The sequence below is a fragment of the Streptomyces sp. NPDC102402 genome, assembly GCF_044765765.1.
Classification (GTDB): Bacteria; Actinomycetota; Actinomycetes; order Streptomycetales; family Streptomycetaceae; genus Streptomyces.
In genome coordinates, this window is the sequence record NZ_JBIWKR010000015.1 from 113,746 (window position 1) to 163,232 (window position 49,487).

Consider the following 49,487-nt stretch of genomic DNA (forward strand, 5'->3'; position numbering starts at 1 on the left):
CCGTCCTCGAAACGCTGGCCGACGGAGCCTACTTCGGCGACGAGTGCCTGACCGAGGCGGATGCCTCCTGGGAGTGCACCGTCCGTGCGACGACCGCGTGCACCGTACTCGTCCTGCCCAGGAGCGACATCGCCGACCTGGCGGAACGGGCCGGGTCACTGGGACGCCACCTCGAAGCCGTCGCGGCGCTCCCCCAGCAGCGCACCAACACGTACGGGGAAGCGGCGGTCGACCTCGCGGCCGGCCACGTGGGCGAGCAGCGCATCCCGCACACCTTCGTCGACTACGAGCCGTCGCCGCGCGAGTACGAGCTCTCCGTCGCGCAGACGGTGCTGAAGATCCACAGCCGCGTCGCCGATCTCTACAACGATCCGATGAACCAGACCGAGCAGCAACTGCGGCTCACACTGGAGGCCCTGCGTGAGCGTCAGGAGCACGAACTGGTCAACAACCCGGAGTTCGGGCTGCTCAGCAACTGCGACTACGCACAGCGTATCCAGCCGCACGACGGGACGCCGAGCCCGGACGACATGGACGAGCTGCTCTCGCGGCGGCGCGGCAACAAGTTCTTCCTCGCTCATCCCCGGGCCATCGCCGCGTTCGGCCGGGAGTGCAACAAGCGCGGTCTGAACCTGGATCCGGTGGACGTCGGAGGCCATCGAATCCCCTCCTGGCGCGGGGTGCCGATCTACCCGTGCGGAAAGATCCCCGTGACCGACGCCCGTACGACCTCGATCCTGTGCATGCGCACGGGCGAGGACGACCAGGGCGTGATCGGCCTGCGCCAGTCGGGAATTCCGGACGAGATCGAACCGAGCCTGTCGGTACGGTTCATGGGCATCGACGAGCAGGCGCTCATCTCCTACCTCGTCACCGCCTACTACTCGGCCGCGATCCTCGTCCCCGACGCGCTGGGCGTCCTGGAGAACGTCGAAGTAGGACGCTGGCGCTGACCCGAGCCGACAGGCACGGACCGCCGATCCCCCCTTTTCCGGCCCGGCCGGCCTCGCGTCGCCCGTGTCCGGCCGGTCCCGCGCCCGGTTGCGGCGGACACCGTCGACGCCTGCCTTCGGCGTGCCACCGGTGCGGCCGTCAGCAGGCGCGCTCACCCCGTCCCCAGGCGAAAGGCACTCTTCGCATGACTCCAGCCAGTGGCGCCGCCGGCCCTCCATGGACACGGAACGGGCCTCCGGCCGCCCGTCTGCCGGCGCCTCGCACCGTCACGGAGGCCGCACCGCCCTCGCCCCCGTCGGACCTGCTCGGGCGCCTGCTGGCAGGCCCGGCCGGGCCGGGCACATCCGCGGCCCGGCTGTTCCACTCCCCCGCCGCGCCCACCACGGCCCAGGAGGGACGGCAGAAGGGAGGCTCGCCGGGCCCCGGCCAGGAGCGCTGCGCCGCCGAACCGGCCACGGCGATCCGGATCCCGGCCCTGTACTGCCCCGACGCGGTGCGGGACGACCCCGCACTCGGCGAGGAGGTCAACAACCGCCTGGTCGAATGGGCCGCGGAGACCGGCATCTTCACCGGCCGGCTCGAACGTCTTCGCTCACACCAGTTCGGTCGCCTCTTCATGCTCGCGCACCCCGACTGCGACGACCCCGACCGCCTCCTGGCCGCGGCCCGCTGCGGGCTCGCGGAGTGGTCCGTGGACGACCACTGGGTCGACGAGGGCGAGGACACGGAGCCGGAGCTCCTCGGCGCACGCCTCGCGATGGCCCACGCGGTGATCGATCCCGTCCGTCTCCCCGCGCGCTACCAGGCGCAGTTCGAGGAGCTGGTCCGGCGCCAGCCCGTCCTGCGCGCCTTCCGGTCCAGCCTCGCCCACCTGTCCGAGTTCGCCGGCACCACCCAGGTGGCACGGCTGCGCCATGAACTCGCCGTGATGTTCGTGGCGTACGGACAGGAGGCCCAGTGGCGGAGCAGCGGGCGCAGGCCCGCCGTGTGGGAGTACCTCCTGCACCGCTACGAGAACGCCTTCTACCCCTGCATGGTGCTGATCGACGCGGTCGGCGGTTACGAGGTCCCGGCCCCGGAACTCGCCGACCCGACGGTGCGCCGCACGTACCTCTACGCGGGCATGGCCAACGTCCTGCTCAACGACGTCTATTCGATGGCCAAGGAGGACCCCGGGGACACCAACCTGCCCAACCTCATCGCCGCCGAGGACAACTGTTCCCTCCAGGAAGCCGTCGACCGCACAGCGGCCGTCCACGACGAACTCATGCACACCGTCGAGGCCGACTGTGCCGTGCTGGCCGCGGCCGGCTCTCCCCAGCTGCGGCGTTATCTGGCGGGTCTGTGGGCGTGGATGGGCGGCAGCAAGCAGTGGCACGCCACCAGCCCGCGTTACCAGCAAGCGAACTGAACCCGTAGCGATCCGTGAACCACTCAGCCGAGGAGTACTCATGACCGTCCAGGACACCGCCGCCCACCCGTTGCGCAGCCTGTACCAGAAGTCCGTAGCCAATTACTGGAACCAGGAGAAGAACCCGGTCAACCTCCGTCTGGGTGAGGTCTCCGGCGTGTACCACCATCACTACGGCATCGGTGACGCGGACCGGTCCGTGCTCGACGGCCCGGAGGAGACCCGCCAGGAGCGGCTCACGGCCGAGCTCCATCGCCTGGAATGCGCGCAGGCCGACCTCCTGATGTCACACCTCGGTGACCTCACCCCCGAGGACCGTCTCATGGACTCGGGGTCGGGCCGTGGCGGCAGCAGCTTCGTCGCTCACAGCCGTTTCGGCTCCCGCGTCGACGGTGTGTCGATCTCCGAGAAGCAGGTCGCCTTCGCCAACGGCCAGGCCAAGGAACGCGGCGTGGACGACAAGGTCGCCTTCCACCTGAAGAACATGCTCCACACCGGCTTCGAGAGCGACAGCTTCCAGGCCATCTGGAACAACGAGAGCACGATGTACGTCGACCTGTCGCTCCTGTTCCCCGAGTACGCCAGGCTCCTCAAGCACGGGGGCCGCTACGTCACCATCACCGGCTGCTACAACGACGCGTACGGGCTGCCTTCCCGGGCCGTCAGCGAGATCAACGCCCACTACATCTGCAACATCCATCCCCGCAGCACATACTTCAAGGAGATGGCCGCCAACCGCCTCGTGCCCGTCAGCGTCGTCGACCTCACCGCGGCCACCATCCCCTACTGGGAACTCCGCGCCGAGTCGCCGCTGGCCACCGGCATCGAGAAGGCGTTCCTGGACGCCTACAAGGACGGCAGCTTCCAGTACCTGCTGATCGCCGCCGACAAGGTCTGACCGGACAGCCGTGTGAAGGGACCGTCCGCCGCGTACCCGGCGGACGGTCACGGCCGGGGGCTCTGCTGCGAGACAGCAGAGCCCCCTCTGCGGTCGGGCACCGGCTCCCGCTCCCGTCTGGAGTATGTGTTCGGTCCCCGGCTGCGGGTCGTCGGGCAACGTGAAGGGGACGGCGGCGGTCTTGCCGGACAGGGGGCGATGTCGGTCTGGCCGCGGGTCGGTCTGCCGCTCTGCACCTCCCTGCCGTCGGCGAACAGGACCCGGCGGGCGTCGGACTCCCGGAGGTCCATGGAGAGGTTGGGAAGTTGCCGCTTCGTCACGCGCGGGATCTCGTCCGGCGTCCGAACTCCTGCCGCCGCGCCAGTGACGGGTGATCAGAGGTGTCAACGGCCTTGCACGAGGGGTGCTTTGTCATCTGTGGACGCAGTGCACCGAGGCACACGCCGGCGCGGATGGGGTGTGCCGCGCCGTGGACAACGGCTCCCGTCCGTTCATGTCCCCGCACCGCCGTCCACCCGCGGCCGGGTCCCGTGCAGGACCTCCAGCCGGTGCCGGACAGCGGCGACCGCTCCCGCTCGCTGCCCGGGAACATGGCCGCGCAGCGCGGCCAGGGCCGGGCCGAGTTCCTGAGCGCGTCGCGGGTCCTGGAGTTCCTGCCACTGGTGGTGGGCGCGGTCGACGGCGTCCACGACCGCGGGATCGTCCGGGAGTTGCTGCCGCGCGAGGCGGGCATCGGCTGCGGACATCCACAGCTCGCAGCTCCGCGCCGGGTCTCCGGCGAGGCGCGCGAGGTCGGCCCGGATCTCGAGCCAGTGGACAGCCTGCGCGGAGCCGGCGCCGTGGGTCCGCAGCGCCCACTCCTCCCACATGGAGGCGAGTGCCGCGGCCTCGCTGTGGCGTCCTGCACCGGCAGCCGCCAGGATCGTGGGCAGTGGATTCTCCGGTGCCGGCTGAGGGGGGCGCCGGCTCGGTGCCGGGCCGGCCTGCGGTGCGGTGGTGGCGAGGGGCGCGGTGTCGAGAGACGAGGTGGCGGGGGGCACGGCGTCGAGAGGCGCTCCGTCGACGGCCAGGTCGAGTGCGCCGCCGTCGGAGCCGTCCTGCAACCGGGCCTGAGCCGCGGCCTGCTCGTGGAGTTGAGCGAGCGGGGGGTTGCTTCCACTGCGCCAGATGGCGGCGACGGCCTTCAGATAGGCAGGCTCCGCGGTTCGGCGGCGCGACAGTTGCGGGGCCACACGGCCGTACAGGCGTATCCCGCGAGGGATCGTGAGGCCGTCCTCACGGATGCGCTGCCAGGTGTCCGGGGTGGCGATCAGATCGGCGACGACCGTGGTGCTGCCGGGCTTGCGCGGTCTGAGTTCGCTCGCCAGCCAGTGCCAGGGCAGCGCGGAATAGCGCAGCGTGGCCTCTGTGGTCCGGGCCAGAGCGAAATGGACCTGGTGCTGCTTGCTGTCGAGGTGGAGCTGACCGACGAGGAAGAGGGTGAGGGGACCGGGGGTGGTGGCCGCGGCGCGGATTCGGGTGAGTACGGTCTGCGGGTCGACCGGATCGGCGAGTTCGACGATGGTCGCCGCCGTGGTGCCGGTCAGGATGCTGGGCGAGACGGCTGCGAGGGCGGGCAGGACACTCGTCGCATCGATGAAGCCGGCCTTGCCCGCCGGGGAAGCCGCGAGGAGGAGCGCGGTCCCCGGTACTGAGTCGTTCACGTTGATCACCACATCAGCACGGTAACTCCTGTTCCCGGGGCGGATGACCGATCCGCCCGCAGCTCGCACCGAACGAGCCTCGGGCCTCGGCGCCCCGTCAACAGGCGGCAGGCGGCAGGCGCCAGCGGCTCACGTTGCGTACGTCTTGGCCGTGGCCGTCAGGTGGCCTGGTCCGCCGGCCGGCCGAGTGCACCGTCGTGCACGGCCGTGGTGGCCTCGTCGCGGCAACCCGCCGCGCCTGCGGGGGCCGTGGGGGTGCCGCGGCCCGTCGCCGCCACCACCACCACCTGGTCCTCCGCGCTCCAGACGCGCCGCTCCTCCTTGGGCGGGTTGAGCCGGACCCCCCGGCCCATGGGACCGGCGGCCGTGTCGTGACAGCGGTAGCCGATCGCGCACTCGCCCCGGTCGCGTACGGCGGCGACGACGGTGGCGAAGGACGCTTCCGCGCCCGGACTGATGTACGTACCCGCGGAGCGCAGGCAGATGCTGCTGCCGTCCGCGGAGAACAGTTCGTCGAAGACCGGTGCCAGGTGCCGGTTCTGCGCGATCTGAGCCATGAGGAGACCTGTCAGTTTCCCGCTGACGATGACGTCGGAGCCGGTGTTGACCGGCGCCAGAGGCCTGTTCCGGTCATCGGTGAGTTCGGTGACGACGGGCACCTCGCGTCCGGTGCGTTCCTCCAGCAGGCGCAGGGCCAGCAGGGTGACCAGCGTCCAGTCGTCGGGGTGGTCGGGACCGTCGCTCGGGTCCGGCCCGAGGACGACCAGTCCGTCGTACCGGCCGAGGTCGAGGCCGAGCAGGGTTTCGGGGCGGGACAGGGCCGCCGACCGGAAGCGCACGTCCGGTGGCGTCCGGGAGTTCCGCGGCTCCGGCTGTCGCGGCCCGGGGACGGCACTGTCGGTGACGACGTCCAGGACGGAGCCGGGAAGGGCGGTGCGCCGCAACTGGCTGACGACGAGCGGAGCCCGCCGGTTCCAGCCGAGCAGCAGCAGCCGCGTCGGGCCGTCCGCCCCGGACGGGGCCGAGGCGATCACCGAGGTGTCGACGAGGTGCCCGCAGTCCTCCACCCGTGTGCTGTTGTCGTCCAGGGCGAGCACGATCAGACGGCTTCCCGGCTCGACGACGGTGTCCGCGGGCGGGTTCAGCAGTGTGCGGCCCTCGGGGGTGAGCAGTCCGACCACGCAGGAGTTCGGGTGGCCCAGCAGTGTGGCGCCGAAGGGCTCGTGATGGTGGGCGGTGGCGTCGGCGAGGTGGAACTCGTCGCCCGCGAAGTCGAGGAGGTCCTGCAGGACGAGGGAGAGACCCGGCCGGCCGACGCACTGAGCGATCAGCCGGGCGGTGACCGTGTCGGTCTCCAGCACCGTGCCGCGCGGCCCGGCCGCCAGCCGGGCCGGAGCGCGGTAGCGGTCGTCCCGGACGGCGGCGAGCACCGGAGGCCCGTCCGCTTCCTTGCCGAGGACGGCGCCCAGCGCCAGCAGGATGCGCAACACCTCGGCGTCGGCGGCCGGTTCCCCCGACGGCAGCACCAGCACGGTGCTCGCCGTCCCTGGACTGACGAGCGCGAGCACGTCCGGGTCACTCGCCGGACCGCTGCGGCAGATGATCCGGGCGCGTGCGGCCGGGGGGACCCGGGCGGTCAGCACCCGCTCCATCTCGATCTTGTCCCGGTCGGCGAGGAGCACGATGGCCCGCGACCGGTGCGGGGATCCGGCCGCGACAAGCTCGCTCACCACGGTGGACACCTGGTCCGACCAGCCGAGCACCACGACGTGCCCCTGTTCCAGGACTGTCGACCGCCCTCGGCTCAGCTCCGCCATCCGCTCGGCCAGCCCTGTCGTGATCACCCCGATCAGGGTCGACACACAGAGCAGCGCGACCAGACCGAGCACGGCCGAGAGCGCCAGGCGGAGCGGCGTGCCGGTGGCGGCGCCCAGGCGCAGCGTCTCCGCGCTGGTCCGCCACGCCGCCGTGAGCCGTCCCGACAGCGAGGAGGGCGAGCCGGGATCCGTCCACACCAGCAGGGTGCTCACCGGGACGACGACGGCCAGACACGTGACCACGAGCCAGCCCATCAGGGTGCCGGTGGAGCGGGCCAGTGTGCGGTCGAACCGGTATCCCGCCCGGTCCCGCAGCGACACCCGCGGCCGTCCCTTGGCTGATTCCACTGCCACTCCCCTCGAACGCTGCGCACCCGCCAGGGGGCACGGCACCGCCCGTCCCCCGAGGTACAGTGCTGCCTCCCGTCGCTGGACACGCCGGGTTCGCGGGCCGGTTCATCCTTTCGGGCGGCGACAAGGGACATCACGGATACTCCGGCACGATCGGGCATCCCCAAGGGAATCGCCGCCGCCGTCGTAGCGCCCCCCTGAGCAGCGCTGATGCCGGAGCATCGCTGCCGGCGGGCGCCGGCCCGGGGAGGGCCACCGATCCGTGCCGGCCGGGCCTCCGGGCGGGGACGGTCCGCTCCGGCGGACGCGTCACGCACTCGGTCCGGTCGACGCCCGTGCGCGGGCGTCTCAGGTCAGGGACAGCCGCATCAGGGTCAGGTCGAGCCACCGGCCGAATTTGGTGCCGGCCTCCGGCACCGTGCCGACGTGGCGGAACCCGAAGCGTTCGTGCAGCCGTACCGACGCGGCGTTCTCGGCCTCGATGCCGGCGATCAGGCTGTGGTGGCCGGCCTCGCGGGCCGAGGTGATCAGGCCGCCGAGCAGCGCGGAGCCGATGCCGAGCCCGTGGCGGCCCTCGCGGACGTAGACCGAGTTCTCCATCGTGTGGCGGAAGCCGTCCAGGTCCCGCCAGGGGGCGTACGTCGCGAACCCGGCCACCTCACCCTCCGCCTCGGCCACGAACGCCGAACCGCGCGCGAGGTGCACGGCCAGCCAGGCCGCTCCCTCGGCAGCTGACTGCTGCGTGCCTGTCCAGAGGGCTGTCGAGTGTTCCACCGCGTGGTTGCGGATCTCACGGACGGCTTCCGCGTCGCCCGCGTGCGCAGGGCGTACGGTCACCGCCCCCGCCCTCTCGTATATTGGATTCATGTCCAACATAGTAGATCCTCTGGTCGCCCGGATCGCGGCACGCGTGCGGGCCGAGCGGGAACGACGGCGGTGGACTCTCGCCCAGCTCGCGGAGGCCTCCGGCGTCTCCCAGGCCATGATCAGCCGGATCGAGCGCGGTGAGAGCAGCCCCACCGCCGTCGTCCTCGGCAAGCTGTCCGCCGCGTTCCAGCTCGGCATCGCCTCACTGGTCGCGACGGCCGAAGGGGCGCGGGAGGACACGACCGTGACCACGGGAGTACGCCGGCGGGCCGACGCGGCGCAGTGGCGGGACCCCGGCACCGGGTACCGGCGCCGCCAGGTCAGCGGCCCGCACTTCCCCGCGGAGATCGCCGAGATCCGCCTGCCCCCGGGGGCGCGCGTCCCCTACCCCGCCGCGGCCTTCGCCTTCGTACGCCAGGTCGTCTGGGTCCTCGACGGACGTCTGACCTTCCACGAAGGCGACACGGTCCACGAACTCGACGAGGGCGACACCATCGAGCTCGGCGATCCCACCCCGCGTGTCTTCGCCAACACCACCGACGCCGAATGCCGCTACGCCGTCATCCTGTCCCGAGGCACCCAGCCGTGACCCCTCCTCTCCCCCGGGGCGGAACCCTCCTCCTCGCCGCCATAGCGGGGACGGCGATCGCGAACAACTACGCCCTCCAGCCGGCGCTCACGACGGTCGCCGCCGACCTGGGGGCGCCGCTCTCCGTGATCGGCCTCGTCCCGGCCGCTGCACTCGGCGGCTGCGTCATCGGCTTCGCCTTCCTGCTCCCCCTCACCGACCACCTCGCACCCAACCGCCTGGTCCCGGCCCAGCTCACCGCTCTGGCGGCCGCGCTCGCCCTGGCGGCCGCGGCGCCCGGCGCGGCGGTGCTGCTGACCGCCTACCTGCTCATAGGCGCGGCCGCCGGTGTCGCGGCCCAGGCCGGCAACATCGCGGGCCGCCACGCTCCTCCCGGACGCCGCGGGACCGGGGTCGCCACGGTGGCCGCCGGCATGTCGGCCGGGATTCTGCTCAGCCGCCTGGCCGGAGGAGCGCTCACCGACCTCCTCGGATGGCGGTGGATGCTGCTGGTGTTCTCGGCCCTCGCCCTGCTCGGCGCGACCGCCGCCGCCACACTCCTGCCCGGGCGGCGACCGCACGCCAGTCGCACCTATGCGGCGACCCTCGCCGCGCTTCCCCCGCTCCTGCGCCGGCACCCGCGGCTGCGTCGCGCGGTGGCCACCGGCGGGCTCTGGTACTTCGCGTTCAACCTGATCTGGGTCGCGCTCGCGCTGGCACTCGCCCAGCAGCCCCACGGTCTCGGGCCGACCGCCATCGGCCTGTACAGCCTGGCCGGACTCCTCGGATTCGCCGTGCTCCCGCTCACCGGACGCCTCTGCGACCGGTACACCCCGAACGTCCTGGTCGTCGCGGGCATCGCGGCCGCCGTGACCGGAGCCGCCCTGCTGGCCACCGGCCTGGAGAGCCCCCCGGTCACGGCTCTCGGGCTCGCCCTCTTCGACGCCGGCTGCTTCGCCGCCCAGGCCGCCAACCAGAGCCGCGTCATCGCCCTCGACCCTCACCGGTCCGGCAGCCTCAGCAGCGTCTACCTCGTGCTGTACTTCACCATCGGCAGCCTCGGCAGCTCCCTCGCCGCCCGCCTGCTCGACGCTCTCGGATGGCGCGGCATCACCTTCACCGCTCTCGGCGCACTGCTGCTCGCCGCCCTCCTCGCCCGCCCCGCACGCAGCGGCAACGTCCGGTGTCCACGCCCCCGGGCGTCCGGCCGGTCGCCGGGGTGAGGGCGGGGGAGGTCAGCCCTGGGACGCCCTGATCATGTCCGCGCACTTCTCACCGATCATCATCGTGGTGATGCAGGGGTTGACGGCGGGCAGGAACGGCATCACGGACGCGTCCGCCACCCGCAGACCGCGCACCCCCTTCACGCGCAGCTGCGGGTCGAGGGCTGCCGCCGGATCGTCGGCGGCCCCCATCCGCACGGTGCCGGCGGGGTGGTAGACGGTGTTGTGGGTCTGCCGGATGTAGTCGAGCAGTTCCTCGTCGGTTCCGGCACCGGCCCCCGGTGCCAGTTCCCGGCCGGCCCAGGCGGCCATCGGCGCCCGGCCGACGATGTCCCGGGCGAGCCTGAGCCCGTGGGTCATCACCCGTACGTCGTGCTCGTCCGTGAAGTAGCGGGGATCGACGCGTGGCTTGTCGCGGAAGTCCCGGGTGCGGAGCCGGACGGTGCCCAGGGAACGGGCCCGGGTCACATTGGGGGTGAGGCAGAAGGCGTTCTCGGAGGTCGGGTAGCCCCGCCGGTAGGTGTTCATGTCGAAGGGCACGGATCCGTAGTGGAACATCAGGTCGGGGCGGTCCAGGCCGGATTCGGTGTCGGCGAAGATCCCGATCTCCCACCACTGGGTGGACGTGGTGACCATGGGCTGCCGCGCCTCCCACATGATCACGCCCTCCGGGTGGTCCTGGAGGTGGGAACCGACCGCCGGTGAGTCGACCCGTACGTCCACCCCTGTCGCCCGCAGATGTTCCGCCGGGCCGATCCCGGACAGCATCAGCAGCTTCGGCCCGTCGATGGATCCGCAGGACACGATCACCTCGCGCCGCGCGCCGACGGTACGCGAGTGGATGAGGTCGGGCGTCAGGTACTCGACACCGGTGCACCGCTGTCCGGCGTCGAGAACCAGACGCCTGGCCTGCAGTCCGGTGCGCACTTCGAGGTTCGGGCGCCGGCCGAGGACCGGGTGCAGGTAGGAGACGGAGGCGGATGAACGCGTCCCGTCGGGGCGGGCGTTGATCTGGAACCAGTGCGCGCCGCGGGTGACCGTCGTACCGGTGTTGAACGGCGTGGTGGGAATTCCGGCTTCGGCGCACGCCTCCAGGAGGGCCGCTCCGCACGGGTCGTTCGGCGGGATCGTGCGGATGGTCACCGGGCCGCTCCGCCCGTGGTGGTCGCCGGGTGCGTCGTTGGTCTCCAGCCGCCGGTAGAGCGGGAAGCAGTCCGCGGCGCTCCAGCCCTCGCACCCCAGGGCGGCCCACTCGTCGAGGTCCTCGGCCGGTGCCCAGAAGGCGATGCAGGAGTTGTGGGACGAGCAGCCGCCGAGAACCTTGGCGCGGGCGTGCCGCATGAAGCTGTTGCCGTTGTCCTGCGGTTCCACCGGATAGTCCCAGTCGTAACCGGATTCCAGGAGCCCCATCCACCGGTCGAGCCGCAGGATGTTGTCGTCACCGACGTCGGAGGGGCCGGCCTCCAGGACGCAGACGGTGACGGAAGGGTCCTCGGACAGCCGGGCGGCGACGACCGCGCCGGCCGTGCCCCCGCCCACCACCACGTAGTCGAAGTCGTCCTGAGGTCGGCTCTCAGCAGGCATCTGTGTCTCCGGAATCCGTACGAGGGGTGGGCGCGGCGTCCACGCGGGGGTGCGGGCGGCGCCTAGGCGGGTGGTGGCGTGGGCGCCGTCGTGTCGTCCACCTCGGTGCGGTGGCTCTCGAGAACTCCGGTCCTGTGCCGCTGCACGAACCAGTAGTAGGTGAAGCCGCCGACCGCGACGATGCCGATGAAGACGAACGCGCCCCAGCGCAGGTACCAGTGCTGCGGGCCCGTCGCGTTGTAGACCTCGGCCCGCGGCCAGGCGAGGTTGAGTGCCATGCCCGCCCCCCACAGCACGGCGAGGATGTTGACCGGCAGCCCGAAGCGGCCGAGGGAGAAGCTGCCTTCGGCCGGGTGCCAGGCGCCTCGCAGCCTGCGGATGAGCATGGGGGCCGTGACCATCAGATAGGCCAGGTAGATCATGATCACGGCGATGCTGGTGATCACCGAGAAGATCTGCGGCTGGTTGATGTTGATCACCAGGATGACGACGCCCACCACACCGATCACGACGGCGGGCACCACCGGGGTCTGGAAGCGGGGGCTGACCTTGGCCAGTACCGAACCGGCGGGAAGGTTGTTGTCCCGCGCCATGGCGAACATCAGCCGGATTCCGGCGGCCTGCACGGCGAGCACGCAGACCGTGATCGCGACGACCACGCACCACAGGAAGATCTCTCCGATGGTCGAACCGAGTGTCTCCAGGACCACGTACTGCAGACCGCCGGTCGACAACTCCTTCGCGGCCAGGTCCGGCACCGCCAGCAGCGCGAAGAGCAGGATGAGCCCTCCGATGAGGAACGAGGCGATGAGCGCCCGCAGGATCGCGCGGGGCGCGTTGCGGCCCGGATTGTGCGACTCCTCGCCGAGGGACGACGCGGTGTCGAAGCCGTACATCACGTACGCGGACGCGAGTGAGGCGGTGAGGAACGCGCCGAAGTAGCCGAGGGTCCGGCCTTCGCCGAGCCCGTACGTGTCCGTGAGGACGCTGCTGGGTCCGCGGGTGATGTGCGCGGCGAGGAAGATGATCAGCGCGACGGCTGCGATCAGTTCGATGAACACGCCCGCGGAGTTGATGCGGGCCATGAGCTGGACGCCGAAGGCGTTGACCAGGGTGGAGAAGAGGATCAGGACGGTGCCGAGGAGAACGGCGTTCGTCGCCGCGTCGTTCTTGCCTGTGCCGTCGCCGACGAACTGGAACCAGCTGTCGATCTGCGGCAGCGTGATCTGGTAGGCGAGCGCCACGGCGGAGAGCGAGACCATGGTGGCGGTCATCATCATCCAGCCGCCGAGCCAGCCGATGTGCGGGCCTCCCATGCTCTTGGCCCAGTTGTAGATCGAGCCGGCCACCGGATAGCGGGCGGCGAGCTCGCAGAAGCACAGGGCGACCATCAGCTGGCCGGCGAAGACCATGGGCCAGGACCACCAGTAGGCCGGTCCGCCGAAACTCACGCCGAAGTAGAACAGCTGGAAGGTGCCGGTCAGGATCGAGATGTAGCTGATGCCCGCGGCGAAGGTGTGGAAGTTGCCCAGGGTCCGCTTGAGTTCGGGTCTGTAGCCCAGCTCGGCCAGTGAGTCGTCGTCGTGGCTGCCGTCGGGCCGGGTGCCGGGCGGAGGGGCGCTCGCCGGGCCGGGGCCCGCCGGGTCGGAATGGCTCATTCGAACCACCTCTGCGGCCGCGCCGCGGTGTTGCGCCAGATGTGTTTGGCCTCCTGGTACTCCGCGAGACCGGCCGTGCCCAGCTCGCGGCCCACACCGGACTGCTTCATGCCGCCCCACTCGGCCTGCGGTACGTACGGATGGAAGTCGTTGATCCAGACCGTCCCGACGCGCAGGCCGGCAGCCACCCGGTGAGCGCGCTCGGCGTCCTGCGTCCAGACCGCCCCGGCCAGGCCGTAGACGGTGTCGTTGGCCAGCGCGACGGCCTCCGCCTCCTCCCGGAAGCGCTCGACCGTCAGGACCGGGCCGAAGGACTCGTCCCGCACCACGGTCATGTCGGGAGTGCACTCGTCGAGAACGGTGGGCAGGTAGTAGAAGCCGTTCCGCAGCGCCGGGTCGTCCGGGCGGGCGCCACCGCAGCGCAGCACCGCTCCCTCCGCCAGACCGGCGGCCACGTACGCCTCGACCTTGTCGCGGTGTGCGGCCGAGATCAGTGGCCCGCTGCGGGCGTTCTCGTCGAACGGTCCGCCGAGCCGGATGTCCCGGGCGCGGCGTACGAGCTCGTCCACGAACGCGTCGTGCAGCCGGTCCTCGACGAGCAGCCTGGCGCCCGCCGAGCAGACCTGCCCGGCATGCAGGAACACCGCCGTCAGCGCGTAGTCGACGGCCGTGTCGAACTCGGTGTCGGCGAAGACGATGTTGGGGTTCTTGCCGCCCAGTTCGAGTGCGATCTTCTTCACGGTCGGCGCGGCCGCCGCCATGACGAGCCGCCCCGTGACGAGGCCGCCGGTGAAGGAGACCATGTCCACGCGCGGGTCCGAGCTCAGCGGCGCACCGGCGGTCGCCCCGGCCCCGAGCACCAGGTTCGCCACGCCGGGCGGCAGTCCGGCCTCGGTGAGCCCCTGCATCAGGAGGATCGAGGTGTGGGGCGTCAGCTCACTGGGTTTGAGGACGAACGTGTTGCCGGCGGCGAGCGCGGGAGCCACCTTCCAGGCGGTCTGCAGCAGGGGGTAGTTCCACGGGGTGATCAGGGAGCAGACACCCACCGGCTCGTGGACCACTCTGCTGTCGATCCCGGCGTCCCCCGTGTCGACGACTCGGCCGGTGCCGCCGGAGGCGACCAGGTTCCCGAAGTAGCGGAAGCAGTTCGCGATGTCGTCCATGTCGTACTCGCTCTCCACGAGCCGTTTCCCGGTGTCCAGGGTCTCGGCTCTGGCGAACGCGTCCTTGTCCCGTTCGAGCAGGTCGGCGACGCGCAGCAGCAGTCGGCCCCGCTCCGCGGCCGGCGTCCGGGGCCACGGGCCCCGGTCGAAGGCCGCACGCGCCGCGGCCACCGCCGCGTCCGCGTCGCGCGGTCCGGCCTCGTCGACGACGGCGACCAGCTTCCCGTCCGCAGGGCAGCGGATCTCGCGCTTTCCGCCCTCGATGGCAGCGCTCCACCGGCCACCGATGAACAGTTCAGGCATGACGTCCTCCGGGCTCGCACGTGGAAGGGGGGCGCGGTGGCCGACCGTGCGGAGCTCGACACCCAACGTAGGCGCGGCCCGGTCCCGCCGCGCGCCGAGCGACCCGCGCGACGCGGCCCGCGCCCCGTCGGCCCACTCGCGCCAGGCATTGGTTTCCGGTCGAAGCCAGGAGTTTCACGTATGAACCACTTGCACATCGACGCAGCTCACAGGGTAGTTCGCGGTTGTACCACTCACTTCTGTCCACATGGCGGACACCTCGCACCCGACCCGCACACCGCCTCCGAGCTGGCCGAACGGCCATTCGGTAGGCAGGTCGCGCGACGATCGGGCCGGAAAGGGCCGATCGATGTGCGGTCACCGCCCGCAGGCATCAGACTCCCCACCGCAACCACCCCCCGAATTCAAGGAGAGACACGAATGCCTCACAAGACCCGCAGACCCTTCGTAATCACCATGCTGTCGACACTCATCGTGTCCGGCACGGTCGCGGTGGGTGCCGCCCAGGCCCTGCCCGCTCAGCCGGCCGGCCTCTACGCGCCGTCGGCCCTCGTCCTCTCGGTCGGCAAGGGCGGTGCCGGTCCGGTCGCCGTCCAGCGGGCCGTCACCCTGAGCTGCGCGCCCCGCGCCAGTGGCACCCACCCCTCGCCGGACGCGGCCTGCACGGAACTGGCGAAGGTCGAAGGTGAGTTCACCCAGCTGACCGCGGAACGCCCACAGGGGCGGTGCACGCGTCAGTGGGATCCTGTCGTCGTCTCCGCGACCGGTGTGTGGCAGGGCCGCGAGGTCTCCTGGTCCGCCACCTTCGGCAACGCGTGCGAAATGCGGGCGAGCCTGGCCGAGGGGCCGGTCTTCTCCTTCTGACCTGTCGCCTCGCGCGCACGGTCCGGACGGACCGGAACGTCCTTCACGCGGCTCCGGCTTCCCGGACGACCCGCAGCGGCCCACGCCCTCACCGCGAGCACGGTGAGGGCGTGGGCCTTGGGTGCTTCACCCCTGCTTCACCCCCGCACCCTGTCCGGCTCCTGGTCCGACGTGAGCCGAAAGGGGACGACGCCCCGGCGGCGGCGCCCCGTAGCGCACGTCGCAGGCCTCCCACCCGAACTATGGTGAAGCACCGGACCAGGACCGACGAGGGGGACGCGATCAACACCGCCGAAAGGGGCCGGCACTCGCTGGACCCCGCCAACGTGAGGAACGCGAAGAACACCATCTTCGAACTCCTGAGCCGCGCGGGAGTATTCCGGGGCGACGCCGAGGAGCTGATCGCGCTCGTGGAGGCCGGGGCGGTCGCGGACGCCCACAGCCAGGCGGAGAAGGCGGCCGGTGCCCCGGCCGGGGAGGGCGAGCCGTACGCCCTCGGCTGGCACGACGGAGCCCGGGCCGTCGGTGAGGAGCTCGTCCGCGTCGCCGAGCGTGCCCTCGACCGTGCCATCGGTGATTCCGGGGACGCCGCCCCGGGAGGCCATCACCCCGTCGGAAGGATGGACGTGGAGCGCGCGAAGGTCGCCGTGACGCCGCTCCATCTCTCCGTCAGCGACGCCTCGGATCTTGATCCCGAGGTGTCGGACGAAGTCCTCACGGCGGTGCTCGGCACGATGAGCGTCGTGGGACGGGTCGGGTACGCCGGCCGGCTGGAACAGTTCACCGACTCCCACCGGCAGCGGCTGGTCCGGCTGTACACGCGGTTCGGGCCGCGCAGCCGTATCGCGGTCCACGGCCGCTACTCCCTCCTCCACTCCCCCTCGAGCGTCGCCGTGATCGAGCGCCTCATCAACGCGCCGTCGGCGCTCAGGGCGGAATGGGAGCTCGCGGAGCTGCCCCCGGCCTGGCTGGAAGGACTCTCCAGGGCCTGGCACGCGTCGGAGGTGCCGGCCGGCTGACACCTGGCACAGGAGAGCGGGACGCGCGGGCGCCGGCGAAGGGATGCCGGCGGCGCGGTCCGTGGGGACCCCGCGCCGCCGGCCCGGACGGTCCTCAGTCCAGCGGTTCGATCCGGATGTTGCGGAAGCGCACCTTGTTCCCGTGGTCCTGGAGCCGGATCGCTCCGGCGGCAGGGCCCTCCGGCACACCCGCACCGGTCGGTCCGTCGACCGTGATGTCGTCGTGGACCTTCCGGCCGTTCCACACCACCGTCACGCGCGCGTCGGCGGTCTTGTTTCCGCCGTCGTCGAAGCGCGCCGCGCGGAACGTGATGTCGTAGGTCTGCCAGGTCTCCGGGGCCGTGGCCGCGTTGACGTCCGGAGCCTTCTTCTGGTAGATCGCCCCGGCCTCGTTCGTGTCGAGAGTGGTGTCGCCGTACGAATCGAGGATCTGGAGCTCGTAGCGGTCCTGGAGGTAGATGCCGCTGTTGCCGCGGTCCTGGCCGGTCACGTCGTCCGGCAGGAGCGGCACCCTGAACTCCAGGCTCAGCCTGAAGTCCTGGTAGGCGTCCTTGGTCCGGATGTCGCCGCAGCACACCTCCATCGACTTCCCGTCGGCCAGCGGCCATTCGAGGCGTCGGCCGTCCGTGTGCTGCCACTGCTCCTGGGAGGCGGCGGTGCCGTCGAAGAGCGGGACCTGATCACCGTGCGGACGTACGGTGATCAGGTCGAGGTTCACATGCCCTGCGTCACCCGGGTCGAAGCGGTACGAGAGGGTGTTGGGGCCCGCGTGCAGGCGGACGCGCTCGGTCTGCGTCGACCAGGCGTCCCAGGTCCCGGTCGAGGCGAGCTTCGTCTGCCTCAGCTTCTTCCCGTTGACGTGGAGGGAGAGCGACTTGGTGCCCTGATAGGGGTTGGGGCCGTTGGAGTAGCGCAGGTTCACGTCGTAGTCGCCGGCCTCGGGCACCGTGACGTCGAAGTCCGTGGCGGCCCGGTTCTCCGTGTTGTAGCGGTCGACGAAGCCGCTGCCCGAGTAGCCGGTGTGATCGGTGTGGATTCCCGCCGTTCCGGTGAGGCGCGCCTCCTCCGCCTCGTACAGCGTGGCGGCCGGGGGCTGCTTGCCGGGCAGTGCGTTGAGCGTGTACCAGGCCTCGGTGCTCCACAGCGCCTCGCCGGACCCGGAGGCGAAGGGGCGAGGTGAACGGAGGTGCACGACCCGCCCCGGCTTGAGCCCGTCCAGACGCAGCTTCACCGTGCGGCCGTCCTCGGCGAGCGCCCCGGAGCGCACGGTGAGCCGCTCCTCACCGATCTTCGGGCCGCCGTAGTCGGAGGTGGGGGTGTAGCGCCACTGCTCGGCCTGGTAGCGCTCCGTCAGCTTCTCCGCGGTGGCCTGTGACAGCGGTTGGGTGTATTCGAGGTCGAAGCCACCCGGGACGGCCCGCATCTCCTGGATGTCGAAGGTGTCGCCGCCGTTCGGCGTGAGCTTCTGCAGGCCGAACTTCAGCTTCCCTTCCTGGCCCCAGTTGCCGTCGGCGCCGAGACCGCCCGCGTACACCGCCCCGTCCGGCCCCATGGTGATGCGGTTGACACCGGCTTCGAGTCCCTGGGTGTAGCGGAAGACGGCACCCTGGTACTCCCCCTTCACCTTCTCCAGGTAGGCGCGCTGGAGTCCGCCGTAGGTGACGTCTCCGATCAGCATCTGGCCGGCGAACCGGCCCTTGGTCAGGTACAGCGGTGTACTCGGGGAGTTGCCGATCTCGTTCTGCGGCAGCCAGACCACCGGCTGGGTGACAGCGCGGTTGTCGAACCCGCCCGACGGTTGGGTGTAGTGGTTGAAGAAGCGGTCCTGCTTGATCTGGACGAGCTTCGACGCGGGCAGCCAGCCGCCCTGGTTGTCCGTGGTGAAGAGGGAGTTGCCGGGGCCCCAGCCGATCCCGTTCGGGGTGCGCAGGCCGCCCGCGATCGCGTGGATCCTGCCCGTCCTCTTGTCGACCTTGTACGTCGTGCCGCGGCCCTCCGCCGGCTGCGGAGTGGTGGTCGCGCCGCCGTAGTCGATGGCCACGGACAGGTTCACGTAGAAGTAGCCGTCTCGGTAGAGCAGTCCGAAGGCGAACTCGTGGAAGTTCCCGCCGTACGGCCAGGTGGCGACCGTGCGGTACTCGTCCGTGACGAAGTCATCACCGGTGTGCACGAGTTGTGTCAGCTCGTGCTTCTGCGAGACGTACAACGACCCGTCCACGTACTTGATGCCCATCGGTTCGCGCAGACCCTCCGCCACCTTCTTCACCGTCACCTTGTCGCGGCTGGTGTCGCCGGTGACGTGGTCGAGGAGGTAGACCTCGCCGGTCCGGCTCTCCGAGCCGCCCCAGGTGGAGAGGGCCAGACGGCCGTCGGGCAGCCAGTCCATGCCGGTGACCTGCGGCTCGAAGCCTTCCGGGCGCAGGTCGGTGAGGTCGAGGTCGGGGCGCACATCGGCGAGCGGCAGGCCGTCCCCGGGGCTGTCCGCACCCGACTCGCACTCCTTGCGGCCCGGGGCGGTCACCCGTACGACCCCCGCGTCGGTGCTCAGGGACTCGTGAGGGACGACGCCGAAGTCGTCCGCGCCCGGCGGCTTCCACGCGAGGGTCAACTGCTGCTCGCCGCCCCGCTCGAAGTAGTCGACCTCGAACGGGTGCGAGCCCGCGGTCAGCTGGGCGGATCCGTCCTTGGGTTCGGCGCCGTGCGGACCGTCGTGGTCGATGACCTCCGTCCCGTCGATGGTGAGCCGCGAGCCGTCGTCGCTGTTGAGGCGGAAGCCGTACGTCCCGTCCTCGGGGACCACGAGGTAGCCGGAGACCTCGGCCACGAAGTTGTCCGCGTAGCCGCCGAAGTCGTCGGCCGTAGACCAGTCCACGGTGGACATCAGCGCGTCGTGGTTGGGCGTCTGGCCCGGTTTGAGGGTGCACAGGGCGTTGAGCGGCACCTGGGTGTCGAAGACGCGCAGGGTGACGCCCGGTTCCTGCGGCGGGATCTCTTCGGGGACGGCGGCGGCCGGGGGGCCTGCCCAGACACCTCCGGCGAGGAACCCTCCGACGAGCAGAGTGGTGAGCAGGTTTCGGGCACGTGGTAACAGCCGTGGATGCATCGGTCCTCCAGCGGGGGGTGGCACTCCGGTCGGGCTGTGCGGATCCGTGAAGCAGCGGTTCGCCTACAGCGGCGCCGTCACGCTAGGGACTTCTGCTGAAGAAGTCCATACTTTGTCATCTGGAAGTTAAAAGTGGACCAACACCCCGCTTCCCCTTGACAGTTCGAGCGCCTCCCCGCGCATCGGGCGGCGTTCTGCCTCACGGGAACCGCGTACGTCCGCACATCGATCCGCGGCCGTCGCCGGAACGAGGCCGGGGCGGGAGGCGGGCGGACGTCCGCTCGTCTCCCGCCCCGGCCTCCGGTCACCGGCGGGCAGCCGTCACGACGACGCCTTCGCCGCCTTCCTCGCCCCGGTCCGGGGCAGCCTCGTGGCCCCGGCGGCGGCCAGCAGGCAGAAACCGAGCACCCACCAGAAGGTGTCGGCGAACGCCGAGGCGATGTCCGGACCCCGGGCGGACAGCCGGCTCTGCAGGACCACGGCGAGGGCGGCCGTGCCCACCGATCCGCCCACGGTGTTCAGCAGGTTGAGTGCTCCCGAGGCGCGGGGAAGTTGCTCGGGCTCGATGCGGCTGTAGACGATGTTCATGACCGGCGCGCCGACCATCGCCATCCCGAGACCGCGGACCGCCAGCGCCACGGCGACCGCGGCGTCCGGGACGCCGTGGCCGAGCTGGGTGAACGGCACCGTACCCGCCAGGATCAGCGCGATGCCGGTCACCACCAGGGTCCTCGGCGCGACCTTGTCGATGGTGCGGTTGACCAGGACCGATCCCGCGGCCGCGCCGAGCCCTTGAGGAGCGAGCAGCAGCCCGGCCTCCCAGGCGGACAGGCCGCGGCCGGTCTGGAAGTACAGCGGGAGCAGGAACATCGTGCCGAACACCGAGGCGCCCAGGACCAGCAGCGCGAGGGCTGCGGCGCCGAAGGGCGGCCGGGTGAACAGCCTGGGGTCGACCAGCGGTGTGCCGCTGGTGCGCAGCCCGTGCAGGGTGAAACCGGCCAGCATCGCCAGCCCGGCCGTCACACCGGCCACGGCCGGCAGCGTACGGCCGTGGGCCACCTCGGTCAGCCCGTACACCAGCACGGCGAGACCGGGCGAGAGGAGCACGGCCCCCCGCAGGTCGAACGGTGTACGCCGCGTGGCCGGCGGCACGGAGGGCACATGGCGACGGGCCAGGAGTACGGCGGCCAGACCGATCGGCAGGTTGACCAGGAACAGCCACGGCCACGGCGCCACGCTCAGGATGGAGCCACCGGCCAGCGGGCCGAACACCGGTGACAGCAGCGGGACCACCGCGACGACGCTGATCACCCGTCCGGTGCGCTGGGGGCCCGCGACGCGGGCGAGCAGAGCCTGCCCGGTCGCGGGCAGCAGCCCGCCCCCGAGTCCCTGGATCACCCGGAAGACGATCAGACTGGTCGCTGACCAGGCCAGCGCACACAGGACCGATCCGATGAGGAACACGCCCACGGCGGCGAGCCAGGTCCTCCGGCCGCCGAACCGGCCGGCCAGCCAGCCGGAGGCGGGGACGGCGGCGACCACCGCGAGCAGGTAGGCCGTCGTGACCCACTGGATCTCCGCGACGGACGCGTGGAACTCGCGGGTCAGCGCGTCGATGCCGACGCTGACGATGGTGGCGTCGAGCGAGGCCATGAAGGTGCCGAGCACCAGGATGAACGCGACCCGCAGCAGATCGCGGTCCACCCGCTCGACGGGCGGCGCGGCATCCCCGCTCATCGGTCCTCCAGAAGATCGAGCACGTCCTCGTCGAGGTGCTTGTCCAGCGAACGGAGCAGGTCGAGCAGTTCGTCGGCCAGCCCCTCCGCGTCCACCCCGGCCCGGTGGGCCAGCACGCCGGTCCATCCGTCACCGTCTGGCATGACCGTCAGGGTGACCGGGTGGTGCGTGGCCTCGCGGAAACGGGTCCCGACGACCGTGAGCCCGGGGGCGGGCTCACGGAGGCGATCCGGGTCGACCGGATAGTTCTCGAACACCACCAGGCTGTCGAACAGCCTGCGCCGTCCGGTCAGCCGCTCCAGGTCGGACAGAGCGACGTGGTGGTGGTCCACCAGGACCCGCTGCCGGCTCTGCAGCTCGGCGAGCGTGTGGGCGAGTGTGCCTCCGAGCCGTGCCCGCACGGGCACGGTGTTCGCCAGCAGCCCGATGATCTCCTCGACACCCTCCAGATCCGGGGGGCGGCAGGCGACCATGGCCCCGAAGCAGACATCGGTCCGGCCGGAGCGGCGCCCCAGCAGCACCGCCCACGCGCCCTGCACCAGGGTGTTCCGCGTCAGACCGCGCTGTGCGGCGAGGCGGGTGAGACCGGCGACGAGCTCCGCGTCGAAGCCGATGACCTCGGGCTCCTGCCAGGCGGGCCCGGGTTCGCCGCCGCCGAGGTAGTCACCCTCGGGCAGGCCGTCCAGCTCGGCCCTCCAGGCATCGAGGTCGGGCTCGTGGTCGGCGCACCAGCGCAGGTAGTCCGCGAACGGCACCGGGGCGGGAAGGCCGTGAGCCCCGCCCCGGACCCGCGCCGTGTAGAGGGCGAAGAGTTCGGTGAGGACACGCGGTGCCGACCAGCCGTCGGAGAGCACGTGATGGCTGGTCAGGACCAGGTCGGCGCGCTCCGGACCGCTCCGGATCACTGTCAGCCGGAACAGCGGGCCGTGGGCGAGATCGAAGGGCTCAGCCAGGTCTGCGGCCAGCACCTCCTCGGCCGGCCCGTCGGCGACCCGGAAGTCCGGCCGGGGCGAGGCGGGGATCACCGCGAGCGCGGCGGGGAACACGGCGCCCAGATTCGGGTGACGGTTCAGCAGGTCGGACCCCGCCGCACGCAGGGCGTCGAGGTCGAGCGGCCCGGCGAGGGAGAACGCCGACTGCACGGTGTACGGGTCGGGGCGCTCGGTTCGCGAGTGCCGCAGCATCACCTCCTGCAGCGGGGTCAGCGGCTGGACCTCGGCCACGGGGTGGCCGGGGCCGAGAGCCTCGATCTCCGGAGCGGCGGCGGTGCGCAGCAGCGCGGTCCGCAGGTGCTCGGCCAGGTCCTCGATCTCGGCGGCGGTGAAGAGCGCGGAAGGCCAGGTGATCCTGACCCCGAGGGCCTCGTCGCGTACGAGGGCGTTGACCATCAGGCTGTGGGGCAGGGGCATCGCTTCGGAGCCGCCCGAGCCGAGCGGGTCGGCGTCGGGCGGCGACTGCCACGGGGTCTCCCGTGCCGCGGCGCCGGGGTACTGGCCGAGATAGTTCCAGGCGACCTCCGGCACCACCGGTTCCAGCAGCCCGGCCGCGGTGAGCACACCGTGGCCGAGGCCGTCGCCCTGGGCCCGCAGCCGATCCCTGACCGCCCGCACGTCGTCGTCGGCGTCGAGCAGCACGGGGTGGACGGCGGTGAACCAGCCGACGGTCTGGGACAGGTCGACCTGCCGCGGCCGGCCGTGGCTCTCCAGGGCGACCAGCAACTGCTGCGTCCCCCGCCAGTCCCGTACCGCCTGGGCGAGCGCAGTCAGCAGCACGGCGTCCGGTGTGGTCCGGTAGGCGGCGGGCAGCGTCGTGATCAGGGCGCGGGTCGAGTCGGTGTCGAGACGGATCTCGTGGTGCGTCGCGGTGGACACCGTGTCCCGGGCGGGGTCGAGCGGGCCGGTGAGCGCCGGTGTGGCCCTCATCCTCCGCCAGTGCGGCAGTTCGGCGCGCCGGTCGGCGTCGTGCAGCGTGCGCGTCCATCCGAGGAACGACTGTCCGTGCCGGGCCAGGGTTCCACCGGCGTAGGCGTGTTCCACGTCGTCGAGCAGGATGCGCCAGGACACACCGTCGACGACCAGGTGGTGGGCGATCAGGACGAGCCGGCCCGGCCGGACGGGCCCGGCGTCGACCCAGACCGCGCGCAGCAGCGGCCCGGTGCGCGGGTCCATCGACGCCCGGGCCGCGGCGGTCCCGGCGTCGGCCGCGGCCCGCAGGCCGTCCGCCGCGCGTGCGTGGGTCAGCACCTCGGCTCCGGTCACCGCACCGGCCGGGGGGATGCGCAGCACGCCGTCGGCCAGGTGGGCCCGCAGCACGTCGTGGCGGGCCAGGAGTGCGTCGAGCACGCCGGTCCAGGCCGTCGCGTCGCCCCCTGCCGGGACGCAGATCTCCACCCACTGGCAGAAGCCGTCCGCAGTGCTTCCCGCGCGGCGCAGCAGGTCGCGCATGACCGGGGTCAGCGGCGCGTCCCCGACCGCGGGTGCCTCACCGCCGTCCAGGGCGCGGGCCCGCGCGGCCGTCCGGGCGACCGTCTCGCCTTCGAACACGTCCTTCGCGGAGAGGCCGAGGCCCTTCCGCCGGGCCCGTGACACCACTTGCAGTGCCACGATGCTGTCCCCGCCGATGGCGAAGAAGTCGTCGTCGAGGCCGATGTCCTCGGTGCCCAGGATGTCCCGGAGGACTCCGAGCAGCACCGCCTCGGCCTCGGTGGCGGGCTCACGCCGTGCGGCGGCTGCTGTCTCGGGGGCAGGCAGTGCCGAGGTGTCGAGCTTTCCGCCGGGGCCGAGCGGCAGCCGGCTGATCGGAACGAGCGCCGTGGGGACCATGTGGTCGGGCAGTTCCCCGGCGAGGTACTCCCGGAGCCGCGCGGTGTCCAGGTCCGCGCCGTCCGTCGGGATGACGTAGCCGACGAGCCTGCCCTCCCGCATGATCACGGCACAGGCGCGGACATCGGCGTGCGTGGTCAGGGTGGACTCGATCTCGCCCAGTTCGACGCGGAAGCCGCGGATCTTGACCTGGTGGTCGGCGCGGCCGAGGAACACCAGCTGTCCGTCCGGCCGCCACCGCACCAGGTCGCCCGTGCGGTAGATCCGCTCCCCCGGCGGGCCGAACGGGTCGGCCACGAACGTCGACGCGGTCAGGCCGGGGCGGCCGAGGTAGCCGCGGGCCAGGCTCGGTCCGCCGAGGTACAGCTCACCCGTCACGCCGACGCCGACCGGCTGGAGCCCGCCGTCGAGAACGTAGGCGCGGACGTCGGGGTCGGGGCGGCCGATCGGCAGCGGACCGGTGTCGTCGGGGTCGTACCGCCACGTCGTGGAGTTGATCGTGACCTCGGTCGGACCGTAGGCGTTGAACAGTGCTCTGCGGCCCTCCCCCCAGCGCCTGGCCAGTTCGGGGTCGAGGCGCTCGGCGCCGACGACGAAGAACACGTCGGGGGCGACGGTGCGGTCGTCGGGCATCGCGGCCAGGAACGAGGGGAGCAGGTTCACTCCGGTCACCCGGTGCTCGACGATGTAGTCGAGGAGTTCGTCGCCGGGGACCCGCACCTCCTCGGGTGCGATCACGGAGGTGCCGCCGGAGAGCAGGGGCACCATGGTCTGCCAGAACGCGACGTCGAAACTGGTCGACGCGAAGTGGAGGTACCGGTCGTGCTCGGTGACCCCGACGACCTCCTCCTGAAGGGCGATCAGATCGGGCACGCCCCGGTGGGTCACGCCGACGCCCTTGGGCCGTCCGGTGGTGCCGGACGTGTAGATGACGTAGGCGAGGGCGTCGTCGGTGAGTGCGGCGCGCGCCTCGGCCGGGTCGGTGTCGGGCGCGGACGCGAGGGTGGCCGGGTCGTCCAGCCGCAGCACCGGGATCTCGCGGGCGACGGGCAGTTCGGCGCCGGTCGTCACGGCGGCGGCCGGGGCGATGTCGTCGAACATGAAGGCGAGCCGCTCACGCGGGTAGCTCGCGTCCATGGGTACGTACACCGCGCCGGCCTTGGCCACGCCGAACAGCGCCACGGTCATCTCGATGTCACGTCCGAGCAGCACCGCCACCGGGTCCTGGGGCCGCACCCCGCGTGCGATCAGCGCGTGGGCGACGCGGTTGGCCTGCCGGTCCAGTTCGGCGTAGGTGAGGCTGCGGTCCCGGCAGACCAGGGCCTCGGCGCCGGGATTGCCGCGCACCCGGGCGGCGAACTCGTCCAGCCAGTGGCCCCGGGCCTTCGCGGCGACGGTCCCGGTGCCGGTGCGCAGCATCCGCTCGCGCTCGCCGGGGTCGAGCGAGGGCAGGCGGACGGCGGGTCGTGACGGGTCGTCGACGATCTCCCGCAGGAGGTTGTGCAGCCAGCGCCCGTAGTCGCGCACGGCCGAGGAGGTGAAGGCGCGCGGCTGGTAGCCGAGACCGATCGTGATCTCGTCGTCGGGAATCACGATGACGGTCAGGGCGTAGTGCGTGGCGTCTGTGATGTCCACCCCGGCCAGGTCGAGCCCGGGGGCGAGCGGGGTGCGCTTCCGGCTGGAGAGCGGGAAGTTCTCCATCACCAGCATCGTGTCGAACAGTTCGCCGATCCCTGCCACCCGCTGGATCTCGGGCAGCCCGACGTGGTGGTGCTCCGCGAGGACGACGCTCTCCGCGTGGACCTGTGCCATGAGGTCGCGCGCGCTCTGGTCACGGGTGTGCCGGACGCGCACCGGGATCGTGGTACCGAGCTGGCCGATCATCGACTCCACGCCGTCGACCTCGGCGGGCCGTCCGGAGACCGGGCAGCCGAACACGACGTCGAGGCGGCCGGTGAGCCTGCCCAGCAGCAGTCCCCAGGCGGTCTGGAGCACCGTGGTCAGGGTGACGCCCTCCGCGCGGGCGAACGCGCGGAGCCGGTCGCTGAACTCGCGGCCCAGGCCGACGGTCTCGCGGCCCGGCCGCTCGATGCCGGTCCCGGCGCTCGCGGGTGCCAGCCGCGTCGCCTCGTCGACGCCCTCCAGCGCGGAGCGCCACGCGTCGAGGGACGCCTCCCGGTCCCGGCCCGCGAGCCACCGGAAGTACTCGGGGAGGGGCGGAGCGGCGGGCGCGGCGGGGCCGCCGCTCAGCTCGGAGTAGAGGGCGAGCAGGGTGCGGCCGACCAGCGGCATCGACCAGCCGTCGAGCAGTGCGTGGTGGTTCGTGATCACCAGCTTGTGCTCGGCGGGCCCGACACGGGACAGCAGGAAGCGGATCAGCGGCGGCCGGCCCGGATCGAAGGGGCGCTCGAGATCGGCGCGCGCGGCTTCGGGGAACCGGTCGTCCACCCGCCAGTCCAGGGAGACCTCGGCGGGGACCACCTGCACCACCTCGTCCCCGGCGGTGCCCAGGTACACACGCAGGGCGGGGTGCCGGCGCAGGAGTTCGCGCGCGGCCTCGGCCATCCGGTCCGGGATCAGTTCGCCGACGAGCGTCGTCACGGCCTGGACGACGTAGACGTCGGTCGCGCCGTCGTCGCGCACCAGGGTGTGGAAGGAGAGCCCGACCTGCAGCGGTGTGGCGGGCAGTACGTCGTCGATGCGGCCGACGCGTTCGAGGGTGTCGATGGCCGCCTGGTCGAGGCCGACCAGCGGGAGGTCGGACGGGGTCAGCCCGCCCCGGGTACGCAGTGCGTGCTCGGCCAGCGCGTCCAGGGCGGCGGCCCACGCCTCCTGAAGGGCCTCGACGGTGCCGGTGCCCAGCACCCCGGTCGCGGCGGTCCACTCGACGGCGAGCCGGGGCGCGCCCTCCTCGTGGACGAAGCAGTTGAGGGCCAGGACCTGCTCCAGGCCCTTGGCGTCGGGTTCGGTCACGGAGAAGGCGTCGCGCTCCGGCAGACGCCATCCACCGGCGGGCAACGGGGCGAAACGGCCCAGGTAGTTCAGCAGGACGTCCGGCGCCGGGACGGCCGACAGCCCGGGACCGGCCTCCGGGTCGAGGTGGCGGAGCACGCCGTACCCGATGCCGCCGTCGGGGACACCGCGCCTGGCCTCCTTGGCCGCGCGCAGCGCCCGCCCGACGTCGTCGGAGGCGGGTACGCGGACCGGGTACTCGCTGGTGAACCAGCCGACCGTACGGGCCAGATCGAGGTGCTCGCGGCCGTGTCCCTCCATGGAGACGGTCACGGCGTCCCCGGCCAGGCCCCATCCGCGCAAGGCCAGCACGAGCGCGGCGAGCAGGACCTCGTCCACTCCGGCACGGTACGCGGCGGGAAGGGTGGCCAGCAGCGCCTCGGTGACCTCGGGCGAGGACACCGTCACCGAACGGTGGGCTGTCGACACCGTGTCCCTCGCCGGGTCCAGCGTCCGGGTGCCCAGCCGGGACGCCGAGGCGAGCGTGGTCCGCCAGTGGTCGAGTTCGCCCCGTCGCGCACCGGACGCGCCCTGATCGGCGAGCAGCAGGGCGTGCCGGCGCCAGGACGCCCCGACCGGCTCCAGAGCGCCGCCGGTGCAGGCCCGGTACAGGTCGGGCAGGAGGATGCGCCAGGACACACCGTCCATGGCGAGGTGGTGCACGACGAGAACCAGCCGGTCCGGCGTGCCGTCGTCGCCGCGGAGCAGGGCCGCGCGCAGGAGGTCGCCGGTCCTCGGGTCGAGTTCGCCCGCCAGCCGCCCGGCCAGGGTGCTCGGGTCCTCGCCGCGGACCTCGTGGACGACGGCCCGTACCGCACCCCGGGGCAGCACGTCCAGGCCGTCGCCCGCCCGCAGCCGCAGGGCGTCGTGGTGGTCGAGCACGGTCCGCACGCCGGCGGCGAGGTCGTCGTGGGCGAGGTCGTCGACGCTCAGCACGGTCCACTGCGCGTATCCGGCGACGACGTCGACGTCCGGATGCGGGTCGAGCAGCCCGCGCACGATCGGCGGCGCGGGCACAGTCCCGGACGGGTCGTCCAGCGGCTCGGGAGCGTCCTCCAGCAGTTCGGCGGAGGCGGCGAGAGCCGCGAAACTGCGGCGGGCCAGCAGGTCTCGCGGCCGCAGCCCGAGGCCCGCGGCCCTCAGCCTGCTGCTGATGGTGATCGCTGTGATGCTGTCCCCGCCGAGGGCGAAGAAGTCGTCGTCCACGCCGACCCGTTCGACCTCGAACGCCTCGGCGAGGACGGCGCACAGCACGCGCTCCCGCTCGGTGCCCGGCTCCCGGCCGCCGCCGGCCGAGGCGGGTGCGGGCAGGGCGGCGCGGTCGAGCTTGCCGTTGGGCGTGACCGGCAGCCCGGCGAGCACCACCACCGCGGCGGGCACCATGTGGTCCGGCAGCCGCCCGGCGAGGTGCGCGCGCACCTCGTCCCCGGTCGCCGTGGCGGTCACGACGTAGCCGATCAGCCGGGACGAGAGCACCCGGGCGGCCGCCGCGGTGACCCCGGGCACCGCCGCGAGGGCCGCTTCGACCTCCCCGGTCTCCACCCGGTGGCCGCGGATCTTGATCTGCCCGTCGCCCCGGCCCCCGTACGCGAGGCCCCGGCCGGGCACCCATCGGGCCAGATCGCCGGTGCGGTACATCCGTTCGCCGGGCGCGCCGAACGGGTCGGCGACGAAGCGGTCGGCGGTGGCCCCCGGCCTGCCGAGATATCCGCGTGCCAGGTGCGGCCCGGCGAGGTAGAGCTCGCCCGTCGCTCCGTGCGGGACGGGCTGCAGCGCGCTGTCCAGCACGTAGGTCCGGGTGCCGGCGAGCGGGTGGCCGATCGTCGGCTCGCCGTCGTCGATCCGGGCGGTGGTGCTGTCGACGGTCGCCTCGGTCGGGCCGTACATGTTGCGCGCGTTCGTCCCCGACGCGGCGACCCTGCGCCACAGCGCGGGCCCGGTGGCCTCCCCGCCGAGGACGAGCAGCGTGGGCCGCAGGTCCAGCAGGCCGCCCTCGACCAGCGGCGCGGCCATCGACGGGGTGGTGTCGACGATGTCGATGCCGTCGCGGCCGTACGCGGCGAGGAGCGCGTCGGCGTCGCGGATCGTCTCGGCGTCGTAGACGTGCAGTTCGTGACCGCAGAGCAGCCACACCAGGTGGTCGAAGGCGGAGTCGAAGGCGAACGAGTAGGTGTGCGCGGCGCGGAGCCTTCTCCCCGCGGCCTGCTCGGCCTCGGCGACGACGGTCGACCGCTGGTGGTGCAGCAGCGCGGCCAGACCGCCCGCCCGGCCGAGCACTCCCTTGGGCCGTCCGGTCGAGCCGGAGGTGTGGATCACGTAGGCGAGGTGCTCGGGGTGCCGGGGTGCGGCCAGTTCGCCGGCCGTCAGGGGTTCGCCGGACAGCTCGGCGGCCTCACCGAGCAGGGTGTCCCAGGGCAGTCCGTCGACCCGGCCGGAGGAGACCACCAGTGCGGGGCGGGTGTCGTCGATCAGCTCGCGCAGCCGCTCGGGCGGGTACGCGGCGTCCAGGGGCAGGAAGGCGGCGCCCGCGTCGAGCACCGCGAGGAGGGCGACCACCGAGTCGGCCGAGCGCGGCAGCGCGAGGGCGACGATGTCGTCGGGCCCGATCCCTCGGGCCCGCAGCGCACGCGCCAGCCGGTGCACGCGTCCCGCGAGGTCCGCGGCGGACAGCCGCTCCTCCCCGCACACGAGGGCCGTGCGTCCTGGCTCCGTGGCGGCCATCGCGTCGAAGGCGGTGGGCACGTCCACCGGCACGCCGGGCAGCGCGGGCGGGCACCACTGCTCCATCAGCCTCTCGGCGTCGGCGGTCATCGCGATCCGCCCGACCGGAAGACCGTCGACGAGCGCGGTGAGCAGGATCCGCAGCCCGGACAGCAGACTGTCGACCGAGGCCTGGTCGTTGGTCCGCGCGTCGACCTCGAAGCCGAGCAGCAGCCCGCCGTCGCGGGTCGGCAGGACGCTCAGGCCCATGTCCTCGGGCGGGCCTCCCGCGACGTTGCGCATGACACCGCCGGCGCCGGCGAAGTCGATCGCCAGGTCGAACGCCTTGAGGTTGATCCCGCGCCCGTGGAGCAGCGCGCCGGCTCCGGGCACGCCGAGGTCCTGCGGCAGGTCCTCGCCCCTGTACCTCTGGTGGTCGCGCATCTCGCGCATGGCGCAGGAGACCCGCCGGCTCAGCTCTCCGAGCCGGTCGCCGCCGCGCACGGTCACCCGCAGCGGCAGCACGTTGACCGCCATGGCGGGCGTGCGCAGCTCGACGGAGCCCGCCCGGCACATCAGCGGCAACGCGAACACGACATCGGTGCGGGCCAGCATCCGGTGCAGGAAGGCGGCGTATCCGGCGATGAGTGCCTCGCCCCAGGTGACGCCCTCGCCGTCGGCGAACGCGCGCAGCCGGGCCGTCTCCTCGGGCGTGAGGACGGTGCGGGCGGTCAGGGTGCCGGCGGGGGCACCGGCGGCGGTGTCGTGGTCGTCGCGGGCGCCGAGCTCGGGCAGCGGGGTGAACCGCTCGACCCAGTACGCGCGGTCCTCGGCGAACCGGTCGCTGTCCCGGTAGGCCCGGTCGGCGGCGACGAGGGCGGCGAGGCTGCCGAAGGTGCACTTCGCCGGCTCCGTCCCGCGCACCAGGGCGGTGTAGCGGGCGCCGGTCCGGCGGGCGAGCATCGCGGCGGAGTAGCCGTCGAAGACCAGGTGGTGGCCGAGCTGGGTGTACCAGACCTCCCGGTCGGACAGCCGGATGACGGTGCGTGAGCAGAGTGGTCGGTCCACCATCCCCCGGCACGCTTCGGCGGCCCGCGCCCGCTCCGCCTCGACCAGCGCCTGTGCGGCGGCAACCGGATCGGCGGCCCCCCTGACGTCAAGGACCTCGGGAGGCGCGACCGGCTCCTCGCTGACCGCCTGGCGTGGCCCTTGCGGGGTGTCGTACACCCGCAACCGCAGTGTCTCGGCCTCCTGGGCCGTCGCCCGTACCGCCTCGGTCAGCGCCTCTACGTCGACGGGCTCGGTGCCGGATATCTCCACCACGTCGCCGACCACGTAGTACGGCGAGTCAGGCTCCAGGCGCTGTGCGTTCCAGATGCCCAACTGGGCCTGGGTGAGGGGGAGGAGGCCGTCCGAGGACACGCTCGCGGTGCTCAACTTACTCTCCTTGCAGTGTGGGAACGACCATCGGTGTGCCGGTCACCGGGTCGGGGACGATGACGCTCGGCAGGTCGAAGACGTCCTTCATGAGCGCGGCGTCCACGACGGCCCGGGGGACGCCCTCGGCGACGACCCTGCCGTCCCTCATGGCGACCAGGTGGTCGGCGAACCGGCACGCCTGGTTGATGTCGTGCAGGACGGCGATCACCGTGCGGCCCTCGTCGCGCAGCCTGGCGAGCAGGCCGAGCAACTGGTACTGGTGGGTGATGTCCAGGAACGACGTCGGTTCGTCGAGCAGCAGGTAGGGCGTCCGCTGGGCCAGCACCATGGCGATCCACACGCGCTGCCGCTGTCCTCCGGACAGCTCCTGCACCGGCCGGTGGGCCAGGTCCTCGACGCCCGCCGCCTCCATGGCCGTGGTCACCGCCTCCTCGTCCTCCGGCGACCACAGGGCCAGCAGCGACTGGTGCGGGAACCGTCCTCTGCTCACGAGCTGGCGGACCCTGATGTCGTCAGGGGCCAGCGGGTCCTGCGGCAGGAACCCGAGTCGCTTGGCCAGCGTCTTGGGCGCGTAGTCACCGACCTCTCGGCCGTCGAGTTCCACGTGCCCGGACTCCGGGCGCAACAGCCTGACCAGCGCGCGCAGCAAGGTCGACTTCCCGCAGGCGTTGGGTCCCACGACGGCGGTGAACGCCCCGTCGGGGATGTCGAGGCTCAGCCGTGTGGACACGACCCGTTCTCCGTAGCGCAGGGTGATGTCCCGCGCGGTCAGGCGTGCGGTCACGCGCGCCTCACCTCCTTGGTCAGCAGCCAGATCAGATAGCAACCGCCGATCGCGGTACTCACCACTCCCACGGGCAGCGCGACGGGCGCCAGCAGCATCTGGGCGAGCAGGTCGGCGCCTTGGAGCAGAACCGCCCCGGTCAGGGCGGCGGGGAGCAGAGGCACTCCGGCGGCCCCCGCGAGCCTGCGGCCGATCTGCGGGGCCGCCAGGGCGATGAACGCGATGGGCCCGGCGACCGCGGTCACCGTGGCCGTGCAGCCGACGCCGACCAGCACCATCACCAGTCGCAGCCGGTTGAGCCCGACCCCGGTCGTGGCCGCCACCGCGTCGCCGAGCGCCGCCTGGTGCATGGCGTGCGCCCGGGCGGTCATCAGGACCATGAGCACGGCGATCAGCGCGAACGGAATCCCCAGGTCCTCCCAGCTCACGCCGTTGAGCGAGCCCGCGCTCCAGCCGACGGCGGCGATGGCCACCTCGAGCTCGGCGCGCAGCACGATCCATGAGTTGATCGCGGTCACCATGGCGTTGACCGCGATGCCGATCACGACCAACCGCAGCCCGGAGAAGCCCCGTTGGTAGGCGAGCAGGTAGATCGCGGCCGCGACGAGCAGTCCACCGGACACGGATCCGGCCGCGAGCTGCACGGACGTGCCCGAGAGCACGGTGATGGCGACGAGGGCACCGGTGTACGCGCCGGCGTCGAGGCCGATCACGTCCGGGCTGCCCATCGGGTTGCGGGTGAGGTTCTGGAAGATCGCCCCCGCCACACCGAGTGCGGCTCCGAAGACGAGCCCGGCCAGCACGCGCGGGAGCCGCCAGTCCGAGATCACCACGGAGTGTTCCGCCCCGGTCAGTACGGCGAACACCTTGCCCGGGGAGGCCCAGGAGGCGCCGTAGCAGAGCCCGAGCAGCCCGAGGCCCATCATCAGGGCGGTCATGACCGCCACCAGTACGGCCGTTCGGCGTTCGATTCTCAGTCCTCGGTTCTTCACAGCGACCCCGCCCCGTAGCGGCGGACGGCCCAGATCAGCATGGGGCCGCCGAGGAACGCGGTCACGATGCCCACCGGCACCTCGCCGGTCGGCAGCAGCAGCCGGGAGCCGATGTCGGCGACCAGCAGCAGGACGGGGCCCAGCACCATCGAGTAGAGGATCGTCCAGGGCACCGATCCCGCCGCCGGCTTGCGGACCAGGTGCGGCACGATCAGGCCGACGAACAGGATCGGCCCGGCCACGGCCGTCGCCGCCGCGCAGAGCACGGTGATCAGGGCGAGCGTGGCCACCCGCAGCCGGCCGACTCCGGCGCCCAGGGTGTGCGCCACGGTCTCGCCCAGAGCCAGGGCGTTGAGCGCCCTGCTCATCAGCAGCGCACCGGCCAGGCAGACCGCGATCGCGGTCAACGGCAGGGCCAGCGGCGCCTGTTCGCGTGCGGCCAGCGACCCGACCGACCAGAACCGGTAGAGGTCGAACACATCCGGAAGCATCAGCCGCAGCCCCAGCGCGACACCGCTGAGCACCGCGGTCAGCGCTACGCCGGTGAGCACCAGGCGCAGGGGTGAGCGCCGCCCGACGGCGGCCACCAGCAGGGCCGCGAGCACGGATCCGGCGACCGCGAAGCCGAGTTGGCCCGCCTGCCCGGCGGCCAGGCCGAGCGCCGAGCCGACGGTGATGGCGAACCCGGCACCCGCGGTGACCCCGAGGATGCCGGGCTCGGCCAGCGGGTTGCGGGCCAGCGTCTGGATCAGCGCTCCCGCCACCGCGAGGGCGGCGCCCACCGCGACGGCGAGCAGTGAGCGGGGACCCCGGACGTCACGCACGATCACGTGGTCGTCGGTCCCCTGGTAGTCCAGCAGTGCGCGTACGACCTCGGCGGGCGGTACCGGACGGGCCCCGATGCCCATGCTGAGCACGGCGACCACCGCCAACAGCACCAGTCCCCCGAGGAGCAGGCCGGTCTGTGGTGCGACGGCCCGCTTCTCCCGTGCCGGTCCCGCCGCGCGACCCGCGACGGTCACCGCTTCAGCAGCGGGGCGAGCGACGTGTCGATCGCGTCCAGGGTGTTCATGGCCTGCCCGTAGGTCGCGGCCTCGGTGTAGCGGAACGGGAAGGTCTTGCCGGCCTTGACGGCGGGCAGGTTCTTCCACAGCTTGGAGTCGAGGACGTACTGCACCGCCTCGGGCACGCTGCCGTCGGCGCTGACCGAGTACGTGATGGCGTCGGCCTCGCCGAGCGAGTCGGGGAGCTCCTCGAGGGAGGGGTACTCACTCACCGCGCTCGACCCGGGGCCGGGCTTCTTGACCTGGCCGTAGTACTTCGCCCCGATGTCCGTGGCGATGTTGGTGCCCCACGAGCCGTCGAACTCGCGGTGGAAGTTGCCCTTGGCCACCTCGCCGTAGGCCCCGACGTGGCCCAGCGCGAGCTGGGGCAGCACGTCCTTGTACTTCGTCGCCAGCTCGGCGGCCTTGCTCTCGTACGCCTTCTGACCGGCGTCGAACGTCTTGAGGGCGCCGGCCGCGTCGGCCTGCTTGCGTGACAGCGTGCGCCAGGCGGACGGCACGGTGGGCCCGATCGCGACGACGGGGGCGATGGTCTCGAGCCGCTTGACGTCGATGTCTCCGAGCACGGGCGCGGGCACACCGATCACGATGAGGTCGGGCTCGGCCTCGGCGATGGCCTCGTAGTTGGTCTCGGCCGCCTGCTCACCCGCCACCTTGGCGAGCTTCTTGTACCGGGCGAGGTCCTCCTTGCTCATCATCGGCTCACCCCGCTTCCAGGAAGAGATCCCGACGAGCGGTGCGTCGGCCTCGATCAGCGCGGGCACGGCATAGCCGGTGGCCACCACACGCTTCGGGTCCGCCGGAATGGTGATCTTTCCGTTGTCCGCGGCGAACACCCGGGTCTTGGCCTCCCCCGCGGAGTCCGACCCGCTTTCGCCCTCCGACGAGGACCCGCATCCGGCCAGGATCAGCGTCAGCGACACGGCGCCGACGAGGCCGGAGGTTCTGCGTATGGACATGTGGAGCTCCTTGAAGTTAGGTAAGGCTTACCTTAGTGGAAAAATTCTCATCAGGACAACAGGCCGCAACGGCAACTCCGTCCCCCTGCCCGCCCGTCAGCCGGTCAGTGGTCGTCCTCGTCGAAGTCGGCGACCCCACGCTTCCAGTAACCGGTGATGTCGTGGTCGGCCTTCTCCAGCCCCAGCTCGCCACGGACCCAGCGCCGCAGCGGTTTGATCTGCCCGGCCTCGCCCGCGACCCACACGTACACCCGCTCCCCCTCGGGCACGGTCACCGAGGTCACGGCCCGCACGAACGCCTCGTCGGCCTCCAGTGGCCGGCGGTCGCGGTGCAGCCAGCTCACCTCGAAGCCCTCGGGCGCGGACAGCTCGATCTCCTGTGCGGCGTCAGGGACTTCGACGAACACCCAGCCCTTCGCGGTCCTGGGCAGCTCCTCCAGCCGTCGTGCGATCGCCGGCAGGGCGGTGATGTCCCCCGCGATCAGGTACCGGTCGTAGGAGTGCGGGACGATCAGCCCACCGGGCGGACCCGCGAGGTGCATGACGTCGCCGGGCCGGGCGTCGCGCGCCCAGTCGGAGGCGAGGCCGCCGTCATGGAGGGCGATGTCGATGTCGATCTCGCCGGAGACCGGGTCGTGACGCCGCACCGTGTACTGGCGCGAGCGGAGCACCGACCCCGCCCAGCGCAGCATGGCCCCGTTCGGCTCCGGCAGTCGCAGGGTGCCGTCCGCATCCGGGAAGAGCATCTTCACGTGCTCGTCCGGCGCATGGGCCTCGAATCCCTCGGTGCCCTTCCCGCCGAGCGTCACCCGCAGCAGGCCGGCCCCGACCATGGCGGTGCGTACGACCTCGGTCTCCCGGACGCCGATCGGGTAGCCCACCTTCTCCGCGTGGCGGCCGGCACGGACTTCGGCGATCCGGTCCAGGTACCTGTCCCGGTGGTCGGCCAGGCTCATGCCGCCCCACCTGCCAGCAGGGCGGTCCAGTGGGCCAGTTCAGGCTGCTCGGCCAGATCGGCGTACTCCAGCGTGTCCGCCCCCGCGCCACGCCAGCGCTCGATCAGGACCATGGTCCGCACCGAGTCCAGGCCCAGGTCGGTGAGATTGTCGTCGGGCTCGATCTCGGCGGGGTCGCAGCCCAGCAGCTCCGCGACGTCGGCGCGGACACGTTCAGGCGACAGGGCCTGGTTCATCGGATGACTCCTGAGGGGATGGGCGCCGACAGCACGGCCGGCGCGCGGGTTACCGCGACGGGGAAAGGCTGGGCGTCGAGAAGGGGGCTCCGGCCGTCTTCGGCGGCGCCGCACGACACCCCGACCGGAGGACACCCGTCGGGCACACGGGCGCACCGTTCGGCCCGGTGCCGTCCCCGCACCGTGACGACAACCGCCACGGACTCGACAACACGGCAATCACCGGCGTTTCGGACCGACATGAACCCCCCTCCCAAACCAGCCAAGGTGAGGCTAACCTAACTCACGTCTCCATGTGCACCGGATGCGCCACTGCCGGCGCTGCTGCTGATGCTGACGCCGTACCGGCAGGGGGCTTCCCAGCATTGGAGGAATGGTGGTGGGCTTCGTCCCGGCGGGCGGGGTGGAGCCGTCCGGGTTCTCGGCCTTCGACGACCATGGGGCCGAAGGGCGGGGCCTGGCCGACGAGGTACGAGCCGGCGGACAGGCTTGGCGGTGCCGCCACGGAGGTACTGGTCGTGCATCAACGCATAGGAAGCCTTCCGCCCGGCAACGGCGAGCGGCTCGATCAGGGGCTTCCTGTCAGCCTGCCTCGGCGGCGGCAGGCTGAGGCGGCCTCAGTGTCCCCGCGCCTCCGAGGGCGCGGCGGTGATGATGGTGTCGAGGATCGCGCGCGACGCCTGTAGAGCCGGCGGACGGGGCCCGCACGTCAGGCACCGCAGGACGAAGGCCCCCTGGGCGACGGGTGGGCACCACCCCGGCCGAGGCGGTCGCGGCCGGGCAGGACGCGCCCGCTGCCGGTGATGCTCCATCAGCTTGCAGGGCGCGGCCGTCCCGGCTGCGCCTTCGCGTCGCCGGCCGCGCGCGGGCGCGCTCCGATCGGCGGCCGTTCCGAACGGCACCGCGAGGTCGCCCCGGGTCCTCCACCGGCATCCGGTGGACGCATCAGCTCCGGGGGTCGGCGGTGGGCGCCTCGGCGTGGGCGAGAGGGAGGGTGAAGACGAAGCGGGTGCCGGGGGTGTGGCCCGTGTCCAGGGTGATCGTCCCTCCGTGGTACTCGACGATCTTCTTGCAGAGGGCCAGGCCGATGCCGTTCCCCGGATAGGTGTCACGGGTGTGGAGGCGCTGGAAGATCACGAAGATCCTCTCGGCGTACTCCGGACCGATTCCGATGCCGTTGTCGCTCACGGCGAACTCCCAGCGGGGGCCTGTGTCCTCAGCAGCACCGTCCGTCCCGTCCGCCGGTTCGCGGGCGCTGATGTGGATCCGGGGCACGGTCTCCGGAGCACGGAACTTGATGGCGTTGGACACCAGGTTCTGCAACAGGACACCGAGCTGGGTCGCGTCGCCGTGGACCGCGGGGAGAGGATCGTGCGTGAGTACGGCTCCGGCCTCCTCGATCACCATGCCCAGGGAGTTGGTGGTGCGGCGCAGCACGGCCTCGAGGCTGACGTCGGCGTCCTCGGCGTGCAGCCGCCCGACGCGCGAGAACGCGAGGAGATCTCCGATGAGGGTCTGCATGCGGTTGGCACCGTCGACCGCGAAGGCGATGTACTGCTTGGCGCGGTCGTCCAGCTGACCGGCGTAGCGGCGTTCCAGGAGCTGGCAGAAACTGGCGACCTTGCGCAGCGGTTCCTGCAGGTCGTGGGAGGCCACGTAGGCGAATTGCTCGAGTTCCTCGTTGGAGCGGCGCAACTCCGTGGCCTGGTCGTCGAGCTGGGCCCGCGCCCGGTCGCTGAACGCCAGTTCCCCGGCCAGGCGTTGCCGCATTCCCTCCACGTCCGTCGCGAGGGCGCGGACGTCGGCGGGGCCGGAGCGGGAGATCTCGTGCCCGAACATGCCGTCGGCGACCTCCCTGACGTCCGCGCGCAGGCGGTCCAGGGGCAGCTGGACGCCTCGGCGGAGCCCGGCGAAGGCGAGCAGGATGAGCGCGAGGACCATGCACGCGATGGCGGTGAAGACCGTGTTGCGCAGGGAGCGCGCATGCTGCAGATCACTGCGCGCGTCGTCCCGCTCGGCCTCGATGTGGGTCTGCTGTTCGGTCAGCGAGGCACGGAGCGCGTCGAACGCGGCCTTGCCCGACTCGGTGCGCTGCCTGGCCGAGGCGACGGGGTCCGCCGCCTCACTGACGGGGCGGGCGGTCGCGGCCTGCCAGACCTCGGAGCGCTCGCGCACCCGGGCCAGGTCGCGCTTCGCCCGTTCGTTGCCCTCGGCCAGGCGCGCCAGCTCCACGGCCGCGGCCCTCTCCTGGGCGACGCCGTCCTGGTACGGCTCGAGGAACTCACGCTTCCCCGTCATTCCGTACCCGCGGATTCCGGTCTCCTGATTGATCAGGGCGCTTTCCATACGGACGGAGGCGATCAGGGCGGGCGACCAGCGCTCGGTGAGCCTGTTGTTCACGTCGGTGGCATGGGCGAGGACCCAGACACCGCACCCGGTCAGGGCCAGGAGGAGCGCCAGTGCCGCAGCGGAGCCGGCACCCAGCCAGCCACGCGTGGTCCAGCCGTCGCGGCCGGGCCGGTGCGGCGCCCTGACCGGGGTCCGATGACCGGTGTCGATCTGCACGTCGGGTCCACCCTCCCTGGTCCGGCGAAGCGCCGGCGGCGTCACCCTACCCGCGGGGACAACCATGGTTGTCGACGGGGTGTCCCGGCGTCTACGGTGCATCCATGGCAGTAGAGACGCGGATGAGCGCCGAGCAGGAGGAACTGGCCGAACGGGCGCGACAGGCCGTCGCCGAAGCCGCCCGGCAGCTCGTGCTCCTCACGCCGGCACAGGATGCCGACGAGGAGGGCCCGGGCGAGCCCCGGGGGGACGCGCTGGCGTCTCTGCGCGCCTTGGCCTACCTCGGCCGGGCGGTGGAGGAGTGCGCGGCCGCGGCCGCGCGGACCGCCGCCCGGGAAGGCGCCGGTTACCCGCAGCTGGGAAGGGCCTGGGGCGTCAGCCGCCAGGGGGCGCGCAAGCGCTGGCCCGGACTCGTCTTCCTCACTCGCCCCGCATCACGCCCGCTACCCCACCACAAGACCCGGAGTTCGCTCATGAACGGCCTCGCCCCCCGCACCTACACCGTCCTGCTCGTCGAGGACGACATGGCCGACGCCATGCTGATCGAGGAGGCCCTGACCGAACACGGCATGGCGCGCGGGATCGAGCGGGCCGACGACGGGGTCGCTGCGCTGGAGTACCTCCGCGATCCGCGTACCGAGCGGCCGGACCTGATCGTGCTCGATCTGAACATGCCCCGCATGAACGGCCGCGAGCTGCTGAACGTCCTCAAGAACGACAGCGACCTGTCGAGCATCCCCATCGTCGTCCTGACCACGTCAGCCGCTCCGGACGACGTCGAGGACGCCTACCGCCAGCACGCCAACGCGTACGTCACGAAGCCGGTCAACCTCGATGACTTCATGGAGACCGTCCAGAGCATCGACTCCTTCTTCCTGGACACCGCCACGACCCTCCCGCCCCACCTGCGCAACGACGGCTGAACAGGCGGGGCCGGAGGGCGGAGCGGTCAGATCGTCGCCGCGTCGATCACGAAGCGGTATCGGACATCGCTGTTCAGCACGCGCTCGTAGGCGTCGTTGATCTCGGACGCGCCGATCAGCTCGATCTCCGCGCCGAGGCCGTGCTCGGCGCAGAAGTCCAGCATGTCCTGGGTCTCCTGGATGCCACCGATCCCGGAACCCGAGAGGGACTTCCGGCCGCCGATGAGGGAGAAGAGGTTGACGGAGATCGGCTCCTCCGGGGCGCCGACGTTCACCAGCGCGCCGTCCGTCTTGAGCAGGGAGAGGTAGGCCCCGAAGTCCAGCGGCGCCGACACCGTCGAGAGGATGATGTCGAACGTGCCGCCCAGCTCCTCGAAGGTCTTCGGGTCGCTGGTGGCGTAGTAGCGGTCTGCTCCCAGCTTCAGCCCGTCGTCCCGCTTGCGCAGGGTCTGGGAGAGGACGGTCACCTCCGCGCCGAGCGCGTGCGCGATCTTGACGCCCATGTGTCCGAGGCCGCCCATCCCGAGGACGGCGACCTTCTTGCCGGGACCCGCGTTCCAGTGCTTCAGCGGGGAGTATGTGGTGATGCCCGCGCAGAGCAGCGGCGCGGCCTCGTCCAGCGACAGGCCCTCGGGAATGCGGAGGGTGTAGTTCTCGTCCACGACGATGTGCGTGGAGTAGCCCCCGTAGGTGGGGTCGCCGTTCTTGTCGAGGGCGTTGTACGTGCCGGTGTTGCCCTTGGCGCAGTACTGCTCGAGGCCGGCCTCGCAGTTGTCGCACTCGCGGCAGGAGTCGACCATGCAGCCGACGCCCACGCGGTCACCGACGGCGAAGCGGGTGACGCCGGAGCCGGTCTCGGCGACGATGCCGGCGATCTCATGGCCGGGCACCATCGGGAATATGCCCTCGCTCCAGCCGTCGCGGGCCTGATGGATGTCCGAGTGGCAGATGCCTGCGAACTTGATGTCGATCAGGACGTCGAACTCTCCGACCGCGCGACGCTCGATGGTGGTCCGCTCCAGCGGGGCCTTGGCGGAAGGGGCGGCGTACGCAGCGACAGTGGTCATGCGGAAATGCTCCTCAGGGAGTGTGGTCCTGCGCCCGGCGGCCTTCTGTCCGGGCGCACCCTCCACACTGCCCCATCTCACGGCGTTCACCCAGGCCACGGTTGTGCCTACGTCCAGTGGTCCTACTACTGGCGGGGACAGGATGGTGCGCGTACGACGGTGGATACTGGAGCCATGCAGGAGCAGCCCGTACCCGAAGACCGGCCCGACGGTGACCCCGGCCCCGGCGGCCCGGAACCCGTCGTCGGCACGGGGCACGCCCTGGACCGCCGGGCCGAGCTCAGCGAGTTCCTGCGCAGCCGGCGTGCCCGGTTGAAGCCGGAGGACGTGGGGCTGCCCGACTTCGGCCGGCACCGCCGGGTTCCCGGGCTGCGCCGCGAGGAGCTGGCCCAGCTGGCCGGGGTGTCCGTGGCGTACTACACACGCCTTGAACAGGGCAACGGACAGAACGTGTCCGGGGAGGTACTGGGCGCGATCGCGTCCGCGCTGCGGCTGACGGACGCCGAGCAGGCGCACCTCACTCATCTCGCGAAGCCGAAGCAGCACAGGAGGAAGCGGCCGGTGCGGCAGCAGCGGGTGCGCGGAGCGCTCTGTCAGCTGCTGGACAGCATGGACGGCGTACCGGCGTACGTCACCGGACGGCGGGCGGAGATCCTGGCCTGGAACCGGATGGCCGCGGCGGTCTTCGGTGACTGGTCGCAACTGCCGCCCCAGGAGAGGAACTGGGCGCGGCTGGTGTTCCTGCGGCCCGAGTACCGCGACCTCTACGTGGAGTGGGACCAGAAGGCGTCGGACATCGTCAGCTACCTGCGGATGGACGCGGGCTGCCATCCGGACGACCCGCGCCTCTCCGCACTCGTCGGCGAGCTGTCCGTGAAGAGCGAGGACTTCCGGCGGCTGTGGGCCAGGCACGACGTCAAGGAGAAGAGCCACGGCGTCAAGCGGCTGGACCACCCGCTGGTGGGTGAACTGTCGCTCTCCTACGAGACGTTCGCTCTGCCCGATGACGCGGAGCAGTCCGTGGTCACCTATCACGCGGAGCCGGGCTCGGCCTCCGCCGAGGCGCTCCGGCTGCTCGCGAGCTGGGGCACGGACGCCACTCGGGCGGGTGCCTCCGTCCCGTGGAGGCAGTAGGCCGGTCACACCGCGGTCCGTGGGATTCCTGGTCTTCCGCCTCCCCGGGCCCGGCACGACCGCCCGGGGAGGCGGAAGACGCGGAGCGGCGTCAACGGGCGCGGAGGCACGTGGCTCGGCGTGCGTCCGGTGGGCGGCCCGATCGGCCGCGTGACGGCCCGGACCAGCCTGTACGCTGCGGGGATGCAGTCGTCCGCCTCTTCCTCCTCCGCGCGGCCCGGCCGCGCCGCGGCCCCCGCCCAGCGCGGACTCCTGACGGAGCGGATCGCGCGGGAACTCGAGCACGACATCCGATCCGGCGGCATCCCCGTCGGGACGAAGCTTCCCTCGGAGCGCGAGCTCGCTGCTCAGTTCGGCGCCAGCAGGAACGTCGTGCGCGAGGTGCTGCGGCGGCTCGAGGCACAGCACCTGATCGAGGTCGCACCGGGTCGCGGATCCTTCGTGCGTGAGCAGACCTCGGGGCAGGCCCGGGGGTACGACGCGCTGTACCGGGCCGGCCGGCCGACCGTCCGGCAGTTGATCGAGGCCCGGCTGCCACTCGAGGTCGAGACGGTGCGGCTGGCGACCGAACGCGCGACGGACGAGGACATGGAGACGATGAGAGCGGCCCGGGACGCCCTCGAAGCCGCGAGCGACGTCGTCGTCAAGGCCCGTGCGGACATGGCCTTTCACGACGCCGTCGCCGAGGCGAGCAAGAACCCGGTCCTGCGGATCATGCTCTCGTCGATCAGCGGGATGATGTTCGAGATGATGCTCCGCTCCAACTCCGACCCGTCGATCGGCGAGCCCGGCGTTCCTCACCACCCCGAGATCTTCGAGGCGATCGAGGCGCGTGACGTGGACCTGGCCGGAGAACGGATGCGGGAGCACCTGCTGCTCGGTCTGCGCACGTACGGCAAGGATCTCGACGTCCAGGTCGACATCATGGCCCGCAACCACATCGAAGCGCTCCTGGACGAGACCGGGAACCGTTACGGCGGCGGCCGGACCGGCGACGAGAGGTTCTAGCCCGCCCGGCCGCCGCCCCGGCGGAGGCGCCATCGGCCTGGCCACCTGCGGGTACTCCGATGAATCCGACCCGCTCAGGGGGTGTTCGGCGCGCCCTGCTTCTTGCTATCGTCCGTCTGGTTCAACTGGTCCTACCAGTTGAACCAGACGGAACGGAGCTCCCGCTGAGGCCACGGCCCCGGTGAGCACGACGCACGACAGCGCAGAGAGACGAGGACGACGATGTCCACGAGCAGCCAGCTCCTCAGTCGGCGCTCCTTCGGCCGGCTGGCGGCAGGAGTGGCGGGAGCCGCCGTGACGGGAGCACTCGGCGGGTGTACGACGCGGGGCGGCCGGCCCTCCGCCGACACCCCGTTGCGGATCATGGCGATCAACCACGTGTGGTCCCAGGCGATCAGGCGCCGGACGAAGGAGTTCGAGGAGCGGATAGGGCGACGGGTCTCCATGACCCTGCTCACCGCGGACCAGCTGGCGAGCAGCTACAACGTGAAACTCAACGCCTCGGGCACCGACGTGGACGTCATGATGGTCCGTGCGCTCCAGGAACAGCTGCTCTTCGCGCACAACGGCTGGCTCACCGATCTCAGCGACCGCGTCACCCAGGACGAGGACTTCGCCTGGCAGGACTTCCAGAAGGCCCCGCGCGAGGCCTCCTTGACGGCGGGCAAGGTGCTGAGCGTCCCCGTGGTGACGGAGCGCCCGGCGCTGTACTACCGCAAGGACCTCGTGGAGGGCTTCGGCGGACCGCCCCGCACCCTGGAGGCGCTGATGTCGGCCGCCCGGGAACTCACCGACAAGAAGAAGGGTTTCTACGGATTCGTCGGCCGGGGCCAGCGCAGCGGCGCCGTGTCCCAGTGGTCGAGCTTCCTCTACTCGCACGGCGGGGACTTCGTCGTACGCGGCAGGTCCGGCATCGGCACTCCCGAAGCCCTCGCCGCGTACGAGTACTACGGCACGCTCCTGTCGAGGACCGGTCCGCCGGGCGCCACCAACATGAGTCTCGAACAGGCCATGCCGATCTTCGCCCAGGGCAAGGCCGCCTTCTACATCGACGCCGACGCGATCTACAGCAGCTTCCTCGACCCCGAGGTGTCGGTCGTGGGCGAGACCGTCGGCTTCGCCCCCTTCCCGGCAGGACCGGCCGGCGCCCGGCCGCACAACATCCCGTCCTGGAGTCTCGGCATCAGCGAGTTCTCCCTGCTGCGGGACGACGCCTGGGAGTTCATCAAGTGGGCGGCGGGCCCCGGGATGACCGCGGACCTCCAGAAGGACGGCATCCCCGGCGCGCGCGGCTCGGTGTGGTCCGACCCCGGCTCCCTGGCCTCCTTCCCGCCCGACCTCGCCGAGGCCATGCGCCTCAACGCCGAGCGGGGACTGGGTTACGACAGGCCCCGGGTCCTTCAGGTCGGCCGCGCCAGGGACATCGTCGGGCGCCCCCTGGTCGCGGGCATCCTCGGCGACGACGTAGGGCCGGTGGCTCGTGACGCCGATGCGGAGTTCGCCGATTTCCTCGTCCGCGACAACCGCCACAAGGAGTCCTGATGTCCACCACGGAGGTCTCCCCGACCGCCCGCCCCGCCGCCGCGCCGGGCACGGGACCGGCGCCCGCGCGCCGTCCCCGTACCTTCGAGCAGGCCAACCGGCGGCTGAAGTGGACGATGCTCGCCCCGGCACTGCTGTTCGTCGGGCTGATGATCGTCTTCCCTCTGGTCTACACCGTCGACCTCAGCCTGACCGACGCCTTCGGCGCGGTGAACGCGGGCAAGGGGTACGTCGGCCTGCAGAACTTCGCCGACGCCCTCGGCGACAGCCGCCGGTTCTGGCCCGCCGCGCAGCGCACGCTGGTCTTCACGGTCGGCGCGGTGGTCCTGGAGACGGTGCTCGGACTCGCCCTCGCGATGCTCATGCGCAAGCCGTTCCGGGGCATGCGGTGGGTACGCACGGTCCTGATCATCCCGCTGCTCACCACTCCGGTGGCGATCGGCATCCTCTGGCTGCTGATCCTCGACCCCACCAACGGCATAGCCAACCATCTGCTCGCCGGAGCCGGCCTGCCCCGGCAGGAGTTCCTGGGCTCCGTCAGTCAGTCCCTGCCGACCCTGATGCTCATCGACGTCTGGCAGTGGACCCCCATGATGACCCTGCTGCTGCTCGCCGGGCTGACCACGCTCCCCGAGGAGCCGGAAGAGGCGGCACGCGTCGACGGGGCGAACGGATGGCAGCGGTTCCGGCACGTCGTGCTCCCCATGCTCGGGCCGACACTCGCCACCGCCTTGGTACTGCGCGCCGTCGACGCCCTCAAGACGTTCGACATCCTCTACGCCACCAAAGGCGCGGGCGGCGGCTCGGACTTCGAGGTGGAGACCCTGAACGTCTACGCCTACGGGCTGACCTTCGACTACCAGGAGTACGGCCTGGCCGCCGCCGTCCTCGTCCTGTTCACGCTCTTCATCATCGGCGTCGTGGTCCTCCTGCGCCGCCGGGGCGGAAGGAAGACCGCATGAGTGCCACCGTCACCCCCGTACCCGTCCGGGCACACCTGCGCCGGCGCACGGCCCTGTCGTGGCTGCGCGGGATCACCATCGCCGCCGTGACGCTCGTCTTCGCGCTGCCCCTGGTGTGGATGTTCGCCGCGGCCTTCAAGACCAACGTCCAGGTCACCGACCCGTCGGTGGGCCTATGGTTCAGCCCCACCCTGGAGAACTTCCGCAGCATCGTCGAGGCCGGGCAGATCGTGCGGTCGATGGGCAACTCCCTGCTGGTCGGCGTGGTCTCCACCGTGCTCTCCGCCGTCATCGCGGTGCCCGCCGCCTGGGCGGTCGGACGGTTCGACATGCGCCGCACCGGATCGCTGATCCTGGTCGCACGCATCGTGCCGGCGATCTCGCTGCTCGTCCCCTGGTACTACCTCTTCGCACGGATGGGCCTGGTCGGCTCCTACACCGTGCTGATCCTCAGCCAGATGTTCGTCTCCGTCCCCCTCATCATGTGGATCATGATCAGCTTCTTCGCCGGCCTGCCGGTCGAGCTGGAGGAGGCCGCGCGCACCGACGGGCTGAGCGCCTTCGGAGCCTTCTGGCGCATCGCGCTGCCGCTCGCCGCCCCCGGGACGGCGACGGCCTCCCTGCTCGCCTTCGTCTTCAGCTGGAACAACTTCATGTTCGCGCTGATCTTCGCCGACGACCGCACCCAGACGGTGCCGGTGACCCTCTTCAACTTCATCTCGTACGCGAGCACCGACTGGGGCGGCCTCATGGCGGCGGCGACGCTCATCACCGTCCCCGTCGTCCTGGCCGCCGTCGTCGGCCAGAAGTACCTGGTGGCCGGTCTGACCTCCGGCGCCACCAAGGGCTGAGAAGCCCCTCACCACCGCATCCGGAAGAAAGCATCCCCATGAAAATTGTCGACGCCAAGGTCCTCGTCACCAGCCCCGGCCGTAACTTCGTCACCCTCAGACTGACGACCGACGAGGGGATCACCGGCCTCGGCGACGCCACCCTCAACGGCCGGGAACTGGCCGTGGTCAGCTACCTCGAGGACCACGTCGCACCCCTCCTCATCGGCCTCGACCCGCACCGCGTCGAGGACACCTGGCAGTCCCTGTACAGGGGGGCGTACTGGCGGCGCGGCCCGGTGACGATGGCGGCGATCGCCGCCGTCGACGTCGCCCTGTGGGACATCAAGGCGAAGGCGGCTGGACTCCCCCTCTACCAGCTTCTCGGCGGGGCCTCCCGGGACCGGGTGGCGACCTACGGCCACGCCAACGGCCGTGACATCCCCGAACTCCTCGACTCCGTCCGCGCCCGGCTCGACGAGGGCTACCCCGCCGTCCGCGTGCAGACCGGCATCCCCGGACTGAAAGCCGTCTACGGCGTGTCGCACACGGACGACACCGGCTCCCCCGTACTGCACCAGCAGGCCCGTCCCCTGGTCGAGGACTGGGACACCGACGCCTATCTGCGTCACATGCCGTCCGTGCTGGAGGCCGTGCGCGCCGAGTTCGGCCCCGGCCTCCCCCTCCTGCACGACGCGCACCACCGACTCACCCCCGTCCAGGCCGCCCGCCTCGGCAAGGAACTGGAGCCGTACCGCCTCTTCTGGCTCGAGGACTGCACACCCGCCGAGAACCAGGAGGCTCTGCGCCTGGTCCGCCGCCACACCACCACGCCGCTCGCCATCGGCGAGGTGTTCAACACGGTGTACGACTACCAGTCCCTGATCACCGAGCAGTTGATCGACTACGTCCGGTCCGCGGTCACGCACTTCGGAGGCGTCACACCGCTGCGCAAGCTCTTCGACTTCGCCGCCCAGTACCAGATCAAGAGCGCGATCCACGGCCCGGAGGACATCTCGCCGGTCGGCATGGCCGCCGCCGTCCATCTCGACCTCGCCGTACACAACTTCGGCATCCAGGAGTACTCGGGCCACACCCCGCTCACGAACGAGGTGTTCCGCCACGCCTACACCTTCGAGGACGGCCATCTGCACCCGGGCGAGGAGCCGGGCATCGGGGTCGACCTCGACGAGGACCTGGCTGCCGCGCACCCCTACGAAGCGGCGTACCTCCCGGTCAACCGACTGCAGGACGGGACGGTCCACGACTGGTGACGTGTGCGTTTTTTGGCTGGCACTGTGCAAGGACGTCCTGTTTTGGGACGTCCTGTCCGGTGGCGAGCGGGTAGCGCTCCCCGTCGCCGGCGGCTTCCGCCCCGGCCCGCGCTCCTCGCCCCGGCCCGACTCCCGGCCGCCCCGGGGACGGACCCGCCCCCGTCCCCGGGGCGGCCCACGTCCTGGCGGCCGGAGGCGCGCCGCTCGCCACGGGTCAGGCCGGAAGCGGAACGCGGTGCAGTCGCACGTCGATGAGGGAGTCGGCGACCTCCGCGGTCATGTACGTGCAGTGCGGTTGGCGTCGCCTGTCGGTCGGCGAGCCCGGATTGAGCAGCCGAAGCCCTCCAGGAGCGGTGGTGTCCCACGGAATGTGGCTGTGACCGAACACGGGGTGTTTCCCGGCGCTGGAGGACGCCCCCTCGACATCTCACAGGCGTGGGGCGACGGGACCGCCGTGGCGGCGGACGGCACCCACATGGACACCTACCTCGACAACCTGCTCTCCGAGACCAGCGTGAGGTACGGCAAGCCTGGCGGGATCGCCCACCACCACGTCTCGGACACCTACATCGCGCTGTTCACGCACTTCATCCCGTGCGGGGTGTGGGAGGCCCTCTACATCATCGAGGGCCTGCTGAAGAACACCAGCGAGGTGCAGCCGACCACCGTGCACGCGGATACCCAAGGCCAGAGCTTCCCCGTCTTTGCGCTCGCCCACCTCCGGGGCTTCTACCTGATGCCCAGGAGGAGGCCACAAGTTCATGATTACCGAAGGGCTGTTGCGGCGGAACTGAAGGGGTTGACAGGACTGCTTGACCAGTGTGCACCCCCAAGTTCAGAGGTTCTCCGTGGGGTCCATGCGTGGCCATGTCGCTTGTCGTGGCGTAGGGGATCAGTTCTCGGTAGCGCTGGGGAACCTGGGCGAAGCCCGTCTACCGAGCCACCAGCCGGGGTAACCGCGCAGGCGGCCACGAGGCGCTCGGACAGCCGTTCGTGGCGCCGCAGTAGGGCGGTCAGGGACGTTACCCAAACGGGAATGCGGCGATTGGGCGTGCGCGTTACCGTGCCCGGATGACATTCGAAGATCATGACCACTCGACCCCGCACGAACGGCGCCTGATCCGACGCCCTGGCCCGCGCGGTGCAACTCGCACTCGCCACGGTGCGGCCGGCTCCCTCGGAGGCGGAGGCGTGGTACGCGACAGCCGGTTCATTGGAGTGGACATGTCGAGAAACGGCCGAGCACCTGACGGATGACCTAGTCTTCCAAGGCAGGCAGATCGGGACGCCCGGCCTGCCGGCCGCTTTGTCTCCTGACGAAAAGCTTCAACTGGGCGGCCCGGCACCCCCAACGTCGCCTAGCACTACTGTGGTTATGGGCCGGACTGCGCCTGCCCTGACCGGTACCGTGTCAGCTGTGAACGACTACATACAGCAGGCGCAGGTCATCGAACAACGGCAGGTGGTCGACGCCTGGCAGCGGATCGAGTCGTGGTTGCATCAACACGCTCCGGCGACATTGGCTAAGCTTCGGCCCGGCGCATCCGAGGCGGAAATCGCGGCCTTGCAGCAGACACTGGGGGTTCAACTTCCTGAGGGGCTAAAGGCCCTATGGCGTCAACACTCCGGATTTCTTCCCGATCCACTGGCGAGCTTTATGCTGGGCCAGGGTGCGCTGATGGACTTCGACGCGGTTCTCAGCGTTTACCGGCAGAAGATGCTGCTGCAACGACGCGAGGATGAGTTGAACCGCCAGAGGGGAGGCGGTGATAAATTCACCATGTGGCGTGCAGCGTGGATCCCCTTCTGCTCTTTCGGGGTAGATTGCCTCTCTGGTCTCTGCCTGGATGTCGAATCTGGGAGGTTGTGGTACTGGAGCGAGTACGCCGAGCGGACTGTTATTGATCAGAAACTCATGGGGTTCACTCGTCGAGGGTGTAGCGGACATGCGGGGCCTTGAAGTAACCGGTGATGATGTGAGGTTGGCGTTGTCG

The 49,487-nt window shown here is 71.4% G+C and carries 32 protein-coding genes and 2 pseudogenes (1 of these 34 running past the window's edge); 16 read left to right on the plus strand and 18 right to left on the minus strand.

All coding sequences use genetic code 11. The features are described 5' to 3' along the window. From ACIRJR_RS30835 to ACIRJR_RS30845, 3 genes are all read left to right on the plus strand, one after another. Positions 1 to 953, plus strand: partial view of a family 2B encapsulin nanocompartment shell protein gene (locus ACIRJR_RS30835; RefSeq protein ID WP_403786680.1) — the 3' portion only. 454 nt of this gene lie to the left of the window's left edge; the window shows 953 of its 1,407 coding nt (coding positions 455-1,407); its start codon lies off the left edge, out of view; the stop codon is at positions 951 to 953. A gap of 185 nt (positions 954 to 1,138) precedes the next feature. Further along, positions 1,139 to 2,365, plus strand: a complete 1,227-nt coding sequence (locus ACIRJR_RS30840) for a family 2 encapsulin nanocompartment cargo protein terpene cyclase (protein WP_403786682.1) — start codon at positions 1,139 to 1,141, stop codon at positions 2,363 to 2,365. Between the two features lie 40 nt (positions 2,366 to 2,405). Beyond that, positions 2,406 to 3,263 (plus strand): geranyl diphosphate 2-C-methyltransferase, encoded by an 858-nt coding sequence (locus tag ACIRJR_RS30845; protein WP_403786684.1) that lies wholly within the window; start codon positions 2,406 to 2,408, stop codon positions 3,261 to 3,263. A gap of 491 nt (positions 3,264 to 3,754) precedes the next feature. Here ACIRJR_RS30845 and ACIRJR_RS30850 read toward each other — a convergent pair whose 3' ends face one another. The 3 genes from ACIRJR_RS30850 to ACIRJR_RS30860 all read right to left on the minus strand — a co-directional run bounded on the left by ACIRJR_RS30850 (position 3,755) and on the right by ACIRJR_RS30860 (position 8,001). Next, positions 3,755 to 4,966 carry a hypothetical protein gene (locus ACIRJR_RS30850; protein ID WP_403786686.1) on the minus strand — a complete coding sequence of 404 codons (1,212 nt, stop codon included), beginning with the start codon at positions 4,964 to 4,966 and terminating at the stop codon, positions 3,755 to 3,757. 158 nt (positions 4,967 to 5,124) lie between these two features. Next, positions 5,125 to 7,131 (minus strand): NAD-binding lipoprotein, encoded by a 2,007-nt coding sequence (locus ACIRJR_RS30855; protein WP_403786688.1) that lies wholly within the window; start codon positions 7,129 to 7,131, stop codon positions 5,125 to 5,127. Positions 7,132 to 7,482: 351 nt separating this feature from the next. Further along, entirely contained in the window at positions 7,483 to 8,001 is a 519-nt protein-coding gene (locus tag ACIRJR_RS30860) for a GNAT family N-acetyltransferase (RefSeq protein ID WP_403786690.1), read from the minus strand. On the opposite strand from ACIRJR_RS30860, the gene ACIRJR_RS30865 reads away from it, so the two are divergent. Further along, positions 8,000 to 8,590 carry a helix-turn-helix domain-containing protein gene (locus ACIRJR_RS30865; RefSeq protein WP_403786692.1) on the plus strand — a complete coding sequence of 197 codons (591 nt, stop codon included), beginning with the start codon at positions 8,000 to 8,002 and terminating at the stop codon, positions 8,588 to 8,590. The two genes, ACIRJR_RS30860 and ACIRJR_RS30865, sit on opposite strands and share 2 nt — an antisense overlap. Then, on the plus strand, positions 8,587 to 9,792 hold the full coding sequence (locus ACIRJR_RS30870; protein ID WP_403786694.1) for an MFS transporter: 1,206 nt from the start codon (positions 8,587 to 8,589) through the stop codon (positions 9,790 to 9,792). Before ACIRJR_RS30865 ends, ACIRJR_RS30870 begins: the two co-directional genes overlap by 4 nt. Positions 9,793 to 9,804: 12 nt before the next feature. Here ACIRJR_RS30870 and ACIRJR_RS30875 read toward each other — a convergent pair whose 3' ends face one another. The 3 genes from ACIRJR_RS30875 to ACIRJR_RS30885 form a co-directional block, all read right to left on the minus strand. Next, a complete protein-coding gene (locus ACIRJR_RS30875) occupies positions 9,805 to 11,376 on the minus strand; it encodes a GMC family oxidoreductase (RefSeq protein WP_403786696.1) in 1,572 nt (523 codons plus the stop codon). Between the two features lie 62 nt (positions 11,377 to 11,438). After that, entirely contained in the window at positions 11,439 to 13,034 is a 1,596-nt protein-coding gene (locus ACIRJR_RS30880; RefSeq protein WP_403786698.1) for an APC family permease, read from the minus strand. Next, positions 13,031 to 14,500, minus strand: a complete 1,470-nt coding sequence (locus ACIRJR_RS30885) for an aldehyde dehydrogenase family protein (protein WP_403786700.1) — start codon at positions 14,498 to 14,500, stop codon at positions 13,031 to 13,033. Before ACIRJR_RS30885 ends, ACIRJR_RS30880 begins: the two co-directional genes overlap by 4 nt. Positions 14,501 to 14,920: 420 nt before the next feature. Here ACIRJR_RS30885 and ACIRJR_RS30890 point away from each other — a divergent pair, with 420 nt between their 5' ends. Both ACIRJR_RS30890 and ACIRJR_RS30895 read left to right on the plus strand, forming a co-directional pair. Next, a complete protein-coding gene (locus ACIRJR_RS30890; protein ID WP_403786702.1) occupies positions 14,921 to 15,364 on the plus strand; it encodes a subtilase-type protease inhibitor in 444 nt (147 codons plus the stop codon). Positions 15,365 to 15,606: 242 nt separating this feature from the next. Further along, entirely contained in the window at positions 15,607 to 16,383 is a 777-nt protein-coding gene (locus tag ACIRJR_RS30895; protein ID WP_403786704.1) for a hypothetical protein, read from the plus strand. A 94-nt stretch (positions 16,384 to 16,477) separates the two neighbouring features. On the opposite strand, the gene ACIRJR_RS30900 is transcribed toward ACIRJR_RS30895, so the two are convergent. The 10 genes from ACIRJR_RS30900 to ACIRJR_RS30945 form a co-directional block, all read right to left on the minus strand. After that, a complete protein-coding gene (locus tag ACIRJR_RS30900) occupies positions 16,478 to 19,486 on the minus strand; it encodes a family 16 glycoside hydrolase (protein WP_403786706.1) in 3,009 nt (1,002 codons plus the stop codon). 321 nt (positions 19,487 to 19,807) lie between these two features. Then, positions 19,808 to 21,223, minus strand: a complete 1,416-nt coding sequence (locus ACIRJR_RS30905; RefSeq protein ID WP_403786708.1) for an MDR family MFS transporter — start codon at positions 21,221 to 21,223, stop codon at positions 19,808 to 19,810. Beyond that, the gene (locus tag ACIRJR_RS30910; protein WP_403786710.1) at positions 21,220 to 31,194 is read right to left on the minus strand and encodes an amino acid adenylation domain-containing protein; all 9,975 of its coding nucleotides are present in this window, start codon (positions 31,192 to 31,194) and stop codon (positions 21,220 to 21,222) included. Before ACIRJR_RS30910 ends, ACIRJR_RS30905 begins: the two co-directional genes overlap by 4 nt. A 1-nt stretch (position 31,195) precedes the next feature. Further along, the gene (locus ACIRJR_RS30915; RefSeq protein WP_403786712.1) at positions 31,196 to 31,981 is read right to left on the minus strand and encodes an ABC transporter ATP-binding protein; all 786 of its coding nucleotides are present in this window, start codon (positions 31,979 to 31,981) and stop codon (positions 31,196 to 31,198) included. Further along, entirely contained in the window at positions 31,978 to 32,919 is a 942-nt protein-coding gene (locus ACIRJR_RS30920) for a FecCD family ABC transporter permease (protein ID WP_403786714.1), read from the minus strand. The genes ACIRJR_RS30915 and ACIRJR_RS30920 overlap by 4 nt, the downstream gene beginning before the upstream one ends. Positions 32,920 to 32,969: 50 nt before the next feature. Next, entirely contained in the window at positions 32,970 to 33,995 is a 1,026-nt protein-coding gene (locus tag ACIRJR_RS30925; protein ID WP_403786716.1) for a FecCD family ABC transporter permease, read from the minus strand. Next, positions 33,992 to 34,996, minus strand: coding sequence for an ABC transporter substrate-binding protein (locus tag ACIRJR_RS30930; RefSeq protein WP_403786718.1), 1,005 nt, complete (start codon positions 34,994 to 34,996; stop codon positions 33,992 to 33,994). The genes ACIRJR_RS30925 and ACIRJR_RS30930 overlap by 4 nt, the downstream gene beginning before the upstream one ends. Positions 34,997 to 35,100: 104 nt before the next feature. Beyond that, the gene (locus ACIRJR_RS30935) at positions 35,101 to 35,952 is read right to left on the minus strand and encodes a siderophore-interacting protein (RefSeq protein WP_403786720.1); all 852 of its coding nucleotides are present in this window, start codon (positions 35,950 to 35,952) and stop codon (positions 35,101 to 35,103) included. Further along, entirely contained in the window at positions 35,949 to 36,188 is a 240-nt protein-coding gene (locus ACIRJR_RS30940) for a phosphopantetheine-binding protein (RefSeq protein ID WP_403786722.1), read from the minus strand. Before ACIRJR_RS30940 ends, ACIRJR_RS30935 begins: the two co-directional genes overlap by 4 nt. 945 nt (positions 36,189 to 37,133) lie before the next feature. After that, positions 37,134 to 38,753 (minus strand): ATP-binding protein, encoded by a 1,620-nt coding sequence (locus ACIRJR_RS30945; RefSeq protein WP_403786724.1) that lies wholly within the window; start codon positions 38,751 to 38,753, stop codon positions 37,134 to 37,136. A gap of 104 nt (positions 38,754 to 38,857) precedes the next feature. Between ACIRJR_RS30945 and ACIRJR_RS30950 the strand changes: the two genes are divergently transcribed. Beyond that, a complete protein-coding gene (locus ACIRJR_RS30950) occupies positions 38,858 to 39,676 on the plus strand; it encodes a response regulator (protein ID WP_403786726.1) in 819 nt (272 codons plus the stop codon). Between the two features lie 26 nt (positions 39,677 to 39,702). Here the strand turns inward: ACIRJR_RS30950 and ACIRJR_RS30955 are convergent, their stop codons facing one another. Continuing rightward, positions 39,703 to 40,743 (minus strand): NAD(P)-dependent alcohol dehydrogenase, encoded by a 1,041-nt coding sequence (locus tag ACIRJR_RS30955; protein WP_403786728.1) that lies wholly within the window; start codon positions 40,741 to 40,743, stop codon positions 39,703 to 39,705. 174 nt (positions 40,744 to 40,917) lie between these two features. Between ACIRJR_RS30955 and ACIRJR_RS30960 the strand changes: the two genes are divergently transcribed. The 6 genes from ACIRJR_RS30960 to manD all read left to right on the plus strand — a co-directional run bounded on the left by ACIRJR_RS30960 (position 40,918) and on the right by manD (position 47,493). Further along, positions 40,918 to 41,877 (plus strand): helix-turn-helix domain-containing protein, encoded by a 960-nt coding sequence (locus tag ACIRJR_RS30960; RefSeq protein WP_403786730.1) that lies wholly within the window; start codon positions 40,918 to 40,920, stop codon positions 41,875 to 41,877. Positions 41,878 to 42,060: 183 nt separating this feature from the next. Next, positions 42,061 to 42,885, plus strand: coding sequence for a FadR/GntR family transcriptional regulator (locus ACIRJR_RS30965; protein ID WP_403786731.1), 825 nt, complete (start codon positions 42,061 to 42,063; stop codon positions 42,883 to 42,885). Between the two features lie 222 nt (positions 42,886 to 43,107). Beyond that, entirely contained in the window at positions 43,108 to 44,427 is a 1,320-nt protein-coding gene (locus tag ACIRJR_RS30970; protein ID WP_403786733.1) for an ABC transporter substrate-binding protein, read from the plus strand. Then, complete coding sequence (locus ACIRJR_RS30975) at positions 44,427 to 45,389, plus strand: carbohydrate ABC transporter permease (RefSeq protein WP_403786735.1); 963 nt, start codon at positions 44,427 to 44,429, stop codon at positions 45,387 to 45,389. The genes ACIRJR_RS30970 and ACIRJR_RS30975 overlap by 1 nt, the downstream gene beginning before the upstream one ends. After that, positions 45,386 to 46,240, plus strand: coding sequence for a carbohydrate ABC transporter permease (locus ACIRJR_RS30980; RefSeq protein ID WP_403786737.1), 855 nt, complete (start codon positions 45,386 to 45,388; stop codon positions 46,238 to 46,240). Before ACIRJR_RS30975 ends, ACIRJR_RS30980 begins: the two co-directional genes overlap by 4 nt. Before the next feature lie 38 nt (positions 46,241 to 46,278). Next, positions 46,279 to 47,493, plus strand: a complete 1,215-nt coding sequence (manD, locus tag ACIRJR_RS30985; protein ID WP_403786739.1) for a D-mannonate dehydratase ManD — start codon at positions 46,279 to 46,281, stop codon at positions 47,491 to 47,493. Between the two features lie 214 nt (positions 47,494 to 47,707). On the opposite strand, the pseudogene ACIRJR_RS30990 reads toward manD, so the two are convergent. Then, a pseudogene (locus tag ACIRJR_RS30990) lies at positions 47,708 to 47,881 on the minus strand (metallophosphoesterase family protein); the annotation flags it as partial. A 42-nt stretch (positions 47,882 to 47,923) separates the two neighbouring features. Here ACIRJR_RS30990 and ACIRJR_RS30995 point away from each other — a divergent pair. Together ACIRJR_RS30995 and ACIRJR_RS31000 are read left to right on the plus strand one after the other, a co-directional pair. Then, positions 47,924 to 48,244 (plus strand): annotated as a pseudogene (locus tag ACIRJR_RS30995) (Tn3 family transposase); the annotation flags it as partial. Positions 48,245 to 48,910: 666 nt separating this feature from the next. Then, complete coding sequence (locus ACIRJR_RS31000) at positions 48,911 to 49,453, plus strand: SMI1/KNR4 family protein (protein WP_403786741.1); 543 nt, start codon at positions 48,911 to 48,913, stop codon at positions 49,451 to 49,453. The last annotated feature ends 34 nt before the right edge of the window (positions 49,454 to 49,487 follow it).

What these genes read in the sequence shown, in the direction of transcription:
- ACIRJR_RS30840 (WP_403786682.1), top strand. Translation starts at nt 1,139, where the DNA reads ATGACTCCAGCCAGTGGCGCCGCCGGCCCTCCATGGACACGGAACGGG.
- ACIRJR_RS30845 (WP_403786684.1), top strand. Translation starts at nt 2,406, where the DNA reads ATGACCGTCCAGGACACCGCCGCCCACCCGTTGCGCAGCCTGTACCAG.
- ACIRJR_RS30865 (WP_403786692.1), top strand. Translation starts at nt 8,000, where the DNA reads ATGTCCAACATAGTAGATCCTCTGGTCGCCCGGATCGCGGCACGCGTG.
- ACIRJR_RS30860 (WP_403786690.1), bottom strand. Translation starts at nt 8,001, where the DNA reads ATGAATCCAATATACGAGAGGGCGGGGGCGGTGACCGTACGCCCTGCG.
- ACIRJR_RS30875 (WP_403786696.1), bottom strand. Translation starts at nt 11,376, where the DNA reads ATGCCTGCTGAGAGCCGACCTCAGGACGACTTCGACTACGTGGTGGTG.
- ACIRJR_RS30880 (WP_403786698.1), bottom strand. Translation starts at nt 13,034, where the DNA reads ATGAGCCATTCCGACCCGGCGGGCCCCGGCCCGGCGAGCGCCCCTCCG.
- ACIRJR_RS30885 (WP_403786700.1), bottom strand. Translation starts at nt 14,500, where the DNA reads ATGCCTGAACTGTTCATCGGTGGCCGGTGGAGCGCTGCCATCGAGGGC.
- ACIRJR_RS30890 (WP_403786702.1), top strand. Translation starts at nt 14,921, where the DNA reads ATGCCTCACAAGACCCGCAGACCCTTCGTAATCACCATGCTGTCGACA.
- ACIRJR_RS30895 (WP_403786704.1), top strand. Translation starts at nt 15,607, where the DNA reads ATGGTGAAGCACCGGACCAGGACCGACGAGGGGGACGCGATCAACACC.
- ACIRJR_RS30900 (WP_403786706.1), bottom strand. Translation starts at nt 19,486, where the DNA reads ATGCATCCACGGCTGTTACCACGTGCCCGAAACCTGCTCACCACTCTG.
- ACIRJR_RS30905 (WP_403786708.1), bottom strand. Translation starts at nt 21,223, where the DNA reads ATGAGCGGGGATGCCGCGCCGCCCGTCGAGCGGGTGGACCGCGATCTG.
- ACIRJR_RS30920 (WP_403786714.1), bottom strand. Translation starts at nt 32,919, where the DNA reads ATGACCGCCCTGATGATGGGCCTCGGGCTGCTCGGGCTCTGCTACGGC.
- ACIRJR_RS30930 (WP_403786718.1), bottom strand. Translation starts at nt 34,996, where the DNA reads ATGTCCATACGCAGAACCTCCGGCCTCGTCGGCGCCGTGTCGCTGACG.
- ACIRJR_RS30935 (WP_403786720.1), bottom strand. Translation starts at nt 35,952, where the DNA reads ATGAGCCTGGCCGACCACCGGGACAGGTACCTGGACCGGATCGCCGAA.
- ACIRJR_RS30940 (WP_403786722.1), bottom strand. Translation starts at nt 36,188, where the DNA reads ATGAACCAGGCCCTGTCGCCTGAACGTGTCCGCGCCGACGTCGCGGAG.
- ACIRJR_RS30950 (WP_403786726.1), top strand. Translation starts at nt 38,858, where the DNA reads ATGGCAGTAGAGACGCGGATGAGCGCCGAGCAGGAGGAACTGGCCGAA.
- ACIRJR_RS30955 (WP_403786728.1), bottom strand. Translation starts at nt 40,743, where the DNA reads ATGACCACTGTCGCTGCGTACGCCGCCCCTTCCGCCAAGGCCCCGCTG.
- ACIRJR_RS30960 (WP_403786730.1), top strand. Translation starts at nt 40,918, where the DNA reads ATGCAGGAGCAGCCCGTACCCGAAGACCGGCCCGACGGTGACCCCGGC.
- ACIRJR_RS30965 (WP_403786731.1), top strand. Translation starts at nt 42,061, where the DNA reads ATGCAGTCGTCCGCCTCTTCCTCCTCCGCGCGGCCCGGCCGCGCCGCG.
- ACIRJR_RS30970 (WP_403786733.1), top strand. Translation starts at nt 43,108, where the DNA reads ATGTCCACGAGCAGCCAGCTCCTCAGTCGGCGCTCCTTCGGCCGGCTG.
- ACIRJR_RS30975 (WP_403786735.1), top strand. Translation starts at nt 44,427, where the DNA reads ATGTCCACCACGGAGGTCTCCCCGACCGCCCGCCCCGCCGCCGCGCCG.
- ACIRJR_RS30980 (WP_403786737.1), top strand. Translation starts at nt 45,386, where the DNA reads ATGAGTGCCACCGTCACCCCCGTACCCGTCCGGGCACACCTGCGCCGG.
- manD (WP_403786739.1), top strand. Translation starts at nt 46,279, where the DNA reads ATGAAAATTGTCGACGCCAAGGTCCTCGTCACCAGCCCCGGCCGTAAC.